The 57,671-nt window shown below is 44.4% G+C and carries 52 protein-coding genes (1 of these 52 running past the window's edge); 25 read left to right on the forward strand and 27 right to left on the reverse strand.

Annotated features, from left to right (window positions below):
• Nucleotides 1–599 precede the first annotated feature (599 nt).
• Nucleotides 600–1,799: a PilT/PilU family type 4a pilus ATPase gene (locus tag AY605_RS12295; RefSeq protein ID WP_005246179.1), complete on the forward strand. Its 1,200-nt coding sequence runs from the start codon at nt 600–602 to the stop codon at nt 1,797–1,799.
• A gap of 80 nt (nt 1,800–1,879) precedes the next feature.
• Here AY605_RS12295 and AY605_RS12300 read toward each other — a convergent pair whose 3' ends face one another.
• The 4 genes from AY605_RS12300 to AY605_RS12315 all read right to left on the reverse strand — a co-directional run bounded on the left by AY605_RS12300 (nt 1,880) and on the right by AY605_RS12315 (nt 7,099).
• Nucleotides 1,880–3,082: an MFS transporter gene (locus AY605_RS12300; protein ID WP_404793718.1), complete on the reverse strand. Its 1,203-nt coding sequence runs from the start codon at nt 3,080–3,082 to the stop codon at nt 1,880–1,882.
• Nucleotides 3,083–3,295: 213 nt separating this feature from the next.
• Nucleotides 3,296–3,670: a glycine cleavage system protein GcvH gene (gcvH, locus tag AY605_RS12305; RefSeq protein ID WP_004280423.1), complete on the reverse strand. Its 375-nt coding sequence runs from the start codon at nt 3,668–3,670 to the stop codon at nt 3,296–3,298.
• An 82-nt stretch (nt 3,671–3,752) separates the two neighbouring features.
• Nucleotides 3,753–4,781 carry an AraC family transcriptional regulator gene (locus tag AY605_RS12310; RefSeq protein ID WP_064096680.1) on the reverse strand — a complete coding sequence of 343 codons (1,029 nt, stop codon included), beginning with the start codon at nt 4,779–4,781 and terminating at the stop codon, nt 3,753–3,755.
• Nucleotides 4,782–5,245: 464 nt separating this feature from the next.
• Complete coding sequence (locus tag AY605_RS12315; protein WP_064096681.1) at nt 5,246–7,099, reverse strand: ABC transporter ATP-binding protein; 1,854 nt, start codon at nt 7,097–7,099, stop codon at nt 5,246–5,248.
• A 206-nt stretch (nt 7,100–7,305) separates the two neighbouring features.
• On the opposite strand from AY605_RS12315, the gene AY605_RS12320 reads away from it, so the two are divergent.
• Complete coding sequence (locus tag AY605_RS12320) at nt 7,306–7,959, forward strand: hypothetical protein (RefSeq protein ID WP_064096682.1); 654 nt, start codon at nt 7,306–7,308, stop codon at nt 7,957–7,959.
• Nucleotides 7,960–8,071: 112 nt separating this feature from the next.
• Here the strand turns inward: AY605_RS12320 and AY605_RS12325 are convergent, their stop codons facing one another.
• On the reverse strand, nt 8,072–9,325 hold the full coding sequence (locus AY605_RS12325) for a mechanosensitive ion channel family protein (protein ID WP_064096836.1): 1,254 nt from the start codon (nt 9,323–9,325) through the stop codon (nt 8,072–8,074).
• Nucleotides 9,326–9,848: 523 nt separating this feature from the next.
• On the opposite strand from AY605_RS12325, the gene AY605_RS12330 reads away from it, so the two are divergent.
• Nucleotides 9,849–11,642, forward strand: coding sequence for an NAD-dependent malic enzyme (locus AY605_RS12330; protein ID WP_064096683.1), 1,794 nt, complete (start codon nt 9,849–9,851; stop codon nt 11,640–11,642).
• Between the two features lie 200 nt (nt 11,643–11,842).
• Here the strand turns inward: AY605_RS12330 and AY605_RS12335 are convergent, their stop codons facing one another.
• The 5 genes from AY605_RS12335 to AY605_RS12355 all read right to left on the reverse strand — a co-directional run bounded on the left by AY605_RS12335 (nt 11,843) and on the right by AY605_RS12355 (nt 16,886).
• Nucleotides 11,843–12,379 (reverse strand): DUF2058 domain-containing protein, encoded by a 537-nt coding sequence (locus AY605_RS12335; RefSeq protein WP_064096684.1) that lies wholly within the window; start codon nt 12,377–12,379, stop codon nt 11,843–11,845.
• Between the two features lie 12 nt (nt 12,380–12,391).
• A complete protein-coding gene (locus tag AY605_RS12340; protein WP_064096685.1) occupies nt 12,392–13,069 on the reverse strand; it encodes a YoaK family protein in 678 nt (225 codons plus the stop codon).
• Nucleotides 13,070–13,111: 42 nt separating this feature from the next.
• Entirely contained in the window at nt 13,112–14,308 is a 1,197-nt protein-coding gene (gene sstT / locus AY605_RS12345) for a serine/threonine transporter SstT (RefSeq protein WP_064096686.1), read from the reverse strand.
• Between the two features lie 328 nt (nt 14,309–14,636).
• Entirely contained in the window at nt 14,637–16,385 is a 1,749-nt protein-coding gene (locus AY605_RS12350) for a SulP family inorganic anion transporter (protein ID WP_064096687.1), read from the reverse strand.
• Between the two features lie 183 nt (nt 16,386–16,568).
• Nucleotides 16,569–16,886, reverse strand: a complete 318-nt coding sequence (locus AY605_RS12355) for an ArsR/SmtB family transcription factor (RefSeq protein WP_064096688.1) — start codon at nt 16,884–16,886, stop codon at nt 16,569–16,571.
• A 281-nt stretch (nt 16,887–17,167) separates the two neighbouring features.
• Here AY605_RS12355 and cysK point away from each other — a divergent pair, with 281 nt between their 5' ends.
• The 4 genes from cysK to AY605_RS12375 all read left to right on the forward strand — a co-directional run bounded on the left by cysK (nt 17,168) and on the right by AY605_RS12375 (nt 21,695).
• On the forward strand, nt 17,168–18,166 hold the full coding sequence (cysK, locus tag AY605_RS12360; RefSeq protein WP_064096689.1) for a cysteine synthase A: 999 nt from the start codon (nt 17,168–17,170) through the stop codon (nt 18,164–18,166).
• A gap of 184 nt (nt 18,167–18,350) precedes the next feature.
• Nucleotides 18,351–21,044, forward strand: a complete 2,694-nt coding sequence (locus AY605_RS12365; RefSeq protein ID WP_064096690.1) for a heavy metal translocating P-type ATPase — start codon at nt 18,351–18,353, stop codon at nt 21,042–21,044.
• Complete coding sequence (gene cueR, locus AY605_RS12370) at nt 21,044–21,451, forward strand: Cu(I)-responsive transcriptional regulator (RefSeq protein ID WP_064096691.1); 408 nt, start codon at nt 21,044–21,046, stop codon at nt 21,449–21,451. The genes AY605_RS12365 and cueR overlap by 1 nt, the downstream gene beginning before the upstream one ends.
• Before the next feature lie 49 nt (nt 21,452–21,500).
• Nucleotides 21,501–21,695 carry a heavy-metal-associated domain-containing protein gene (locus AY605_RS12375; RefSeq protein ID WP_064096692.1) on the forward strand — a complete coding sequence of 65 codons (195 nt, stop codon included), beginning with the start codon at nt 21,501–21,503 and terminating at the stop codon, nt 21,693–21,695.
• Nucleotides 21,696–21,789: 94 nt separating this feature from the next.
• Here AY605_RS12375 and AY605_RS12380 read toward each other — a convergent pair whose 3' ends face one another.
• Nucleotides 21,790–22,395, reverse strand: coding sequence for a TetR/AcrR family transcriptional regulator (locus AY605_RS12380; RefSeq protein WP_064096693.1), 606 nt, complete (start codon nt 22,393–22,395; stop codon nt 21,790–21,792).
• Nucleotides 22,396–22,894: 499 nt separating this feature from the next.
• Here AY605_RS12380 and AY605_RS12385 point away from each other — a divergent pair, with 499 nt between their 5' ends.
• The 3 genes from AY605_RS12385 to AY605_RS12395 all read left to right on the forward strand — a co-directional run bounded on the left by AY605_RS12385 (nt 22,895) and on the right by AY605_RS12395 (nt 27,551).
• The gene (locus tag AY605_RS12385) at nt 22,895–24,676 is read left to right on the forward strand and encodes an acyl-CoA dehydrogenase C-terminal domain-containing protein (protein ID WP_064096694.1); all 1,782 of its coding nucleotides are present in this window, start codon (nt 22,895–22,897) and stop codon (nt 24,674–24,676) included.
• A gap of 83 nt (nt 24,677–24,759) precedes the next feature.
• Nucleotides 24,760–25,929: a thiolase family protein gene (locus AY605_RS12390; protein ID WP_064096837.1), complete on the forward strand. Its 1,170-nt coding sequence runs from the start codon at nt 24,760–24,762 to the stop codon at nt 25,927–25,929.
• A 125-nt stretch (nt 25,930–26,054) separates the two neighbouring features.
• A complete protein-coding gene (locus AY605_RS12395) occupies nt 26,055–27,551 on the forward strand; it encodes a succinate CoA transferase (RefSeq protein WP_064096695.1) in 1,497 nt (498 codons plus the stop codon).
• A 106-nt stretch (nt 27,552–27,657) separates the two neighbouring features.
• Here the strand turns inward: AY605_RS12395 and AY605_RS12400 are convergent, their stop codons facing one another.
• Nucleotides 27,658–28,725: a zinc-binding metallopeptidase family protein gene (locus AY605_RS12400; protein ID WP_064096696.1), complete on the reverse strand. Its 1,068-nt coding sequence runs from the start codon at nt 28,723–28,725 to the stop codon at nt 27,658–27,660.
• Nucleotides 28,726–29,127: 402 nt separating this feature from the next.
• On the opposite strand from AY605_RS12400, the gene AY605_RS12405 reads away from it, so the two are divergent.
• The 11 genes from AY605_RS12405 to AY605_RS12455 all read left to right on the forward strand — a co-directional run bounded on the left by AY605_RS12405 (nt 29,128) and on the right by AY605_RS12455 (nt 38,188).
• On the forward strand, nt 29,128–29,571 hold the full coding sequence (locus AY605_RS12405) for a GNAT family N-acetyltransferase (RefSeq protein ID WP_064096697.1): 444 nt from the start codon (nt 29,128–29,130) through the stop codon (nt 29,569–29,571).
• 300 nt (nt 29,572–29,871) lie between these two features.
• Nucleotides 29,872–30,756, forward strand: a complete 885-nt coding sequence (locus AY605_RS12410) for a SphA family protein (RefSeq protein WP_064096698.1) — start codon at nt 29,872–29,874, stop codon at nt 30,754–30,756.
• Nucleotides 30,757–30,789: 33 nt separating this feature from the next.
• Entirely contained in the window at nt 30,790–32,124 is a 1,335-nt protein-coding gene (locus AY605_RS12415) for an acetamidase/formamidase family protein (RefSeq protein ID WP_064096699.1), read from the forward strand.
• A gap of 89 nt (nt 32,125–32,213) precedes the next feature.
• Nucleotides 32,214–33,416 carry an aromatic ring-hydroxylating oxygenase subunit alpha gene (locus tag AY605_RS12420; protein WP_064096700.1) on the forward strand — a complete coding sequence of 401 codons (1,203 nt, stop codon included), beginning with the start codon at nt 32,214–32,216 and terminating at the stop codon, nt 33,414–33,416.
• 11 nt (nt 33,417–33,427) lie between these two features.
• Nucleotides 33,428–33,781, forward strand: coding sequence for a hypothetical protein (locus tag AY605_RS12425; protein ID WP_064096701.1), 354 nt, complete (start codon nt 33,428–33,430; stop codon nt 33,779–33,781).
• 11 nt (nt 33,782–33,792) lie between these two features.
• Complete coding sequence (locus tag AY605_RS12430) at nt 33,793–34,254, forward strand: nuclear transport factor 2 family protein (RefSeq protein ID WP_064096702.1); 462 nt, start codon at nt 33,793–33,795, stop codon at nt 34,252–34,254.
• Between the two features lie 56 nt (nt 34,255–34,310).
• The gene (locus AY605_RS12435) at nt 34,311–35,582 is read left to right on the forward strand and encodes a styrene monooxygenase/indole monooxygenase family protein (protein ID WP_064096703.1); all 1,272 of its coding nucleotides are present in this window, start codon (nt 34,311–34,313) and stop codon (nt 35,580–35,582) included.
• Nucleotides 35,569–36,093, forward strand: coding sequence for a flavin reductase family protein (locus tag AY605_RS12440; protein WP_064096704.1), 525 nt, complete (start codon nt 35,569–35,571; stop codon nt 36,091–36,093). The genes AY605_RS12435 and AY605_RS12440 overlap by 14 nt, the downstream gene beginning before the upstream one ends.
• Nucleotides 36,090–36,860, forward strand: coding sequence for an SDR family oxidoreductase (locus AY605_RS12445; RefSeq protein WP_064096705.1), 771 nt, complete (start codon nt 36,090–36,092; stop codon nt 36,858–36,860). The genes AY605_RS12440 and AY605_RS12445 overlap by 4 nt, the downstream gene beginning before the upstream one ends.
• Nucleotides 36,857–37,189, forward strand: coding sequence for a non-heme iron oxygenase ferredoxin subunit (locus tag AY605_RS12450; protein WP_064096706.1), 333 nt, complete (start codon nt 36,857–36,859; stop codon nt 37,187–37,189). Before AY605_RS12445 ends, AY605_RS12450 begins: the two co-directional genes overlap by 4 nt.
• Before the next feature lie 6 nt (nt 37,190–37,195).
• On the forward strand, nt 37,196–38,188 hold the full coding sequence (locus AY605_RS12455) for a 2Fe-2S iron-sulfur cluster-binding protein (RefSeq protein WP_064096707.1): 993 nt from the start codon (nt 37,196–37,198) through the stop codon (nt 38,186–38,188).
• Between the two features lie 30 nt (nt 38,189–38,218).
• Here the strand turns inward: AY605_RS12455 and AY605_RS12460 are convergent, their stop codons facing one another.
• The gene (locus tag AY605_RS12460; protein WP_064096708.1) at nt 38,219–38,866 is read right to left on the reverse strand and encodes a response regulator transcription factor; all 648 of its coding nucleotides are present in this window, start codon (nt 38,864–38,866) and stop codon (nt 38,219–38,221) included.
• Nucleotides 38,857–40,338: a PAS domain S-box protein gene (locus AY605_RS14960; protein ID WP_081406374.1), complete on the reverse strand. Its 1,482-nt coding sequence runs from the start codon at nt 40,336–40,338 to the stop codon at nt 38,857–38,859. Before AY605_RS14960 ends, AY605_RS12460 begins: the two co-directional genes overlap by 10 nt.
• Nucleotides 40,339–40,716: 378 nt before the next feature.
• On the opposite strand from AY605_RS14960, the gene AY605_RS12470 reads away from it, so the two are divergent.
• Nucleotides 40,717–41,604 (forward strand): DMT family transporter, encoded by an 888-nt coding sequence (locus AY605_RS12470; protein ID WP_064096709.1) that lies wholly within the window; start codon nt 40,717–40,719, stop codon nt 41,602–41,604.
• 75 nt (nt 41,605–41,679) lie between these two features.
• On the opposite strand, the gene pcaD is transcribed toward AY605_RS12470, so the two are convergent.
• The 12 genes from pcaD to AY605_RS12530 all read right to left on the reverse strand — a co-directional run bounded on the left by pcaD (nt 41,680) and on the right by AY605_RS12530 (nt 52,870).
• On the reverse strand, nt 41,680–42,459 hold the full coding sequence (gene pcaD / locus AY605_RS12475) for a 3-oxoadipate enol-lactonase (protein WP_064096710.1): 780 nt from the start codon (nt 42,457–42,459) through the stop codon (nt 41,680–41,682).
• Nucleotides 42,460–42,528: 69 nt separating this feature from the next.
• Entirely contained in the window at nt 42,529–43,734 is a 1,206-nt protein-coding gene (gene pcaF / locus AY605_RS12480) for a 3-oxoadipyl-CoA thiolase (RefSeq protein WP_064096711.1), read from the reverse strand.
• Nucleotides 43,735–43,860: 126 nt separating this feature from the next.
• On the reverse strand, nt 43,861–44,514 hold the full coding sequence (locus AY605_RS12485; RefSeq protein ID WP_064096712.1) for a 3-oxoacid CoA-transferase subunit B: 654 nt from the start codon (nt 44,512–44,514) through the stop codon (nt 43,861–43,863).
• Between the two features lie 19 nt (nt 44,515–44,533).
• Nucleotides 44,534–45,205, reverse strand: coding sequence for a 3-oxoacid CoA-transferase subunit A (locus tag AY605_RS12490; protein ID WP_064096713.1), 672 nt, complete (start codon nt 45,203–45,205; stop codon nt 44,534–44,536).
• 37 nt (nt 45,206–45,242) lie between these two features.
• Nucleotides 45,243–46,463 carry a benzoate/H(+) symporter BenE gene (gene benE, locus AY605_RS12495; protein ID WP_064096714.1) on the reverse strand — a complete coding sequence of 407 codons (1,221 nt, stop codon included), beginning with the start codon at nt 46,461–46,463 and terminating at the stop codon, nt 45,243–45,245.
• 58 nt (nt 46,464–46,521) lie between these two features.
• Nucleotides 46,522–47,307 (reverse strand): benzoate diol dehydrogenase BenD, encoded by a 786-nt coding sequence (benD, locus tag AY605_RS12500; RefSeq protein WP_064096715.1) that lies wholly within the window; start codon nt 47,305–47,307, stop codon nt 46,522–46,524.
• Between the two features lie 18 nt (nt 47,308–47,325).
• Nucleotides 47,326–48,342, reverse strand: coding sequence for a benzoate 1,2-dioxygenase electron transfer component BenC (gene benC / locus AY605_RS12505; RefSeq protein WP_064096716.1), 1,017 nt, complete (start codon nt 48,340–48,342; stop codon nt 47,326–47,328).
• A 92-nt stretch (nt 48,343–48,434) separates the two neighbouring features.
• On the reverse strand, nt 48,435–48,926 hold the full coding sequence (gene benB, locus AY605_RS12510) for a benzoate 1,2-dioxygenase small subunit (protein WP_064096717.1): 492 nt from the start codon (nt 48,924–48,926) through the stop codon (nt 48,435–48,437).
• On the reverse strand, nt 48,923–50,311 hold the full coding sequence (benA, locus tag AY605_RS12515; RefSeq protein ID WP_064096718.1) for a benzoate 1,2-dioxygenase large subunit: 1,389 nt from the start codon (nt 50,309–50,311) through the stop codon (nt 48,923–48,925). The genes benB and benA overlap by 4 nt, the downstream gene beginning before the upstream one ends.
• A gap of 71 nt (nt 50,312–50,382) precedes the next feature.
• Nucleotides 50,383–51,303 carry a catechol 1,2-dioxygenase gene (catA, locus tag AY605_RS12520; RefSeq protein WP_064096719.1) on the reverse strand — a complete coding sequence of 307 codons (921 nt, stop codon included), beginning with the start codon at nt 51,301–51,303 and terminating at the stop codon, nt 50,383–50,385.
• Between the two features lie 153 nt (nt 51,304–51,456).
• Entirely contained in the window at nt 51,457–51,747 is a 291-nt protein-coding gene (gene catC / locus AY605_RS12525) for a muconolactone Delta-isomerase (RefSeq protein ID WP_064096720.1), read from the reverse strand.
• 13 nt (nt 51,748–51,760) lie between these two features.
• Complete coding sequence (locus AY605_RS12530; RefSeq protein WP_064096721.1) at nt 51,761–52,870, reverse strand: muconate/chloromuconate family cycloisomerase; 1,110 nt, start codon at nt 52,868–52,870, stop codon at nt 51,761–51,763.
• A gap of 115 nt (nt 52,871–52,985) precedes the next feature.
• On the opposite strand from AY605_RS12530, the gene AY605_RS12535 reads away from it, so the two are divergent.
• From AY605_RS12535 to AY605_RS12545, 3 genes are all read left to right on the forward strand, one after another.
• A complete protein-coding gene (locus AY605_RS12535) occupies nt 52,986–53,900 on the forward strand; it encodes a LysR family transcriptional regulator (RefSeq protein ID WP_064096722.1) in 915 nt (304 codons plus the stop codon).
• A 219-nt stretch (nt 53,901–54,119) separates the two neighbouring features.
• The gene (locus AY605_RS12540; protein WP_064096723.1) at nt 54,120–55,493 is read left to right on the forward strand and encodes an MFS transporter; all 1,374 of its coding nucleotides are present in this window, start codon (nt 54,120–54,122) and stop codon (nt 55,491–55,493) included.
• A gap of 108 nt (nt 55,494–55,601) precedes the next feature.
• Nucleotides 55,602–56,924, forward strand: a complete 1,323-nt coding sequence (locus AY605_RS12545) for a DcaP family trimeric outer membrane transporter (RefSeq protein WP_064096724.1) — start codon at nt 55,602–55,604, stop codon at nt 56,922–56,924.
• Nucleotides 56,925–56,966: 42 nt separating this feature from the next.
• On the opposite strand, the gene AY605_RS12550 is transcribed toward AY605_RS12545, so the two are convergent.
• Nucleotides 56,967–57,671 carry the end of a PLP-dependent aminotransferase family protein gene (locus tag AY605_RS12550; protein WP_064096725.1) on the reverse strand. 714 nt of this gene lie beyond the right edge of the window, so 705 of the gene's 1,419 nt are visible here — the last part of the coding sequence; its start codon lies beyond the right edge, outside the window — the gene reads right to left on this strand; it ends in the stop codon at nt 56,967–56,969.

The raw sequence follows: 57,671 nt of genomic DNA on the forward strand, positions 1-57,671 counted from the left end.
AATCCTGTACTTGACTTGGAAATGTCCATATAGGACATTTCTATTTGGTTATTAGGTAGGACATTTCTACTTGGGAATAACATCAATTTTTTATTTCTTATAAATCATGTTTTTATGGATTTTTCATGTTCCACGGTCATTTAACAATCAATGTTCCATGGTTCTATTGAGTTTTAATAAATAATATCCAGTTTTTTAATGAGTTATTATTCCATATGCGGAAACTCAAATTGGATTTATAGAAGCGAGTAAGTTGGGTAATCATAAGAAACGAAAATATGTTATGTCTTTGATAGATATTAAATGCGCCGTTCAAAGAAACTTTATTTATTGTAAATCATAAATAATGAGTCATCTACGAGAATTCAACCTTTAAAATTACAATCCTATTTTTTTGGCAGAGTTACTTTAAAAAGCTTGAATACTTCTACTTAATTTAATTTTTATTGAAGTACATCACACAAATATTAAAAAATATTTTCTTTATAAATCAAATATATTTGAGCATATTTATAAAACGCTGCACAATGAAATCAAAATATATTGGCATAAATCTAAGATCAAGATTTGTGCAGTTGTGCATTTCCGGGGGAAAGAAAATGTTCACGGCAGAACTGTTGGACGAAGCAAAAAAATTCATGCATCACATGCTGACTAAAGTAGTGGAATATGGTGGCTCAGATTTATTTATTACGGCTGATTTTCCACCGAGCATCAAACATCAAGGCTTAATGAAACCTTTTGGACAACAGGAACTTACAGCTGAAAAAACCAAACTGTTTGCCTACAGTCTGATGAATGATAAACAGCGTAAAGAATTTGAAACTGAACTTGAATGTAACTTTGCCATTACTGTACCGGGCGTCTCCCGTTTCCGGGTCAATGTGTTCCAGCAACAACTTAATGTGGGCATGGTGATTCGTACCATTACTGCAGAAATTCCAAATTTCCAGAAACTGAAATTACCGGAATCCCTGAAACATGTGATTATGGAAAAACGTGGACTGGTACTGGTAGTCGGAGGAACGGGTTCAGGTAAATCAACTTCACTCGCAGCCATGATTGACTACCGAAATGAAAATTCAGCAGGGCATATCATTACCGTAGAAGATCCGGTTGAATATGTGCATAAACATAAAAAATCCATGATTACTCATCGTGAAGTCGGAGTGGACTGCCATTCTTGGCATAATGCGCTGAAAAATACCTTGCGTCAGGCTCCGGATGTAATTCTGATCGGGGAAATTCGCGATACTGAAACTATGGAACATGCGATTGCTTTTGCGGAAACTGGCCATTTGTGTTTGGGAACTCTGCATTCCAATAATGCCAACCAGACTTTGGACCGGATTATCAACTTCTTCCCTGAAGAACGCCGGAATCAGTTATTGATGGATTTGTCTTCAAATATGAAGGCGATTATTTCACAGCGTCTGATTCGGACTCAAGATGGTAAAGGCCGTCGGGCAGCGATTGAAATCATGCTGAATACACCTTTGATTTCCGACCTGATCCTGAAAGGCGAGTTTCATGAGCTGAAAGCCATTATGGCTAAATCCCGTGAACTGGGCATGCAGACTTTTGACCAAGCCTTATTTGACCTGTATAACCAAGGCGCCATTTCCTATGAAGAAGCTTTGCGTAATGCCGATTCTACCAATGAGTTACGTCTGCAGATCAAGCTGAAAAGCAATCGTCAGGACAGTACTGCACCAGCTAGTGAAGCAACCCAATTCACCATGATGCAAGATCCAAAAGCGGATGAGAAAGAAGCAGAGAATACTTCGGTGTCAGAATAAACCTTTACTCAAAACATCACAGGCAGAATTTTCTGCCTGTTTTGACTTATATTATTTATTATTCAATCCAATCCATAAAATTAGTCAGTTTTGCGTTGTACCAGCAGCTTAAAATAAACAATGCTGCTCAGCGTTAAAAGACCACACAAAATAAAAGCCAACTGATAACTATAAGCGGCAATGATGGCGCCAATGAGCAATGAACCGATGGCAATACCTAAATCATAGAATGTATAAAAAGTTGAGGTTGCATAGCCAATCCGATGCTTGGGGGCACGTTGAATCGCCAAGGTTTGAATACAGGGCTGCACACTGCCAAAACCTACTCCAATCATGACAGCAGCAAGCATGAATCCCCATAAGCTCTGGATCTGGCTCAGTAAAAATAGGCCCAAACTAAAAGCCACCAATGCCGGATAAATCACATATTGTGGACCTTTACGATCATAAATTTTTCCGGTGATCGGCCGTAAGCTCATCATGGAAATTGCAAAAACCACAAAGAACAAACCAGCATAAGCCATTAAACCTTTGCTGGCTGCAAAGGGAGCAATAAAGGACATAATGCTGGCATAAGAAAAAGAAATCAGCATGGCCAGTACCGCAACAGGTAATACCGTCTTTTCTACAAAATCTGTCAGCTCAAGTGATGTTTTCTTGTTAGAATTTTCAATTATTTTTTCAGGTTCTTTGACCGGAATCAGAAAACAGAAGGTAAATCCGATAAAGACCAGAGCAACCAGCAGTATGCTGACCTGAAAATAAGACCAGTATTCCATCAGGCTCAGACCTATAAATGGCCCTAAAACAATCCCCAGATTAACCGACATGACAAAATAGCCCATACCTTCGCCTTTACGCTGTTCCGGAATAAACTGGTTTACGACAGGCACACAAACTGTGGTCAAGATACTAAACCAGATACCATGCAAGAAACGGATGATAAACAGAATCGTGAGCTGATCAGCGAACAGGTAAGCTAAGGAAAAAATATTGAAAAATATTTCTGAGACAATTAAGGTTTTGCGTATACCGAATCTTTCGATAATTAAGCCGCTAAAAGGACGCACTGCAATGGCAGAAACCATAAATAAAGTCATGGCCAGACCGGCCTGGGTTAGATTACCGCCTAACTCTTTCAGGATGTAAATTGGCAAAATTGTAGTTTGTGCAAAATAGAAAATAAATAAAAACAGGTTATTGGACAGACAAAGTACAAATGACTTGGTCCAAAGAAGTGAAGTATTGTCGTTCATGAGGATCCTGAATAATATGTGCGACAAGCGCTGAGACTGCACATGAGTATTATTTTTATAAGCAAGCACGACAGATGGGCTGCAAAGCAAGTACCTTAATCACTTTAAGAAATATATGTGAAAAGTGCAATAAGTTTCCGATAGAAACACCTTGAGTTTAATTGGGAAAAATAAGTAAAAAGTTTGTTTTTTCTATAAAAAAATCAGCCCGGAGGCTGATTATCTGAATCTTGGACTATCTTAGAGGCCAGCTTCATATTCTGTGTTGGAGAGCAGTTTTTCGACATCTGCCATATTGTCCGGCTTGATTTTATAGATCCAGCCTTTGCCATATGGGTCATCATTAATGAAATCAGGATCATCTTCAAGATCAGGATTAATTTCAACCACTACACCAGACACCGGTGCATGAATATCGGAAGCAGTTTTGACAGATTCAACTACACCGGCCTGTTCGCCCGCAGTGATATGTGAATCAAGATCTGGTGCTTCGACATAGACCAGATCGCCTAATGCATCCTGTGCATGGTCGGAAATACCGGTCACAACAAGATCACCCTCAATGCGCACCCATTCATGTGTACTTGCGTACTTTAATTCTGCAGGATGATTCATTGATAACTCCTTAAAAATCTTAAGATCATTTTTGACATGTTTTATACATTCTTTTTAAGCAAAACAAAAGGCTTATACTTCCTTATAAATAAGGATCTTTGCGCCAGTTGCTCGGGCTGCGACCACTCCAGCGTTTAAACGCCCGGCTAAAATTGGCGACATCGCTATAACCCAGTTCATCGGCAATCTGTTCCAAGGTAAAATCTGTCCGGGACAATAATGAGGTAGCATGCCGGTAACGCACTTCATCGACCAGGGTAGAAAAGGAGGTGCCTTCGGCGGCAAGTTGACGTTTTAAGGTACGGTCAGACATATGCAAGCGATCAGCCACACTTTCAATACTGAGATAGTGTTGCTCGGCATGGGTCAAGATATCCCGGACACGCATGGCAATCCGGTGCCGTTCGCCCAAGGCAGAAAGTTCTGTTTCACACTGGTTAATCGCAATCTGGCTGGCAATCGGATCGGCATGTACCAGCTTGTTCATCAGGTAGCTTTTATCAAAACTCAGAATTAAATGCGGCTGTTCAAAGCGGAACTGATGGGTAGGGAACTTCGCCATAAAGCGTTCAAAACCTTCCGGCTTCTTAAAATCGAAGTCAATTTCTCCCGTTGCATCGTTAACGCCTGTAATCGCTTTGGCCATACTGATCAGACCAATCATCAAGGCAATGGAAATTTCGGTGCGCAGAGGTTCAAGCTGAATATCGGTTTGCAGTTGTACCGTGGCTTTAGCACCAAAAGTCGAGAAAAATAGTTGCAGGAAGGGTAAGCGAAGTTGAATAAATCGATTCGCCAGTACCAGCGCATCAGTAATATTATTCGCCGTCATAATGGCATAGCCAATAAAGCCATGAATCGAGATCCGCATCTGTGTGCCGAGATGATAGCCCAAGGTCGGTTCCCCGGTCAGTTTCAGGGCATATTTGACCAGTTCATTGGAGACAGGAGTTGGAATACGAAAATCAGGATCTGCCAACTGTTCACTGGTCAGGCCAAAAGGTTTGAAAAGCGACTCATTATTATAACCCCAGCGGGAAATGACATCGAGAAGCAGGAGACCGTAAACACCTGGAATTCCTTGGTCTTGGCGTGGAGCAATTGTTTTCATGCGCGATCCGTTGCACTCATTCAAATTTTTTTATTTATGAATAGATATTGGCATGAAGCCACCAAATTTTTCATTAAAATTGTTGGACAAAATTTTGGCGATTGTGACTGTGCCTCTGGCAGATTAGCCTGAATTCAGCCTTAAAATCAATTAAACCACATAATTTTGTTGATCAAATTAGAATTATTTTATTGAACCTGTCATATTTCTGCATGGGCTAGCCCAAAATCTGAGAATACGGCGTAAGTGTAAATTAAAATTGAAACATGCTTCATGAGGGTACTTTCAATGCCCATATGCTGGGGAATTTCAGTAAAAAATATCGGATAGATGGCAACTCAAGGTTCATCTGTAGAGAAGATTTTAAAAAGAAAGGTCTGGGCAAAGTTTTCTTTTGTCCCAGACCTGTTCAGTATTGAAGCCGATCAAATCATCAGAAGTTTTGAAATCTTCTAGAGATCATATTATTCATGATCTTTTGATGCTTTGATTTGTTGCTCAATCAGCATGCCGCCAGTTTGACGCTGCCAAAGCTGGGCATAGATACCATTTAATGCCACCAGTTCATCATGCGTGCCTTGTTCGGCAATTCGACCCTGATCCATTACAATCAGACGATCCATCTGCGCAATGGTCGAAAGGCGATGCGCAATGGCAATTACGGTTTTACCTTTCATCAGTTCATCCAGGCTGTTCTGAATGGCAGCTTCTACTTCAGAATCCAGTGCACTGGTGGCTTCATCCAGAATCAGAATCGGCGCATCTTTCAGGAATACACGTGCAATTGCAATCCGTTGACGCTGACCACCGGAAAGCTTCACGCCACGTTCGCCTACATAGGCTTCATAGCCTTTTTTGCCGCGTAGATCAGTCAGATTTGGAATAAACTCTTCTGCTTTGGCTTTACGCACAGCTTCATACATTTCTTCATCGCTGGCATCAGGACGGCCATATTTAATGTTTTCCGCGACCGTGCGATGCAGCAGTGAAGTATCTTGGGTCACTAAAGCAATATTCTTGCGTAAACTGTCTTGAGTGACCTCATCAATATCCTGACCATCGATCAAGATGCGGCCCTGGTTGAGATGATAAAAATGCAGCAACAGCTGAATCAGGGTGGATTTCCCTGCACCTGAACGGCCGACAATACCAATTTTTTCACCTGGATGAATGGTGAGATTAAACTGATCAATGACGTTTTTATCATTATAGGCAAAGCTGACATTTTCAAATTTAATTTCACCATGCTTTAGCTGCAGTTCTTTGGCACCTGGTTTATCTTCAATGGTAATTTTACGGCCTAAGGTCTTCATGCCATCTTGGATGGTACCCACATTTTCAAACAGGGCGGAGGTCTGCCACATCATAAATTCGGCAATACTGTTCAGTTTCAGTACCATTGCCGTAGTTGCGGCAATAATTCCCAGCTCGGCCTGACCTTCCATCCACAGCCAGATCGCGGTACCCAGTACGCCACCGTACAACACCACACTCAGCAGTAAAATACTGATTTCGTATTGCGCACCCAGACGCATCTGTTTATATACCGTGACCATAAATTCCTGCATCGAAGTTTTGGCATACTGGCTTTCGCGGCCGGCATGGGCAAAAAGCTTCACGGTCTGGATATTGGTATAGGCATCCGTGATACGGCCGGTCATGACCGCACGGGCATCCGCCTGGGCATTGGAAATTCGGCTCAAACGAGGAATAAAGTAACAAGCTGCACAGATGAACAAGGCTAGCCAGACCATCAGTGGAATGATCAGCAAGGGGGAAATTGCACCCAAAACAATATTGATGGTGATGAAATAAATCAGCACATAAGCCAGCATGTCACCCAGAATTACCCAGAACTCGCGTACTGCCAACGCCGTTTGCATGACCTTGGCCGATAAGCGTCCGGCAAAATCATTGTGGAAAAAATCCAGGCTTTGTTTCATGAGCAGATTATGAAAGCGCCAGCGTAAACGCATTGGGAAATTGCTATACAGAATCTGGTGCTTGATCAGGGATTGTGCGCTGGCGAAAAAAATATTGGCCAGAAGAACAATACTCAGTAAGATTAAATTACTGGCATGTTGCTCCAGAAAAGTATCCGGCTGGCTTTTACTCAGCCAGTTCACCAGGTCACCAATTTTTGAGTAAAGTAAGGCTTCGAAGCTGGCCGCACCAGCAGTACACAGTACCAGAATCAGCAAATAACGGCGTACGCCATAGGCTGCCTGCCAGACAAATGGAAAAAACCTGGTTGGTAAAGGTTGGTTTAGATTTTTGGTGGGATAGGGGTCAACCAGTCTTTCAAGCCATCGAAACATTATCGTACTCTTATCATGCATTTTGCTTTTCGGGAATTATAAAGGATTCTGTTTTTTTAAGCCCGTAATTGGGTGAAATTGCCACAAAATTATTTAAAAGTCAGACTTTACTTTTCAATATGGATACGTAATTCTAAATCCATAATTATATTAAATTTTAATCAATTTTTTACACGCAAAATAATCCCAAACGAGAGCAGTAAAATATGAGTATCTGGGTAATAGCTAGCCGTAAACGAGGCTCAGGAAAAACCATGATTGCCATGCATATCACTGAGTTATTACGTGGGCAAAGTCCTACGTTATTGCTTGATGCCAATCTGGAGCCGCAGGGGTTTGAATGGGCAAATCTGAAAAATGAAAAATTTTCTTTCGAGCATCTGGATGTCTTAAAACATGACAGTCATAGTCTGGATCACCGGTTGGAGATGCTGAAACAGCAGTTCAGCTATATTATTGTTGATATTGATGGGCAGGATACACCTGCCTTACGTTCAGTCCTGAAACATGCAGATAAACTGATTATTCCGAGTTCCATCAATCCAGAAGATAGTCAGCTTGAAACCGAACTGGTGCAATTGGCGATTGGGATTGCACAATATAATACTCATTTAAAAGTTTATACTGTATTAAATAAGGTTCCTGAACAGCAGCTTGCGGAAATGAAGCAGACACAGAGTCTGCTTAAGAATATTCCCGGTACGCAGTTTCTGAATACAGTAATTTATGAGCATCAAGGTAACCAGAATTTATTATTAAATGGCACAATTATCTGTGACGATCAGATCAATTTAGAGCCTGATTTTTATAAAATGCTGCAGGAGCTTATGCAGGAAAAATCCTCTAAAATTTCAGGCTGACCGCCCAAAGATTAAATTTATATATAAATTATTGAATTTTTATCAAAACAGAATAGTTAAAAGCCTGAAATAGGACAGTATTTCAGGCTTAAAAAGTTGTCGGAACTTATAATTAACTGATAATGGAAGAAGGTTGACTAAAAGCCTCTTTTAAATCAAGACCTGAAGGGGCTTGATACACTTTTAAACCAAATTCAGGAATAATCGCCAATAGATGATCAAAAATATCAGACTGGATATTTTCATATTCGGCCCAAACCGTGGTATTGGTAAAGGCATAAATTTCTAATGGTAGACCTTCACTGGTCGGTTGTAACTGACGCACCATCAGGGAGTGATTTTTGCTAATTCCCGGATGCTGTTGCAGATAGAACTCTACATAGGCACGGAAGGTACCAAGATTGGTGAGACGGCGCTGGTTGTACTGTGAATGATGGCTCAGTTGCAGGTTAAATTGTTCCAGCTCTTCTGATTTGGTATTTAGGTACTGATCCAGCAGAATAAAATTTTTCAGCTTGTTCTGTTCTTCAGCCGACATAAAATGTACGCTGTTTTGATCAATGTGAATCGAGCGTTTGATCCGCCGTGCCCCAGCTTCCTGCATGCCACGCCAGTTTTTAAAGGTATCCGTAACCAGTTTGTTGGTTGGAATCGTGGTCACTGTTTTATCGAAGTTCTGTACCGTAATGGTATGTAATGACATATCAATGACATCGCCGTCTGCGTTCAGCGAAGGCATTTCAATCCAGTCACCAATCCGTACCATGTCATAAGATGAAATCTGTACTGAAGCCACCAGTGACAAAATGGTATTCTGGAACACCAGCATCAGTACCGCGGCCATGGCACCAAATCCGGCCAGCAAGGTAAAGACATCTTTTTTCAGGAAAGTTCCCAGAATCATCAGACCACAAACGATGAAGATAATCAGTTTGACCAGCTGTAAATAACCCTTGATTGGCTTGTTACGCGACTTAGGATTGCGTTGATAAATCAGGTTGAAAATATTTAGCAGTTCACCAATTGCCAGAGCAATGGTCAGGAAGATGAAGGCTTGTGCACCCATCTGGATGAAGGTCTCAACCTTGTCAGATAAATGCGGAACGGTGGTAATCCCGTTCATAATTACAATTGCGGGCACGATATTGGCAATGCGACGAATCACGCTATGCTCGGCAATGATTTCATTATGTGCAAAAGGCATTTTGGAAATCATTTTACGAATTCCACGTACCACAACCTGTTTGGCAAATAGATTGGCAAGAATGGCCAGTAAAATCACAATACTGAGTGAAGACAGCATTTCCAGCCATGGATACTGATCTGCCCAGACCTGTATATTCTCGATCACCTTAAACTGTTCCAAGTTATCTTTTCTCATTCAATTAAAAAATAGTTATAGAGTTTATAGCTTTAGCATGAATTTTTTAATTTTAAATAAACTTTTAATACATTTCCTCATATGCTGTTTACTATCAAACGGTTAAAAAGGCCTGAAAATACAGCTCTAGCTTGGTTTCAAGTTTCATATTCAATAGATTTGCTACTGAATATTTTTTATGAGAAATAAGTTTTATTTTTCAATATATAATATTTGAAGTTACAAAATATAGATTTTTACTTTTATTAATAACTAATATCATTTAATACAAGAAGAATTAAATTGAAATCAATTTTTTAATTATCTCATTTAATATTAATGCCTAAAGGTAGAATAATTATTAACACAGAATTTAAAAAAATAATGATTTCAAAAAAACTCGCAGTGCATAAAGAAAATATGCGAATAATATTTTAACAAGTGTTGATTCTAAAAAGATGCTCGGCTGAGCTGATATTTAATCCAGATACTTTCTCAACATCCTATAATTATTTTAAAAGGTATGAATATGTATACTCGTCAAGCTAAAGTGGTTGTTGAAAATAACCAGCGTAAATTTAAAACTACTGCACGTGGCTATGAAGTTTTGCGTGATCCTGCCTTAAATAAAGGGACTTCATTTAGCATAGAAGAAAGAAAAGCTTTGGATTTAACCGGGATTTTACCACCCGTGGTAACGACTGATATGGAACTGCAATTAAATCGCGCCTATCAGGCTTACCAGGCCTGTAACAGTGATTTGGATAAGCATATTTATATGTGGCGTCTGCATGATAATAATGTGACATTGTTTTATGCATTATTACAGCGTCATATGCTGGAAATGTTGCCTGTGGTTTATGACCCGATTGTGGGGGAGGCAATTGAAAATTATAGTGAAATCATGACACGTCCACGTGGTATTTTCTTGAGTATTAATGAACCTGAAAGTATTGAAGAAAAGCTGCAGTCCTATGGTGCTGAATCTGGGGATATTGATCTGATAGTCGCTTCCGATGCTGAGGAAATTCTGGGAATTGGAGACTGGGGTTCAAATGGGGTAGATATTTCCATCGGTAAGCTGGCGGTTTATACCGCAGCTGCGGGAATAGATCCACACCGGGTCATCCCCGTAATTCTGGATGTAGGCACCAATAATGAAAAATTATTAAATGATCCGTCCTATGTCGGGAACCGGCATGAACGGATTCAGGGCAAAGCATATGATGATTTTATAGATGCCTATATAAAAGCTGCAAGAAAGTTATTTCCGCAAGCAGTATTGCATTGGGAGGATTTTGGTTCGACCAATGCCCGGCGGATTTTGGACCGTTACCGCGAAACCCTTCCAACCTTTAACGACGATATTCAGGGCACAGGTGCTATTGTGATGTCTGGTCTGTTAAATGCAGTTAAATTAAGTCAAACACCGTGGACTGAACAGCGGGTAGTGATCTTTGGTGCAGGCACAGCAGGCTGTGGTATTGCAGATCAAATCTGTGCTCAAATGATTCGTAGCGGCCTGACAAAAGAACAAGCCATTTCCCGAATCTGGTTAGTCGATTTGCCCGGCTTATTAACTGAAGATATGAATGATGGTCTTCTAGATTTCCAAAAAACCTATGTGCGTAAAAATGCTGAAGTTGCTGGTTTTAATCGGGTAGTTAATCATACTGCGATAGAGGCAAGAACACGTTGGCCCCATATGGCAGCATTACAAGCAAAAGCTAATCAAAATAAAGGGATTATTGATCTTGCAGAAACTGTTGCACAAGTAAGACCCACTATTTTAATAGGAACGTCTACCACACCGGGTCAATTTACAGAGCAGATTGTGAAACACATGGCCAGTCATGTTGAACGTCCCATCATCTTCCCATTGTCCAATCCGACATTACTACATGAAGCAACACCGCAACAGCTGATTGAGTGGACGAATGGGAAAGTATTTGTGGCAACCGGAGCACCATTTGATGATGTGATTTATCACAATGTGCGCTATAAAATTGGCCAGGCCAATAATGCGGCACTTTATCCAGGTTTGGGTTTTGGTGCAATTGTTGCCAAAGCTCAAAAAATCACGGATGAAATGATCTTTGCCGCCGCCCAGGCCGTGGCCAGTCAGGCAAATTTAGGTTCTGAAGGTGCCTCGTTATTACCATCAAATGCCGATCTGAGAGTAACTTCCAGTGTTGTTGCCTTAGAAGTGCTTCGTACTGCACGGGACCAAGGAATTTCTGAGCTTAAAACAGAAGAGTCTGATGTTGAGGTGATTCGTCAGGCTGCTTGGTGGCCCGTATATGTACCTGTAGAAGCTATCTAGTTTCAGCTTAAAAATGAGGATGTAGATGAGACGGGTTAAGCTGCATCTTTTTATTCTAAAAATACATTTCATCTTGTTATAGATGCAAAGGTGTTCAAATACCAGCTTAAGTCAATTTTTAATTATTTGAACTAAGATCTTGAAGATATAATTTAATAAAACCGGCCTGAGCCGGTTTTATTTATTAGATAAGAATAGGCTTACCACATCAAATCATCTGGAATCACATAATCTGCATACGGATCTTCTTCATCAGTCGTTTCTTCATTTTTCTCTGAATTATTCACGATGATAAAGCCTTGCATTTTGGCATTGATACGATCCGCCAGCGCTTTAGGCAGGAAAGCATAGCTTTCATTTTCGCGGGCGATCACCAGGCTTCCTGCAACCAGGGCATTATAAATTTGCTGATTCAGATAGACTTTCTTGATTTTAGAATTATCAATAAACTGATAGGCAATTTCACCGTCAGTGTCACGAATTTTATGCTGATTGATCATTTGCATAATAGCAGCTTTGAGCTCTTTTTCCTGCAGCGCTGCTTTTTTCTCTCGTTCAATCGCCTGATCTTTTGCTAGCTTTTCCTGTTTGGCCTGTTCAATTTTAGCCTTGATTTCAGCATCACTGCTATCGCCAGTGCGCTTTTCGTGAACGGCCTGTTTTGACAGTTTTTTTGCTTTCTTATTATCGACCAGACCTGCCTTTAACAATTGTGCCTGTAATGCGTTTTTAACCATAAGAATGTCCAGTTATGAGTCGAATTGATGTCGATAACGTATATAAATCACCCAGTAGGTGAGGCTGAGGGTCAGACTTAACACGACCGGGATCAGGAATGCGTTTAATTTTAAATAAGGATAAACCCAGCTGGCAAGAAGACCACCACCGAAAAAACCGAGTAAAATCAGAACATGTAAAATCACCCGGCGTGGTTCCACATCCAATCCGCGTATACGGTAGCCTAAGGCCAGACCAAGATCGGTCAGTACGCCAGATAAATGCGTGGTGCGAATAATTGCGCCCTTATAATGGCTGACCATGGCATTTTGTACGCCCATTGCTGTACAGGCCCAGAGCAGGCCATAGCGAGGAAAATAAGGGAGCAATATCCAGCTTAGCAGAATAAACAAAGCCACCAGGCTGAGCGGATAGCCATAAAGACGTCCTAACTGAAAGTGACTGTTACCCAGAATAAGACCGCTATACATTGAGCCAATGACATAACATAGCGTTACCAGAAACAGATACACGATATGCTGCGGTTCCCAATTCACCAGCGCCATGGCCAGCATACTGATATTACCGGTCATATGGGAAACGGATTGGTGCAGGACGGTAATCAGACCGAGTACATTAATCATGCCGGCATTCACGGCAAGAAAAAATGCACCCAGATGAATCCAGATGGGTAAACGCTGTAATGGCATAACAACATCAATGGCTAAACATATTGTTTAATTAATATAAAATCAATTTGATGCGCGGTCTACTGCTGTCGTGAACAAAACGTCAGTCGATGAATTTAGCGCGGTTTCAGTAGAATCCTGTAATACACTGATTACCATACCAATTGCAACAACTTGCATGGCAATGTCTGAAGAAATACCAAACAGGCCACATGCGACCGGAATCAATAGCAATGAACCACCGGCAACACCAGAAGCCCCGCATGCCGAGATTGCAGCCACCACCGAAAGAATCAGCATGGTGGTAAAATCGACATTAATTCCCAAAGTATTCACGGCAGCCAATGACAATACGGTAATAGTGACAGAAGCACCAGCCATGTTGATTGCAGCACCGAGAGGTATTGCAATACTTGCAGTCGATTCTTTGACACCTAAACGTTTTGCCAGATCCAGGTTTACTGGAATATTGGCTGCCGAACTACGGGTAAAGAAAGCAGTAATACCACTTTCTCGCAAACAAGTGAACACCAGTGGATATGGGTTATTACGCGTGATTAAGGCAACCAGAAGCGGATTAATGACCAGAGCCACAAAGACCATGGTTCCGAGCAACACGGCAAGTAAATGCACGTAACTGGTCAGCGTTTCGAGGCCAGACTCAGCAAAAGTCACTGCAACCAGACCAAAAATACCTACAGGCGCAAAACTGATAACAAGACGAATTACATAATTCACCGCAAAGGCTGCATCATTCAAAAGTGTCTTGGTTGTATCTGATGCATGACGGAAAGCAATACCTAAGGCTACTGACCAAGCCAGGATACCAATAAAGTTAGCTTCAGCAATGGCAACCACCGGATTAGCGACAAAACTGAGCAGCAAATTTTTCAGAATTTCTACCAGACTGCCAGGTGGCTGCAAGTCAGTTTGTGTAGCGATATCCAGGAACAGTGTACTTGGGAATAAAATACTCGCAACCACAGCGCTGAGTGCAGCAAGGAACATACCAACCGCATACATTATCATAATCGGCCTGATAGCAGAGTTAGACTGACCCACCTTAAAATTCGCGATAGAAGCTAACACTAAAATGAAAACCAGAATCGGTGCAACAGATTTCAAGGCTTTAATAAACAGGTCGCCCAGTAGGCTTAATGAGGGAGCAACTTCGGGAAATACCACAGCCACAGCCACGCCTAAAATAATGGCGATGATGATTCGAGAGACTAAGCTCATGCGCGTAAGGGCAGAAAACATAAGGTTGCCTTGTGAAAATTACGAGGGCGAAATGGGGAAAAAAGTCGTGCTATTTTATACTTAAATTAAACAGGGCTTCGACTATATTTTCATATTAAAGTCAAACTATTGATATTATTAATATATTCTAAAGTTAACTGGTTTTAGATATTGTTTTTTTTGAAGAAAAAATCTGCACATGATGGATAAATCATCTCGGAGAAAATTTTATAGATGAAATAAATATCAATTTCAGACCAAGAAATTCAAATTATATTTGAAAATTCATAAAAGACATGAACTCATATCCGCTTTATATAGCCGGGCATGAGTATAAGTCTAAATGGTCCTAAATTGTATAATCTTTATGCTGTTCAAAGATCTCTGGCGCCAGATCTCGGATCGCCTGAAAATGTGTCAGATAAATCCGGCCACTCAGATGCTTCATCAATCTGGACGCCTGCAGTTTATCCATCACCGGGCCTTTGACTTCTGCGAAATGCAGGTGAATATCCAGTTTGGCCAATTCAGCATTTAAATCTTCCAGCATTTCCAGAGCACTCAGATCAATGGCACTGATACTGGAACAGTTTAAAATCACGTGTTGTAGCTTGTCATTCAGGCTGATCTCATTGATCAGATATCCTTTGAAGTTATTGGCATTCAGAAACGATAGATTTTCATCAATCCGCAGTGACAGCACCCGATCTGAGGTGATGACCTGATGGCGCTGAATATTGCGAAAATGCTGGGTTCCTTCAACTAGACCCACGACTGCAATATGCGGCCGGCTGATGCGCCATAACATCAGCACAAAAGTTGATACAATTCCAATCAGCAAACCAGTAGAAATGTCAATCAGCACCACGCCCAGAAAAGTAATCCACATGGCAAGACCATCTGCTTTGGAATAACGCCAGGCATCAACGAATGGCTGAAAGTTAACCAGTTTCCAGATTGAGACAATAATTGTGGCGGCCAGAATCGTCAGGGGCAGATCTTCAAAAAATCCGGTAAAGAACAGGCTGACAAAAATAATCAGAATTGAAGATAAAACACCAGCCATAGGGGATTTGGCACCGGCATCAGCATTCACCACAGTCCGTGACAGGCTGCCCGTTACCGGAAAGGCTGAGCTTACGCCTGCACTGATATTGGCCAGGCCAAGCGCGATCAGTTCCTGATTACTATCTAGATGGCTGCGCTGCTGCAATGCTGTGGCTTGCGCAATCGAAAGCGATTCTACAAAGCTGATCATGGCGATCATGCTGGCACCAGGCAACAAGGTCATGACCAGTTCCCAGTTCCAGTGTGGAAAGGATAAAGGTGGAAAACCGGATGGAATTGCACCGACAGTTTTAATGCCATAAATCTTTAAATCCAGAAATACAATTGCAGCAATGCCGAGACACACCAGAATCAGGGGTACCGCCCGGACCAGAAAATCTGTAGGACCAATCCGGCTTTGTACAGCCTGAGATTTTAATAACTTGGGCAGATAGATCAGCAGACTGATAGACAGCAGGCCGAAAATCAGGCTAGGAAGGTGCAATAGCGGGAAGTATTGCAACAAGCTACTGACAAACTCCGGAATATTATTGGCTTTTAAGGGGAGGTCAACCAAAAACTTTAACTGGCCAAAAGCAATGAGCAATGCTGATGCAATGATGAAACTTTGAATCACGGGATGACTGATTAGCTGGATCAGAAAACCAAAACGGAATACGCCTAAAAGCAGGGAGATAATGCCAACCATCAGTGCCAATAACATTGCAGCTTCAATATAGACCGGGGAACCCACCTCAAACAAGGGATTAAGCGTGGCGAAGGTCATCATGGAAATGATGGCCACGGGGCCGATTGACAAAGTCGAACTACCACCGAGCAAAGCATAAATGATCATTGGCAGGATGCTGGCATATAAACCCATGATCGGTGGCAAGCCTGCAAGCATGGCATAGGCCATCCCTTGGGGCACCAGCATGGCCACTACAATCAGGGCAGCCAGAACATCGGATTTAAATTTGACTGGCGTATAGTGGCTTAACCAGGCCCAGGCAGGGAGTTTATGCAGAATTTTAGACTTGGAATTTGGCATAAAAAGGTCTAAATCACAAATATAGATATATTATGCACAAATTCTGCTAAGAAGTCTTAGCTGTTCTAAATATGTGATGATTCATATTTAGAATCATCGGAACAAGTCACATTGCATCTAAAAATCTGGAATTCTGATTTTTATAATGTAAAACACCCTTAATGTCTAAAATTTAAATAACCATTAATTTACCTTATTGCTGCAATATAATTGGTAAAGTGTATTTAAGACGACAATCAAATTTTGGTCTTTAATTGAATAATAAATCTGTTTGCCATTACGCCGGGTATGGACTACATCACTTTTACGCAGCATCATCAGCTGCTGGGAGAGCGTAGGCTGTTTGATTTCAGTCATTTGCTCGATTTCTGAAACATTCAGTTCCGCTTGTGACAGATGGCATAAAATGAGAAGACGGTCAGTATTGGCCAGAGATTTTAAAATGCCGACGACCTGTTCTGCTGAATTGCGCATGGTCGTGATTTCAAAATCGGTTTTCATTCAATATATCCATTATAAAGTTACAGCCAGTCAATTATACGGGGCTGGGTCCTTAATACATTGCTAAAAACAGTTAAGTTTTATGGTTTTTAATGAATTGAATTATCAATTAAAATTATATTTTAAATATTGATAGATAAGATAAATTTATTGCAGCATGTGAGAAGCATTTTAGTTCTCATTCGTGCAATGAAGTGCAAGTTTCATCAAACATCTACAAAGCACAAAAATGCTTGTATGATGTTTAAATGACTTGAACCAATAACATCAGGGATATCATCATGAGTACAGATTCAGCTTTTCCAGTACCGAGTAATCTAGGTATAGCGGTTTATAGTAATAATGCAGAGGCGATTGGAAATACACCACTTGTTCGCATTAATCGTGTGATTTCAGGTCCAGCCAATGTACTTGCAAAAATTGAGAGCCGTAATCCTGCATTTTCAGTAAAGTGTCGTGTGGGTGCAGCACTAGTTGCTGATGCAGAAAAGTCAGGCAAACTCAAGCCGGGGATGCATATTGTGGAGCCAACCAGTGGCAACACTGGGATTGCACTGGCTTTCGTTGCTGCAGCCAAAGGCTATGATATTACTTTGACCATGCCATCGAGCATGAGTATTGAGCGCCGTAAAGTGGTCAAAGCGCTAGGTGCTAATCTGGTACTGACAGATCCGGCTAAAGGCATGAAAGGGGCAGTAGAAGAAGCACAACGTCTAGTCAATGAGAACCCTGAACTGTACTACCTGCCACAGCAGTTTGAAAACCCGGCCAATCCAAAAATTCACGAAGAAACCACAGGACCAGAAATCTGGGAAGCAACCGGTGGTAATGTGGACATTCTAGTTGCTGGTGTAGGCACCGGCGGTACCATTACCGGGGTTTCACGTTATTTTGAAAAAGTGAAAAACAAGCCTTTATATTCAGTGGCGGTGGAACCTGCTGAATCTGCAATTATTGGTCAGGCGAAGCGTGGTGAAACCCTAACCCCTGGACCACACAAAATTCAGGGTATCGGCGCCAACTTCATTCCAGGTAATCTGGAGCTGGACCTGGTCGATGAAGTGATTGCCATTAATAGCGCAGAAGCAGTTGAATGGGCACGTAAAACTGCCGCTCAAGAAGGTATCCTTGTGGGAATTTCATGTGGTGCAGCGATGGCAGCAGCGGCCCAGGTGGCTGCTCGTCCTGAAAATGCCGGCAAGAATATTGTGGTGATTTTGCCAGACGGCGGTGAACGCTACCTGTCTTCAATCCTGTTTGAAGATATTTCGGCTGACTAGAGTCCGGTACATTTTAGATCAAAAGTATCGCCATAAAAGCCCGACGTTATGTTCGGGCTTTTTATTGAGCTACATGCCTTCATATAAGGAAAAATAAAGAATTTATCCCAAAACCTTGACCTTCCCATAATAGTAATGTTTAAGCTATGGGATAGGTAGTGAATGGGCGAATGGAGAACACGGAATGAATATATCAGCGACTCCCCGGTTGCATGAACAACAGGTGCAGATTAGCGGTATGACCTGTGCCTCCTGTGTAGCTCGGGTGGAAAAAGCCTTAAAAAAAATTGAAGGCGTGGTCGAGGCATCTGTCAACCTGTCGACTGAAAAAGCTTTTATTAAAAGCCAGCAGCCGATTGCTGCCGCTGCGCTGGTTCAAGCAATTGAAAAATCCGGTTTCGATGTGCCGACGCAACAGTTTGATTTGAATATTGAAGGCATGACCTGTGCATCCTGTGTGGCTCGCGTAGAAAAAGCACTCAAAAAAGTAGAGGGTGTGCTGGATGCACAGGTCAATCTGGCCACTGAAAAGGCGCATGTGAGTGCGATCAATTCTGTGCCATTATTTAAACTAACTCAGGCGGTACAAAAAGCCGGTTTTGATATTCAGACTGACCGGATTGAACTGGCAATTGAAGGTATGACTTGTGCTTCATGTGTGGCACGAGTCGAAAAAGCCTTATTGAAAGTAGAAGGCGTCAGCGAGGCGCAGGTCAATCTAGCCACCGAAACTGCCTGGGTGAAAGCCTCACAATCCCAGATTCCGGCATTGATTGCTGCTGTGGAGAAAGCTGGTTATCAAGCCACACTAAAATCCGGTACCGATCTCTCAGCAGAGAATCATGTGGCTTTTCAGGAAAAGAAAGCCAATGAAACTGCACAGCTGAAACGCGATTTATGGTTGGCACTTGTTCTGGCAATTCCCGTATTTATTCTGGAAATGGGTTCACATCTGATCCCAGCTTTTCATCACTGGATTACCCATACACTGGGAACACAAAACAGCTGGTACATCCAGTTTGTATTGACCACCCTGGTACTGCTGATTCCAGGACGACGTTTTTATCAGCATGGGATTCCGGCATTATTACGTCTGGCACCAGATATGAATTCTCTGGTCGCAGTCGGAACCATTGCAGCTTACGGATTTTCCTGTATTGCGACTTTTTTCCCGCAACTGTTACCGCAGTCCACCGTGCATGTGTATTTCGAAGCGGCTGCCGTCATTGTTACGCTGATCTTACTGGGGCGTTATCTGGAGGCCAAAGCCAAAGGGAAAACTTCGGAAGCGATTCAGTATCTGGTCGGTTTGCAGCCGAAGACAGCCCGAGTACGACAAAATAATCACTGGGTTGATCTGGCAATTGCTGATGTGCAGCAAGGTATGCTGATTGAAATCCGTCCGGGTGAAAAAGTTGCTGTCGATGGTGAGGTTGTTAGCGGGCAAAGTTATATCGATGAAGCCATGATTAGTGGTGAACCTTTACCTGTGGCCAAACAGGTTGGCGATCAGGTCGTGGGGGGTACGGTAAACCAGAACGGAACCCTGCAAATCAAGGCCACTGCGGTCGGACAGGATTCGGTGCTGGCACAGATTATTCAAATGGTAGAACAGGCGCAAGGCTCAAAATTGCCGATTCAGGCCGTGGTCGATAAAGTAACCTTATGGTTTGTACCTGCGGTCATGGCGCTAGCGGCCTTGACCTTTATGGTATGGTTCCTGTTTGGGCCTGAGCCGAATCTGACCTACGCATTGGTAAATGCAGTTGCTGTACTGATTATTGCCTGTCCATGTGCGATGGGACTGGCGACTCCTACCTCGATTATGGTCGGAACTGGACGTGCAGCAGAACTGGGCGTGCTGTTCCGTAAGGGCGAAGCATTGCAGTTATTGCAGCAAACCAAAGTCGTCGCACTGGACAAAACTGGAACCTTAACTGAGGGAAAACCGCTGCTGACCGACTTTGAAGTTACGGCAGATTTTAATCAGCAGGAGGTATTGCAGCTCGTCGCTTCAGTGGAGGCTAAATCTGAACATCCGATTGCTCATGCCATCGTTCAGGCTGCCCGCAAGCAAGAACTTGAACTGAGTGAAGTAACCGATTTTGATTCGATCACTGGTGCAGGGGTCAAAGCACAGGTTGCCGGTCAGCAGCTGCATATCGGTGCAGAACGTCTGATGCAGGACTTGGGTCTAAATGTCGATCTGTTTAAGTCTGGTGCACAAAAACTCGGTGCTCAGAGCCGCAGTCCATTATATGTGGCAATTGATCAGAAACTGGCTGCGATTATTGCCGTCGCCGATCCGATTAAACCAACTACTTATAGTGCGATTCAGGCCTTGCATGACCAAGGCCTCAAAGTAGCGATGATTACGGGTGATAATCAGCATACCGCGCAGGCGATCGCCAAACAGCTGAAAATCGATCAGGTGATTGCCGAAGTCTTGCCGCATAAAAAAGTCGATGCAGTACGTCAACTCCAGCAGCAATATGGTGTGCTCACTTTTGTTGGAGATGGAATCAATGATGCACCGGCACTGGCCCAGGCCGATGTTGGTATGGCGATTGGTACCGGCACCGATGTCGCGATTGAGGCGGCCGATGTCGTATTGATGTCAGGCAATTTACAGCATGTGGCGACAGGCATCGGCTTGAGTCAGGCCACTATGCGCAATATCAAACAGAATCTGTTTTGGGCCTTTGTCTATAATATTGCCTTAATTCCGATTGCCGCAGGTGTGCTGTATCCGTTTTGGGGTATTCTGTTATCGCCAATGTTTGCCGCAGGCGCAATGGCATTGTCCTCCGTGTTTGTCGTTAGCAATGCCTTGAGATTAAAGGCTTATCAACCGGTGCAGTTTAAGGAGTCAGCGTGATGAATATTGGCCAAGCCGCAAAACGCTCAGGCATCTCTGCAAAAATGATCCGATATTATGAAGAAATTGGCTTGTTGCCCGCTCCGAAACGAAGCGATGCAGGCTATCGGGTTTATACTGATGCGGACATTAAAACCTTAAGTTTTATTCAGCATGCACGTGAACTGGGATTTTCATCGGAGCAGATGAAAGAACTGCTGGGCCTGTGGCTGAACAGCTCACGCCAGAGCAGCGAGGTCAAACAGCTGGCTCAAAAGCATATCCAGTTTTTACAACAGAAAATTGCCGATATGCAGCATATGCTGATGATATTACAGCAATCGGTGGAGCAGTGTGCCGGCAATGAACAGTCCGATTGCCAGATTTTAAAACAGATTGAACAAGGTGTCAGAACTGAGCAGCAATGACATGCGCTGTATTCACATCAATTTTTAAATCGATCCTATGGAGCTAAACATGAAATTCCGTATTGAAAACATGACTTGTGGTGGCTGCGCACGCAGTGTCACTGCCACAATTAAAGATCTGGATGAAAATGCCACAGTAAATATTGACGTGGCCAGCAAGCTGGTCGAGGTTGAATCGAATGTGAGCGAATCCGAGATTGTTGCAGCTTTAACTGAAGATGGTTTTCCACCTGTGGCAGCCTGATATTGATCAGATAAGATGACATAAAATATTTTTATAAACTCATAGTCTAGAATAAAAAATGCCTGAGTAAATCAGGCATTTTTTATTCAGATCATTATACCGACGAAATTTTATCCGGTGTCATGAGTGCCTGATTAATATACAGCTTGATCAGACGTTCGCGTGAACCAATCGCTTTTTGATAATTGCTTGAATTTAATAACAGTGAGGCACCATAGGTCACAGTCCAGATATAAGATAAATAATCCCGAATCGACATAGCGCTTTCTAAAGCAACCAGATAATCATGAGTGATATCTTTAATCCGGAGAATCCGTTCTTCACGAATACGATAAAGCTCCTGAAATAAATCTTTCAGATTCTTTTCATTATTGGTTAAACGCTCTTCGATGACATGCAACAGAATGGTCCGGTTGGAATTAAGCATGTGATAGAGCATATATTGTGAAACATAATTTTTAATATCATTATTATGCTTTTCTGATATTTCAAGAATTCTTTTTTCATTGAGAATAATTAATTCTAAATATAACTGGTTCTTGCTTTTAAAATGCTTGTAGATGGTTCCTTTGGCAATATCCAGTTCACTGGCGAGTTCACTCAAGGTGATGTCCTGATTATTGTCAAGCAGCAAACTCTCTGCCATGTTCAGGATCTTCTCTTTACGAAGAAGGAAGTTCTGCTGTCTTACAGTCATCATCTTCTTGGTCCATACTTTTTGAAAAACAACCTTCCAAGAATATGCAATTTTACACGTGATTACTATAAAACTAAGGTCGTGATATTTTTCTTATTTTGTATATTTATGCAGCAACTGCTGACAAATAAAAATAGGCAGGGTGACAAGCTCAAAATATTGTCAAGAAAATTGAACCCTAGAGATCAACTTTGCTAAATAAAATTCCATTTCCCGTATATTTATTTTATTGTTTCAGCGCACCAAGCTAAATCCTTTGACAGTATTAAGCCCGTATTCATCAGGGTTTTGCGCAGACTATAGAGCAATATTAAGCTGACATATTCAGTAGATTATACTGGGCAAGAAGATGTGAGTTTCAAAGCAGTTTTATGAGTCACTTTATATATTCACTGTTGAATGAATTTGATATCAGGATTTTGCAATTGTCTGCAGTAAATCTAATCAAAATCAGAAAATACCTGGTAACAGGATTGAGTATTACCATTTTAGGAAGTTGAAAATGCCGATTTATAATGCGCCGCTGAAAGACATGGAATTTATTTTAAATGATGTATTTCATGCTGAACAATTTTGGCAAGGTAACGAAAATCTTGCACATCTCGATATGGCGACTGCAAATGCGGTTCTGGAAGAAATGGCAAAATTTTCAAAAAATGTCATTCTGGATCTGAATCGTCCTGCAGATGAAGAGGGTGGTGCTCAGTTTAACAATGGTGTGGTAACGACACCCAAAGGTTTTAAAGAAGCGTTCAGACAGTTTGCCGAAGGTGGCTGGGTAGGCTTGGGTGCTCCTGAAGAATGGGGCGGACAAAATATGCCGAAAATGTTGACCGTACTTGCCGATGAAATGATCTGGAGCACCAATCCATCTTTCATGCTTTACCCGCTATTAACGGTGGGTGCAGGTATGGCCATCAATGACCGCGCCTCACAGGAACAGAAAGAAACCTATTTACCAAAATTCTATACGGGTGAATGGTCGGGCACCATGTGTCTGACTGAACCACATTCCGGCACAGATCTTGGCATTATCAAGACCAAAGCTGAACCGAATGAAGATGGTTCATACAATATTACCGGCACCAAAATTTTTATTACCAGCGGCGAGCATGATCTGAGTGAAAATATCATTCATCTGGTGCTGGCAAAAACTCCGAATGCACCAGCAGGTTCACGTGGTATTTCATTATTTATTGTGCCGAAATTCCTGGTCAATGCCGATGGTTCGCTCGGTGAGCGTAATGCAGTAGCAGCCGGTTCGATCGAACATAAAATGGGAATCAAAGGCTCGGCGACCTGCGTCATGAACTTTGACGGCGCCAAAGGCTATATGGTTGGCAATGAAAATGAAGGTCTGGCCGGCATGTTCGTGATGATGAACTACGAACGTTTATCTATGGGAATTCAGGGCATTGGTGCAGCAGAATTTGCCTACCAGAATGCGGCACAATATGCGACGGATCGTTTACAGGGCCGTGCATCAACTGGTGCAAAATCTCCAGAAAAACCAGCCGATTCAATTCTGGTCCATGGCGATGTACGCCGTATGCTGCTCAATGTACGTGCTAACAATGAAGCTTCACGTGCGTTTGCGGTGTATGTAGGTCAACAGCTGGATATCACCAAATACTCAACCGATCCTGAAGCGGTGCGTAAAGCGACTGACCGTGTGGCGCTATTAACGCCAATCGCCAAAGCTTATTTAACCGACAAGGCCCTGGATTCTGCACTGGAAGCGCAAATGTGCTTCGGTGGTCATGGCTATATCCGTGAATGGGGCATGGAACAGTGTATTCGTGACCTGCGCATTTCACAGATTTATGAAGGCACCAATGGCGTGCAGGCGATTGACCTGATTGGGCGTAAAACAACTAAATGTAATGGTGCTTATATCGCGGAATATATTGCTGAAATCCGTGAATTTGCCCAAAGTTTAGATGATTCATTGATGATTAAAACGGCGACATTAGAAACCTGCCAGCAACTTGAAGACATCACCAAATTTATCGTCGAGCAGTCTAAACTGAACCCTGATTTTGCCAACTCGATTGCTGTCGATTATTTACATGCGGTTGGGCTGCTCAGCTTTGTCTATATGTATGCGCGAATTAGCAAAGCCGCTGCAGCCAAAGACGACAGCTACTTCCAGCACAAACTGGTACTGGCCAACTACTATGTTGCCAAAGTCCTTCCGGATTTGAGTGCAAGAATTCAGCGTATTCAGGCAGGTGCGGAACTGGTGATGCAGTTGCCTGAAGACTATTTTACCGCACAGGCTTAACCCGCAATGATTGCGAAGGACCAACCCTACAGCGCTTTGGCTATGTAGGGTTGATAACAATGATGAAAAAGGATGAAACTAAAATGATCGTAATTGTAGATGCAGTACGTACCGCAATGGGCGGTTTTCAAGGTTCACTTTCAAGCTGTACCGCACCGGATTTGGGTGCTGTGGTGATCAAGGAAGCAGTGGCACGTGCAGGTCTGTCGGCCAATGATATTGATGAAGTGATTATGGGCTGCGTTCTTCCTGCCGGTTTAAAACAGGGTCCGGCACGTCAGGCCATGCGTCAGGCGGGTCTACCGGATTCCACCGGAGCGACCACGATTAATAAAATTTGTGGTTCAGGCATGAAGGCAGTGATGCAGGCAGCAGACGCAATCAAGGCCGGTTCAGCAGAGATTGTGGTTGCAGGTGGTATGGAGTCGATGTCAAACGCACCATATTTAATGGACAAGGCACGGGCCGGATTCCGTATGGGGCATGGAAAAGTCATTGACCATATGTTCCAGGAAGGTCTGGAAGATGCGGAAACCGGCCTGTCTATGGGAATCCTTGCTCAGGAAATGGCGGATAAAAAAGGCTATACCCGTGAGCAGCAGGATGACTATGCAATTGGTTCCTTAAATAAAGCCGTGACCGCCGTTCAGCAAGGCTTCTTTAAAGATGAAATCGTACCGGTTACTGTCAGTAGCCGTAAAGGCGATGTGGTGGTGGAACAGGATGAACAGCCTTTAAATGCCAAGGCTGACAAAATTCCAACCTTACGTCCAGCTTTCAAAAAGGATGGAACAATTACTGCGGCAAATGCCAGCTCCATTTCTGATGGTGCTTCGGCACTGGTGATTACCTCGAGTGAAATTGCCGCGCAGCGCAACTTAAAGCCGCTGGCTAATATTGTGGCCTATGCCAGCCATTCGCAGCATCCATCAGAATTCACCATTGCACCAGTGGGTGCGATTGAAAAAGTCCTGAAAAAAACGGGTTGGGATGCTCAGGAGGTTGATCTTTGGGAAATCAATGAAGCTTTTGCCATGGTGACCATGTTAGCAATAGATGCTTTTAAACTTGATCCAGCAAAAGTGAACGTCAATGGCGGTGCCTGTGCGCTTGGTCATCCCCTAGGTTCTTCCGGTTCCCGAATTATTGTGAGCTTGATTCATGCCTTAATGCGTACTGGTGGCAAGAAAGGCATTGCAGCACTGTGTATTGGCGGTGGGGAAGCAACAGCGATTGCTGTAGAACTGATTTAAGTCTTTTCATAATTGCATGATCATATGCTCAAAGTAGCAAACTTAAATATTTTTTGAATTAGACCACAATGCTTCTGGTACGCCAGGAGCGGGCGTCTCTTTATTTTTAATTTTTGAGAATTTTTATGAACGGTTTAGAGCGTATTCGTTTGCTCGCATTACAAGATAAAGTAGTACCTGTAGAAAAAGCACTACAATTGATTCAAGACGGTGATGTAATTGGTTTGAGCGGGTTTGGCGGCGCCGGCGAGGTGAAAACTGTGCCTTTGGCATTGGCTGAATATGCCCGGCAGCATCCGATCCGTATTACCTTGGCGACAGGTGCAAGTCTGGGGAACCGGATTGATGGGAAACTGAATGAAGCTAACGTTATAACCCGCCGTTATCCTTATCAGGCTGATCCTTCTTTACGTCAGGCCATCAATAATGGTGAAGTGATGTATATCGATCAGCATCTTTCTGAACTGGCAGACAATATCCGTCATAAAAACCTTCCAGCAGTAAATATCGCCGTAGTTGCTGCAACTGCAATTACCGAAGATGGCCAGATTATTCCGACCGGTTCTTGTGGAAACTCGGCGAATTTCATCGAAATGGCAGATCGGGTCATTATTGAAATCGACACGACAATTAATCCGGTCCTAGAAGGCGTACATGATATTTATTTGCCTAAAGCCCGTCCAAACCGTGGTCCGATTCCTTTGACGCAAGCCAGTGACAAGATAGGCACAATCGGAATCCATGTTGCACCTGAAAAAATTGCTGCGATTGTCATTAATGAGATTCCGGATACTTCTTTCGCAATGGATGAGCCGGATGAAGAAACACTGGCGATTGCCAGCCACTTAATTCAATTCTTTGAAAATGAAGTCGCCGCAGGGCGGTTACCTGAAAATTTGGGGCCGCTGCAGTCCGGAGTAGGTTCCGTGGCAAATGCCGTATTTGCAGGTTTTGAACATTCTAATTTCAACCATCTGGAAATGTATTCTGAAGTCCTGCAAGACTGTACTTTCCAGCTTATCGATTCAGGAAAAATGACCTTTGCTTCTGGTTGTTCCATGACCCTGAGCGATGAGTGTGCGGCACGGGTGATGAAGAATTTTGATCAGTACAAAGATAAAATTGTGTTACGTCCACAGGAATTATCCAATAATCCTGAGCTGATTCGCCGTCTGGGTATAATTGCAATCAATACCGCACTGGAGTTTGATATTTACGGGAATGTGAATTCAACCCATGTCGCTGGCACCAAGATGATGAATGGTATTGGCGGCTCAGGTGATTTTACCCGTCATGCACATATTGCGATCTTTGTGACTAAATCCTATGCCAAAGGTGGTGCGATTTCGTCTGTGGTTCCACTGGTGAGCCATACAGATCATACTGACCATGACGTGGATATTCTGGTAACAGAGCAAGGTTTGGCCGATCTGCGCGGATTGGCACCACGTGAACGTGCCCGCAAGATTATCGATATTTGTGCTCATCCCGATTATCGCAAAAGTCTGAATGATTACTTTGAGCGCGCCTGTGCACATGGTGGTCAAACACCGCATTTGTTAAATGAAGCTTTGTCCTGGCATGCCCAGTTTGAAGAAACCGGTTCAATGAAAACGGCTTAATTGGTTTAATTATAGTAATTTCAAAACAAAGCCCGTCATTTACTACGGGCTTTGTAATATGAGTGATATGGAACGAGAAATTTAGGTTTACAGGTAATTGGTCAGGCTATTTGAAAACTTTTTCCAGCACATGCCGGTGAATAAATCGTAGCTTGTCTTTAACTGTTTCGTTCAACTTGAACGGGTAGGCATCTTCCAAGCCCATACAACGGTTTAAGGCATTCAGATTAAAAGTCAGGGTAATCCAGTTTTTAAGGATATGTTCAAAGTCCTGCCCACCAATCGGGCATTCTTTAAAATTCATGCTGGCCAGATAACTGCCATTGCCCTCAACACGAAGACCACCATAATAGGCAGTTTCCAGGGTTTCCATCATATGCAGATAATGCGCCCAGGTTTCTGCCCAGTCTTCCCAGGGATGGGCTGTAGCATAAGCACTGATGTACTTTTCCTGCCAGTTGATCGGCGCACCTTTGTTATAATGGCGTTCAAGTGCTTTGCCATAATTTTGCCGTTCATCCCCGAAATAATGGCGGAATTCATCGAGCAGCTCTGGGTGCATATGCTGCATGATGGCAAAATAATAATGTCCGCTTTCATGACGAAAATGACCTAATAGCGTCCGGTAGTTTTCACCCATATTCACGCGTGTGGTTTCCCGATAAACCACATCAGCCTCAATTGCATTTAAGGTAATGATCCCGTTGGCATGACCAATTAAAACAGGTTGGTCTTCCTGAGGCAGCAGGAAATCAAATCGCAGACCAAATGGATCATCCTCTGACTTTTTAGGCCGTGGCATCATGTTCATGCGCTGAGCCAAATACAGGAAACGGCGTTTGGCTTCTTCCAGCCGAAACCAGTAAATCAGGTTCTCTGAATTTTCCAGATCAGGAATGACATGGGTGAGCTGACAGGATTCACAAAACTCCTCGTCCTCATCGCTGGGAATCATCCAGTTACATACTTGATATTGAACGTAATTATGACAGGGTTTATAGCTGGCATGCTGGTAGTTCTTGGCAATTGGCACCCATCGTTCAGCACTCTGTTTTTCGAATGCACACAGATCTTTTTCCGAAGCAACATAACCGATCGGTGACAGACAATGATCACAAACTGATTTGTAAAAAAACAGCTGTTGCTTGCAGACAGCACATTCAAAATGTTTCATTAAACTCCCTGCAGGGAAGCGAACGACCTCAAATGTTTATCTTTGATGAACACCAAGAAAAGTTCAGAATGCCTACCTAAATTTCTTCCTGATAAAGAAATATCATAAAAATTTCATCGAAAATTCTATATGGATGAATTGTAAAGACAGGCTGCCTGATATTAAATGAAGCTTGGTTTTAATCAGAAAAGTATAGTTAAACAAGCTTTTAAATAAATGGATTTTTAAATAGAGTGAGTTGCCGTCTTGAAAATACGGACAAGGCGCAGAGAAGGATATTACCGAATATTCAGACCAGTTTTTAAATTTGGGGAAGTCCATTCAAGAACAGCTAAAGCAGCTAACTTTTAAGAATAAAAATTTTTTAATGTGGACAAGCTAATAAAGAGGGATTTAAAAAACATGAAAATCAGAAAAGCCAATATTCAGGATACTTGTGCCATTATCGATGTGATTGCACCCTTTGTCGATGCCGTGATCAGTTCAGAAGAGGGGCGCCAGCGCTTTCAGCCTGAGATGATTCAGGCCATTTTCGAGCGTCCGGACATTCATTATTTTGTGGCAGAAATCGATCATCAGGTGATAGGTGTCGTGGCTTATATGGAACCTGCACACTTCATGCATTTTTTCCTGAACCAAGCCTATCAGGGGCAGGGTTATGGCCGGCAAATGTGGCGCTTTTTAGAAGGCGAGATCCGCCGTCAAGGCCATTCAAGTATTACGGTAAAATCCAGTCTTTATGCCTTGGATATTTACAAGCGCTTTGGTTTTGTGGAAACGGGGAAATACACGGAACAACATGGAATCCGTTTTATCCCGATGCAAAAGGAATATCCGGATTGTTAAAAGCGGAATGAAAGGCCATCAGGCACATTTTTATATTCCAAAATTTTTCAAAAAAAATGGCCATTTTCGACTGTTTTATAGGTGGTTTCACCTATAGCAATGTGCCATTTAACTAAATTTTCTCCAGACAAACACCTAGACTACTGCGCAGTTTCAGCTAGCCATCTTCAGGTTTTACCTATCTAAACACAGATTCGTCCCTATATTTCCCTGCCATGTTTCAAGTCTAGATTAAGTCATGCGCTTGAGGCTTCGAAAGCCCTGCAACTAAAGACTTTGAAGACTAGGGGAAAGCTGTAAATGCTAAGCAAATATCTGAAATCAGTGGTACTCACCACAAGCCTGATCAGCTGTGCACCGTTCGCATTTGCAGCTGAAAATGGTGGTAGTGCCTATCCGGATGGCACAGAAAGTTTCTTCGGTGGTGCAATGCCACCTCCAGGTACTTACCTGGTGAGCTACAACCAGTTTTATTCAGCAGACAAATTCAAAAATGATCATCCGGTATTTGATGATTTCAAGCTGGATACCTTTGCCACCGTCGCGCGTGGTGTGTATGTCAGTGACAAGACCTTTCTAGGTGCAACATGGGGGATGCACGCATTTCTGGTTTATGCCAATGCCGACATCACTTTGGGCGGTGGGCAAGATGAAAAAACTGCATTGGGTGATGTGATTATCGATCCATTTCTATTGGGCTGGCACAAAGGTGACTGGCATGTGGCAACGGGTGTCGATTTCTATATCCCAGTCGGTTCATATAACAAAAACCGCCTCGCCAATATTGGCCGAAACTACTACACCATTCAGCCAATTGTTTCTGCGACTTATCTGAACCAGCAAGGCATCGAAGTCAGCACTAAGTGGATGTATGACATCAACTTTGAAAACAAAGACACCAGTTATGAGTCAGGTAATGCCTTGCATGTGGATTACATCGTTGCCAAGCACATGGGACCTTTAGCGGTCGGTCTAGGTGGTTATGTACATCGCCAGCTTGAAGGCGACTCTGGTGCAGGGGCCGTACTAGGCGAGTTCAAGGCAAAAGCAGCCAGTATTGGTCCGCAAGTGCGCTACCAATTCGCTAAAGGCGTCGCAGTTGCCGCCAAATACCAGAAAGAATTTGATGTGGAAAACCGACCTGAAGGTCAGAAGTTTGCACTTGATATCACAGTTCCATTTTAAAAATCAGCTATTTAAAACTATAGGGGTAATACGATGAAGATTGAAAACCAAGACTATGCAGCAGGCAGTACCAATGCAGTGGACTATTTGCTGGTGAATGAATTTTCGGGCGGGATTGTTGGTCCAAGCCAACGCATGCTTGGCCCACTGAAAAATGGCGGAATCTTAAAAACCGGTACACCTCCGGGCTGTTGGGGCCCAATGATTACCCCTGCATTCCAGGGTGGTCATGAAGTGACATTGCCTGTGTTTATTGAAGGTGCAGAAGTCGGTGATGCGGTTGCACTTAAAATCAAGAAAATGAAAGTGAACTCGATTGCAACATCTTCAGGTGTCATGAGCTTTGTTGAAGGACGCTACCATGGCGACCCGTTTGTGGCGAAATACTGTAGTGCATGTGGTACAGAACAGCCTGCAAGCTATGTAGAGGGCATTGGTGAAGATGCAATTCGTTGTAAAAACTGTGATGCGGAAGTCAGTGCTTTTGAGTTTTCACATGGCTATGTGATCGTGCTTGATGAAGAAAACAAAGTGAGTTTGACGGTCAATCAGGAGATTGCCAACAAACTTGCCGGCAATGTCAATGAACTGTCTGCACTGCCTGAACATGCAGCACAACACTCAATCCTGTCGCTTGCTCGTGCTGATATGCCGGGAGTCGCAGCGCATATGTGTCCATTCCTGGGCAACATCGGTACAACACCATCACGTGATCTACCTGACTCACATAACTGTCATGACTTTGGTCAGTACCTGATTAATGCACCGCACAAATTTGGCATGACAGAAGATGAGCTTGTTGCAGCAAAAACCGATGGCCATATGGATACCAACTCAATCCGTCCGGGTTGTATCTTGATCTGTCCGGTTAAAGTGCCAGGAGCCGGTGTGTACATGGGCGACATGCATGCACAGCAAGGCAATGGCGAAATTGCCGGTCATGCCACGGACGTGTCTGGTGAAACCGAACTGCAAGTCGAAGTGATTAAAGGTCTGACCATTGATGGTCCAATCCTGTTACAGGCACCAGATGATCTTCCACCGATGGCCCGTCCATTTACTAAAGAAGAAAAAGAGAAAGTGAAAGCACTCGGCGAACGCTGGGGCCAGACCGAAATTGAAGAAAGCGGTCCAATTACCTTTATGGGTACTGGTAAAAATCTGAATGATGCGACTGAAAATGCACTGAATCGCGCGGCTAAAACTACGGGTTTGAGCTATGACGAAGTCATGAACCGCTGCACCATTACCGGTTCGATTGAAATCAGCCGTTTGCCGGGTATGGTACGTGCCACGTTCCTGTGTCCAATGCCAATTCTGGAAAAACTCGGCATCGCAGATCTGGTGCGCGAACACTATCAACTTTAATCAAAACTGGATTTAACAACAAGCTGCAGTGGTGCCACACCACTGCCTATTGAAAGTAAAGAACTTAGAAACTTGAACAGGAATGTCATATGAACAGTAATTCTAAACTCCGTTGGGGCGAACTTTATCCTGAACTCGGTATTGAACCTATTCCAACCGAGCCATGTATTTCACCGGAAATCTATCAGGAAGAAATCGACAAGGTATTTTCTAAAGTCTGGCTAAAAGTCGGTCGTGTTGAAGAAATTCCAAAGAAAGGCGATTACAAGGTCAAACGTCTGGATTTTGCTAAAACTTCCGTGATTCTTATGCATGGCAAAGACGGCGAGATCCGCGGCTTTCACAACATCTGTTCGCATCGGGGCAACAAGGTTGTAGTAGAAACCGACAACGAAACTTTCGGGTCAAATAAAGCTGCAGTTGTGACCTGCCGTTTCCATGGCTGGGTTTACGATGCCAAAGGCGACTTAGTTAGTGTACCTGAAGAGGAAAAATTCACTTCCTGCTTTGACAAAGGTCATAACGGTCTGGCACCCGTACGTACCGAAGTCTGGGAAGGCTTTATTTTCGTGAACCTGGATAATGAAGGCACTCAAGGTGTAGAAGAATTCCTGGGCGGCATGGGTACACATTTAGGCGGTTATCCGTTTCATGAAATGGAAGAATGCTTTGCCTATAACACGGTACTGAACTGTAACTGGAAAGTCGCACATGATGCCTTTGCTGAGGCCTATCACGTAGCCACCATTCATGCCGGTTCATTCCCGAATGTGTTTGCCTCTGGCCTGCAAGAAGTACAACTGTTTGGCGATCACCGTACCTGTGCGGTCTGCCTCACTAAAAATGCCAATCCAAAACCGGCTGCGGCACTTTCCGGAGAAATTACCGGAGCATCACTGGTCAATCACTACGAACGTACGCAGTTACCGAAGTCAGTGAATCCAAATGACCGTGATGATTTTTCATTCGAGCTTTCTGTCATTTTCCCGAACATTCTGGTGCATGTGACAGAAGGCGTATGGTTTACCCACCAGTTCTGGCCAGTCGGTCACAACAAAACCCGTTGGGAAGGCCGTTACTACCTGCCTAAAGCGAAAACTTATTCAGAGCGCTGGGCACAGGAATTTGCTCAGGTACTGCAGCGTAATGCCTGGTTAGAAGATACTGCAACCATGGAAGACACCCAGGAAGCACTGGAATCTAAAGCCAAGAAAGTCATGCATTTACAGGATGAAGAAATCCTGATTCGTCATGGCTACCACGTTCTTGAACAATACCTGAATCGCGCATAAGGAGAATGCACATGTCAAATATCATTTCACAATTGCCGGCTGACTTTGCTGCTCTGGAACCTTTTGTCGCGAAGTGGGCACTTGGAACCTCTAAACAGCGTCATCTGGCCCGTCTGAACTCCACCAAAGAAGAGCTGCAGGCATTTTATGATGCGATTCTGCCGGAAATGCGTCACCTGCTGGCGGCATTAGACCAATATCCATTGGGCTCATTGTCGGAAGAGCTACACAAGCTGTACTGGCTCAGCCTGAGCTTTGCTGAAATTGCACCGCATATCGAACTGTATAAAGGTTCTGTCGGTGTGCCATATGCCTTTGAAGAAACCCGCTTTGTCTATGAAACTGGTGACGTGGTCAACGTTTAAAGGAATTGAATATGAGCCAGCACAATCTGGAAACCCGTTTGCACTACCTGGAAAGCTGCGAAGCCATTCGCAGCCTGGTCGGCCGGTATGCAACCGCAGCGGACCAGCGCAACAACCCAACCATTATGCAGCATCTGTTTCATGACGATGCGGTCTGGTGTGCGAATGGTTTTGGCGAATATCAAGGTCGGCAAAACATTCTGGATGCGCTGTCTGGCATTGCTGAAGCGCAGGTGCTGTGGAGCCTGCACATTATGGCCATGCCGGATATCGAAGTGCTGGATCATCATCATGCCAATGTCAGCTGGATGCTTTGGGAAGTCTGCAAACTTGCCGAGAAAGGCATGCAGGCCACCACCAGCTGTCTGGGCGGATTTTATCAAGCCACTGTTCGCTGTGATGAAGAAGATGAATGGAAATTTGACCGGGTGGAATTAAACCTGACTTTTAATCAGCCGTATCCGACAACATAAGCGCAAATATAACGATAGCTACTGCATCAGACACGGCCCAAAGAGGAATTCAAGAGATGAGAAAAATCGCAATTATTGGTGGTGGGCAGGCAGGTTTGTTACTGGCATTCTCATTACTAGAAAAAAAATACGACGTTACTGTATATGTAGATCGTCCAGCTGAAGAACTGTTACATGGCCGCATGGTCAGTACCACCATGTTCTTCGCCAATACGCTTGAAGTGGAACGTAAACTGGGCCTGAATTTCTGGGATGGCAAGGCACATCATGGAGAGGCGATTCATGTCGACTTCCGTGCGCCAGACGGTACGGTGGCACTGCCTTTGACCGGTTTTCTGCATGAAAATAAAGGCATTGCCATGGACCAGCGCACTAAATACCACCGATGGCTAGAAGAATACCCACGTCGTGGTGGCAAGCTGGTAATCCAGAATGTGACACCTGAAGATTTGGAAATCATCTCTGCTGAAAATGATTTAACGATTCTTGCGGCGGGCAAAGGCAATATTACCAGCCTGTTCAAACGTAATGAATCCCGCTCGGTGCATCAGGCTCCGCCACGTAAACTGGCTGCGGCTTTGGTGGTAGGTGATGACTTGTGCGGACCGAACAGTTGGCAAGGTCAGCCATCGCAAACCTTGCACTTTAACTTTATTGCCGGTGCAGGTGAATATTTCAGCATGCCATTCTACAGCCATACCTATGGCCCGTGTCGAAGCTTCCTGTTTGAATGTGTACCCAATGGTCCAATGGATATCTTTGATGATGTGACCAGCGGTGACGAAATGCTGCAACGCATGAAAGAAGCAGTAGCTAAAGTAACACCAGACCAGAGCTTCCGTATGGTCGATAACATGGAACTGAGTGATCCGAATGCCTGGCTGAAAGGCGCATTCCGTCCGGAAGTCCGTTATCCGGTTGCAACTTTGGAAAATGGTGCTTCGATTTGGGGTATTGGCGACACAGTGATGGTCAATGACCCGATTGCTGGTCAGGGCGCAAACAATGCGACTCGTATGGTCGAGCATTATCTGCAGGCCATTCTGGCACATGGCGATGAAGCCTTTACTGCCGAATGGATGACGCAAGTCTTTGATGAATTCTGGGAATATTCCGGCCGCTATACCACTGAATTTACCAACCTGTTGCTAAATCCGCCAAGCGAAAGCTTGCTTCAAGTTCTGGGAGCAGCATCTCAAAACAGTGCAATTGCCGATGACTTTATGGGCCACTTCAACCATCCACGTGGTTTCTGGCCAGCCGTGGATGGTGCGGAGGGCGCGAAAGAATATCTGTCACGCAAGGAGTTTAATCATGCAGCTGCCTGAAGTACTGTGGCAGGACGTTGACCTGGCTGAAGCGAAAGCGCTTCGGCAGGCCTTCGGCGGTTTTGCCACAGGTGTAGCGATTGTCACCTGTCTGGATCAACAGCAACAACCTGTCGGACTGACTATTAATTCATTTAGTTCCGTGTCATTAGATCCTGCACTCGTTTTGTGGAGTCTAGTGAATCATTCACCAAGTCGTACGGTTTTTGAAAATGCAGAATACTTTGCCATTAATATTCTGGGAGCAGACCAGCAGGACGTTGGTCTGAACTTTGCCAAGCCGATTGCCGATAAATTCCAGCACGGTGTGTGGAATATTGAACAGTCTAAAGCGCCCGTATTGGAAGGGTGTGTGGTGCAGTTTGTTTGCAAAAATGAAAAGCAGATTGAAGCCGGCGATCACCAGATTTTCCTGGGGAAAATTGAGCAATGCCGTCACAGCAATCAGCGTCCATTGCTGTTCTGCAAAGGACAGTTTAGTGAATGGCCACAATATAAGGAGGCTTCATGACCGATCTGAACAATAAAGTAGTTCTGGTCACTGGGGGGGCGACTCACATTGGTCAAGCAGTGGTTAAAGAATTAAAAGGCTTGGGCGCCGACGTCATTATTGCTGATATTAATCAGGAACAAGGCCAACAGGTCGCAAATGAAACCCAAACTCGCTTTGAATACCTTGATCTGGCCAGTGATGACAGCATTCAGGCCTTGGTGGGCAAGCTGACACAAGTGGATATTCTGGTGAATCTGGCCTGTCTGTATGAAGATCATGGATCTCAGTCGACACGTCAAGATTGGCAAAATACCTTCAATGTCACGGTGTTTGGTCATGCTGCATTGGTACAGGCCTGCCGCCCATTGCTGAAAGCGAGTTCAGATGCTGCAGTGATCAATATCAGTAGTGTCAGTGCCCGTATTGCCCAAAAAGAGCGCTGGGTTTATCCGGCATCAAAGGCCACACTGGAACAGCTAACCAAAAGTATGGCACTCGATTTAGCCACTGATGGTATCCGCGTGCATGCCTTGTCTTTGGGCTGGACCTGGTCTGTGCCAATGCAGATGATTTCAGGCAATGACCGTCCGAAAACCGATCGTGTTGCGGGTCGTTTCCATGTGCTGGGCCGTATTGCCGATGCCGAAGAGGTGGCAGAAGCTTTAAGCCTGCTTTGCAGTCCAAAAGCCAAATTGCTCACCGGTAGCACCATCCATGCCGATGGCGGTTATCACACCCTGGGACCTGAAGCGACAGATTCACCGATTGAGGAGTTGAGCGCATGAATATTCAAGTGAACAATATTGCTGAAAAATTTCTTTGCCTCACCTCGGAGATTGAACAGGGGGAAGGCTTGCAGGTCATTATTGACGGTTATCCACCACTTGCGGTGTTTCATCTGGAAGATGGTGAGTTTTATGTCACCGATGATACCTGTACCCATGGGGATGCATCGTTGGCGGATGGTGAAGTTGATGGCTGCGAAGTGGAATGTCCGTTCCATGCCGGCGCTTTCGATATTAAAACCGGTGAGCCGTGTGGTGCACCCTGCAGTATTCCGCTTAAAACCTACACCTCATTTGTACGTGATGGTCAGGTCTATTTGGTGGAGTAATGCGCTATGTATAAAATCCAGATTGAAGGACAGGGGCAATTTCAATGTGCAGCAGACGATGTTCTGCTGCGCGGCGGTTTGCGTGAAGGTTTAGGCTTGCCTTATGAATGCAATGCCGGTGGCTGCGGCACCTGTAAAATTGAAGTGTTGTCGGGCGAGGTGGAAAATCTGTGGGCAGATGCACCCGGGTTGTCTGATCGAGATAAACGTAAGGGACGTGTATTGGCTTGCCAGTGTCGGCCAAAATCGGACTGTGTGATCAAGGTTCGTTTAGATGAACAGTGCACGCCTAAAATTTTGCCAAAACAGCAAGCCGTGAAGCTCAAGCATGTGCAACCGATTACCCATGATATTCTAGAAATTCATTTACAGTCGGATGAACCAGCCCAATTTATTCCAGGGCAATATGCACTGCTCTGGGTAAATCAGGAATTACTGCGCGCCTATTCGATGTCCAACTTGCCGAATGACGAAGGGCTGTGGGTGTTCCAGATTCGCCGTGTGCCGGATGGCAAGATGACCAATTTGCTGTTTGATGAGCTGCAGCGACAACATGCCGTGATTCAGATTGATGGGCCTTATGGTCTGGCGCATTTGCAGGAACAGCCACGTCCGATTGTCTGTGTTGCCGGCGGCTCTGGTCTTGCGCCAATGCTGGCGATTGCGCGTGGTGTGGCGGCCAATCCGCGCTTGCAACATCATAAGGTCTGGTTCTTCCACGGTGGACGTGAGCAACGCGATTTGTTGACCGAAAATCAGCTCAGGGACTGGACCGAATTGGGTGAACGTCTCAATTACGTGCCTGCCACGTCTGCAGAACTGATAGACGGCATCCGTTCCGGTTTCATTCATGATGTGATCAATGAGGTGCTGGGCGAGCAATTACCTGAGCATGAGATTTACTGTGCCGGGCCATCGCCGATGGTGAAATCCATTGAGCAGATGGCGCATCAAGCGGGTATTCCACAACAACAGATTCACTTTGACCGCTTTTTCTAAGTTAAGCTGAATAAAATGATCAGGCGATGGTTAACCCATCGCCGGCTTGCTTTTTTCCCGGCACATCAGCACCATATTCACAATCTGGGCAATCGACTCCGTCCCCAGTTTTTGCCGGATATGGGTGCGGTGAATCTCGACTGTCTTATGACTGATATTCAGCATTTGCGCAATATGTTTACTGGACAGGCCATCGACCAGCAAATTGATAATCTCATTCTCACGTGGTGACAAGGATTTCAGTTTCAGCAATTGCTGTTTGCGATTTTCACCTGCGACAAAGTCCTGTTCTGCCTGTTGCAGGCAGGCCTGAATCTGGTTCAGCATATGCTGCGGATTAAACGGTTTTTCCAGAAAATCAAAAGCCCCGGCTTTCATGGCATTTACCGACATCGGAATATCACCATGACCGGTCATGAAAATAATTGGAATATAGGCTTTCTGCTGATTAAGCTGTTGCTGTAATTGTAATCCACTCATGCCACGCATGCGGATATCCAGAATCAGGCAGGCTGGGGTGTTCGGCCGTGGATAATTTAAAAATTCGGTCGCACTGCTAAATGTTTTGGTTTCCAGCTGAACGGAGTCCAGCAACCAGGTCAGCGAGTTTCGGATATCCTGATCGTCATCAATGACGTAGACTATGGGCTCGGGAACATGAGAATTATTTAAATACATTTAGCACGCTCCTGTGCAGATAATGAAATATTAAAAATTGCGCCGGATTCACCCTGGCAGACCCATAAATAACCCTGATGGTTTTCAATAATGCTACGCGATAAAGTCAATCCGATCCCCATGCTGTCTTTCTTGCTCGAATAAAAAGACTCGAACAGCTGTTCCGGATTTTGTCCTTGCAGTCCCGGACCATTGTCTGCAATGGCAATTCGGGCATGCTGGTTGTGCTGCCAGGTCCGGATATAGATATCACGTTGACCTTCAGGATTGCGTTGTAACGCATCCACCGCATTAAAGACCAGATTAATGATGACCTGGCTAAACAGGGTTTCATCAGCAGAGATAGAAACCGGTGTCACACTCAGCTCATAATGAATGGTACAGCCGCCCTGATCGGCTTTCAGTCCAATCAGGGGATGCAGGTCCTGAATCAGTTTATTGAGGGAATGTACCTGAAAATTGGCTTCGCCTTTGCGCAAAAAGCTGCGCATACTGTGAATAATCTGGTTGACCCTTTTGGTCTGATCCAGTGCGGCATTCATGGCATCCAGCGTTTCAGTGGTATTGGCTAGGCCGTTTTGAATACGGATAATGCTGCCACCGACATAATTATTGAGTGCAGCTAAGGGCTGATTCAGTTCATGTGCCAGTGCGGTCGCAAGTTCACCCATGGTTTTGCAGCGTGACATATGGCCTAACTGACGTTCCCGAGCCCGCGCCATTTCTTCTGCTTCAATCCGTTCGCTAATATCGCGGTAATTGATCAGGATTCCCTGAATATCCGGATGATCGAGCAGGTTGCGATAGGTTGCTTCATGGTACCGCCATTTACCATTATGGTGCAGAATTTTGTAATGCAGCACTCCAATCGACTGTTCAGCCGGTTTTTTAAATAACAGTTGCCGGACTTTGATCCGGTCATCCGGATGAATGACACTCAAGACATTTTTATTTAAAACAAAGCGGTCACGATAACCCAAAATACGTTGTAGAGAAGGGCTGGCATACAGTAGTTTGCCTTGCAGGTCCAGAATCGCGATGCCATCACCCGAGTTTTCCAGCAGCATCTTGAAATACTGATCTTTAGACTGCAGCTGATACTGATATTTCTTGATTTCACTAATGTTGCGAACCAAAGCCAGTAGCTTGGGCTGATGCTCAATTTCGACCGTTTTCAGGCAAACCTCAACAGGAATCTGCCGTTGATTCTGCGCCTGAATGATCCATTCAAATGTAATTGCTTCATGACTGGCAGCTTGTTGCACCTTTTTTAAGGCATGGTAAAAATCAAAACCATGGCTATGCGCACTGATTTTTTCTACACTCATGCTGGTTAATTCAGATTTGCTGTAACCGGTGAGGTTTTCAGCTGCTTCATTGACGTCCATGAATTCGACACTGCCGATATCATGCATAAAAATAGCATCACCCGCCTTATCAAAGATGGTTTGATAATAATTTAAACTGGTCATTCTCATTCCTTACCTGAGATAGCATCCGGCGATCTGGTACAGGGGGTATTCGCCTTCAATGATGAATACTTGTTATTTTGTATTTCATATTGGAGCAAAGTAAAAAAGAGTTCAATTGCACTTTAGGTCTGATTGCATACTTTAAACATATAAAATAAATCCACATGACATCTATCAGCCTGGTTAGGTTTGATAAGCAAAATTAGTACCATTTTCACGTTTTTAGATCGCTATCAGATCATATTGTATTCATTTAGCCGACTCGTTCCTTAATATAAGCCAAACTTTCCGCTATCGGCCAGTATCCTATTTTTAATTAGTCAGCGCTTTTACTAAGGCATAGAATTAATTTACTTTTGAGGTAATAGCGATCAGTAGATGGCATTCAGCTGGATTTTTTTCACTTTAATGGCTGCATTTATGCAGGCTTGGCGTAACGCCTTTCAAAAACAGCTCAGTACCACGGTTGATGTGTGGGGAGTCACCTTGGCACGCTTTATTTTTGGCTTGCCATTTGCTGCGCTGTACCTGAGCAGCTTGTATTATTTCAAGCCGGTTGAAAGTGTGGTTCACTTCACGCCCAGGTTTTGGGTCTATGTAGTAATTGCGGGTTGCAGTCAGATTTTAGCTACGGCGCTGATGGTACAATTGTTCAAGCAAAAAAATTACGCGGTGGGGGTGGGGTTGGCGAAAAGTGAAGCCATTCTGGCAGCCATTATTGGCGTGACCTTTTTAGCGGATCATTTGTCATTTCTGGCCTGGATCGGTGTGGTGCTGGGTGGATATGCGGTATTTTTATTGAGTAAAGGCCAACAGGTCAGCGGGTTTTCAGCTAGAACATTGGCGATCGGGATCGGCAGCGGTTTAAGTTTTGCCATTACCTCAATTCTGGTACGCGAAGCCAGTCTGGAATTAAGCAATTTGCCAACCTTGCATCGTGCGGCCTGGGTGTTGTTAATGGTGATCGGTTTTCAGTGTATCAGTATGCTGATCTATCTCAGCATATTCAGTCGCCAGACTTTAGTGGCCATGTGGCAACGTCTGGGCTTAACTTTTAAAGTGAGTGTGTGCAGTTTTATGGCATCACTCGGCTGGTTTACTGCCATGAGCATGATGAGTGTGCCGGTCGTCAAAACTTTGGGACAAATTGAGATTCTGTTTAGTATGCTGATTTCGGCATATTTCTTTAAAGAAAAACTGGCACGTACCGAGCATTGGGGTTTGGGCTTAGTGGTGATTGCAGCGATTTTAGTGATCTGGGCTTGATGCTGAACCAGTTTTTCAAAATCTAAGCATAAAAAAGCCACTGATCAACAGTGGCTTTTTCTTTGCATCTATTATTTAAGCTGCAATAAATTTCTGAACTGCCTGATTAAAGACTTCTGGTTGCTCCACACTGGAAATGTGCGAGGCATTGATTTCAAACAGCTGGCTTTGTGAAATTTCAGCTTGCATGGCTTGACCATCTGCAACTGTCGTCACTGGATCTTGCTGACCGGCCACAATCAGTACCGGCACAGAAATGGTTTTGATCTGTTCACGTAAATCCGCCTTAGCCAAAGCTTCGCAACAACTTGCATAACCTTCCGGGCTGCCAGCTCCAAGGTCGTTTGAAAGTTCTGCAACTTTCGCTGCGTTGCTCTGGATAAAGGGACCGGTAAACCAGCGTGATGCTGCAGTCGATGCAATCGGAGCCAAGCCTTGTTCACGCACCAGTGCGGCACGTTCCAGCCAGGCCTGTTCCTGACCGATCTTGGCAGCAGTATTGCAGATAATCACGTGGTTAAAACGTTCAGGTTTGTTAATCGCTAACCATTGCCCGGTTAACCCACCCATTGAAATACCACAGAACGCAGCTTTCTGGATATTTAAATGATCTAGCAGATTGACCACATCCTGACCTAGCTGTTCAAGGTTATACGGACCTTGCGGTGCAGAAGAAGCCCCATGACCACGCGTGTCATAACACACGACAAAATAGTCTTGCTGGAAAAATTCAATTTGTGGTTGCCACATGCTGAATTTGGTACCCAATGAGTTAGAAAAAACCAGGGCGGGTTTGCTGGCATCACCAAAAGTCTGGTAATTGATCTGGGCATCGTTAGATGTAAATGTTGGCATTTTTTTAAGTCCTTAATCCTCTTTCTTCCCCTCCTTTGGGAAAGGAGGGGAAGAAAGAGCATTTAATAATTAAACACGTTCAATAATCAAAGCAATACCTTGACCGACACCAATACACATTGAACACAGCGCATATTGACCACCGGTTTGTTCCAGCTGGTTGAGTGCAGTCGTCACTAAACGCGCGCCTGAAGCACCGAGTGGATGACCCAAAGCAATCGCACCACCATTTGGATTGACTTTCTCTGAACCATCTTCAATTCCCAAGTCACGGGTACATGCCAGTGCCTGAGCAGCAAAAGCTTCATTCAGCTCGATCACATCCATCTGTTCTAAAGTCAGACCGGTTTGTACCAGTAATTTCTTGATGGCAGGTGCTGGACCAAAACCCATGATTCGTGGTTCAACACCTACAACTGTTGAACCAATAATTTTGGCACGTGGTTTTAAGCCATGCTGAGCAACAGCTTCATCAGATGCAATCAGCAGGGCAGCCGCACCATCGTTAATACCAGAAGCATTACCCGCCGTTACAGTCCCCTCTGCTTTCACCACAGGTTTTAGTTTCGCCAGAGCTTCTGCAGTGGTAGATGCACGTGGATGTTCATCACTATCGACAATCACCGGATCGCCTTTATGCTGTGGTATCACCACAGGAATGATTTCTTTGGCAAAGAAACCATTGGCCTGCGCTGCTGCGGTACGTTGCTGGCTGGTCAGAGCAAACTTGTCCTGATCTTCACGGTTGATATTGAACTGTTCTGCCAGATTTTCAGCCGTTTGCGGCATGGTGTCCACGCCGTACATTTCTTTGAGCTTAGGATTGATAAAACGCCAGCCCATGGTGGTGTCTTCAATCTTCTGGCTACGGCCATACGCTGTTTCTGACTTGCCCATCACGAATGGGGCACGCGACATGCTTTCTACACCACCAGCAATAATCAGATGGGCTTCACCGGCTTTAATCGTACGTGCTGCCATTGCGACGGCATCCATCGATGAACCACACAGACGGTTTACGGTCGTTGCCGGAACCTGATAAGGCAGGCCTGCAAGCAGTGAAGACATACGACCGACGTTACGGTTGTCTTCACCGGCCTGATTGGCACAGCCATAAATCACGTCATCGACCTGTTCCCAGTTCACGCTTGGATTGCGTTCCATCAAAGCTTTAATTGGAACTGCACCTAAGTCATCTGCACGGACAGGCGCGAGACCACCGGCATAACGGCCGAATGGGGTACGGATGGCATCGATAATATATGCGTTTTTCATGTTTTTACTTTCCAAATCTTTGAATCCCTCCCAACCTCCCTTTACTAAAGGGAGGCGTTTTTCCCTGAATTTAAAGGATGAAAGTCCTTCCTTTAATAAAGGAGGGGTTTAGGGAGGATTTATAAATTAGTTTTGAGTCGCATCAATCAGTTTGGCACCAGTCATTGACTGCAATTCTTCAAATGACAGACCTTCGACTTTTTCAATCACTTTCATACCTTTAGGCGTCACATCAATCACACAAAGATCGGTATAAATACGGTCGACACATTTCAGGCCAGTCGCAGGATAAGACAGTTCAGCCACGATTTTGGGCTCGCCTTTTTTGGTCACGTGATCTGTGGTAATAAAGACTTTTTTCGCACCAACAGCCAGATCCATCGCACCGCCGACTGCTGGAATCGCATCCGGAGCACCAGTATGCCAGTTGGCCAAATCACCATTTTCAGCCACCTGGAACGCGCCCAGTACCGCGATGTCTAAATGACCGCCACGCATCATCGCGAATGAATCACCATGATGGAAGAAAGAACCACCTTCGAGCAAGGTCACGAATTCTTTACCGGCATTGATCAGTTCTGGATCGCGGTCTTCTTCAGCAGGAGGAGGACCGAAAGCCAACAGGCCATTTTCAGAATGCAGGAATACGTCTTTGTCGCTTGGCAGGTAACTTGAAATTTTGGTCGGTAGGCCGATCCCCAGGTTGACATAAGCACCATCAGGGATGTCTTGTGCCACACGTTCAGCGATCTGGTCACGGGTCAGTTTGTTATAGCTCATTATTTATCTCCGATGCCAATTACTGTGCAGGTTTAACTTGAACAACGTGTTGAACAAAAATTCCCGGGGTAATGATGTGCTCTGGATCCAGTACACCCAGTTCAACCACTTCAGAAACCTGTGCAATGGTTACATTAGCGGCCATCGCCATAATCGGGCCGAAGTTACGGGCAGATTTACGGTACACCAGATTGCCCCAACGGTCGCCCTGATGGGCCTTAATTAAAGCAAAATCAGCTTTAATCGGATTTTCCAGGACAAAATCTTTGCCTTCATAGTTCAAGGTTGGTTTGCCTTCAGCCAGCAAGGTACCAAAACCGGTTGGGGTATAGATTGGACCTAAGCCCATACCTGCTGCCTGAATACGGCAAGCCAGATTACCTTGCGGCACCAGTTCCAGTTCGATCTTGCCTGCACGATAGAGTTCGTCAAATACCCAGGAATCAGACTGACGCGGGAAAGAGCAGATAATTTTACGCACAGCGCCCGCTTTAAGCAGTTTCGCCAGACCATAGTCGCCATTACCAGCATTATTATTGACAATAATAAGATCCTTGATTCCCAATTCGATCAGACCATCAATCAGTTCAGCAGGCTGACCCGCTGTCCCAAATCCGCCGATCATAATGGTAGAACCATCCTTGATCTGGGAGAGTGCTTCTTTCAATGATAATGAACTTTTATCTATCATAATCTGGTCCTTACATACCCTAAACTAATGGATGTCTTTAAATTCGTTTTGAATCTGATGTTGCAACCGGAACAGCATTACGGTCTTTCTGTGACAGCAGAAAATGTGCTACCAGGCCAATACAAATCCCCCAAAAGACTGAACTCAGTCCCAAGAAATGCATGCCGGAAGCGGTTGCTAAAAAAGTGATTAGTGCGGCATCACGTTGCGACTCTTTGCCCATCGCCATAGAGATGTTAGTGGCAATTGCTCCGAGTAAGGCCAGTCCTGCCAAAGCTGCAATTAATTCCTTCGGCATCAGGCTAAACAGCATGACGATGCTGCCGGCAAACAGGCCGCCTAAAATGTAAAAAAGCCCATTCGCCACCCCGGCGATATAACGCTTTTCTTTCAGCTCGTGCGCGTCTTTGCCTAAACACAATGCTGCCGTAATAGAGGCCAATACAATAGTAATCCCCCCCACACAGGCTACTGCGAGTGAGGCAATACTGGTTGCACTGATAATTGGCTTGGCAGGCATGTCATAACCACTGATCTTGATAATGGCCATTCCCGGTAAAAACTGGCCAGACAGGCTAACCAGAATGAGCGGGAGGGCCAGATTCAGGGTGGAACTCCAGGTCCATTCCGGTGCAATAAATTGCGGAATTGCCAGACTGAAATCTGCCGTGACCGGATTAATCTTGCCCAGCAGCATGCTTAAAATCACACCGGCAACCAGCACCCAGACCATGGCATAACGTGGACTGAAACGCTTGGCCAGCAAAAAAACTGCCAGCATGCCAAAGACGATATAGGGCATGGTATCGGTCGCGGTAAACAGTCCTAAACCAAACTGCAGTAAAATCCCCGCCATCATTCCGGCAGCGACTTCCTGAGGAATCCAGGACAGCAATTTGTCGAAATAACCGGTAATACCAATGAGAAAAATCACCACAGCAGAGGTGATATAGGCCGCAACCGCTTCATTGAGCGAAATATCGGGAAACAGCGTGACTAATAAAGCCGTTCCGGGCGCAGACCAGGCGGTGACGACAGGTATTTTGTATTTAATTGATAAAAAGATACCTGCGAGCGCCGCCCCAATAGAAATTCCCCAAATCCATGAAATCATCATGTCTGGGGAAACCTGGGCTTGCTGTGCCGCCTGGAAAAAAATGATCAGTGGTCCTGAATAGGAAATCAGCACTGCTAGAAATCCTGCAACAGTTGCTGAAATTGACCAGTCATTTTTTAATGTCTGAAACAGGGTGTTCATTGGTAATGTGCCTCCTTGCGTCGAACCATGAGCCTGTCAAAAATCGTGATGATCAGGACTAACCCTGATCTCCACCACCGACCGGTACTACCGTACCTGTCATATAAGATGATTCATCGGAAGCCAAGAATACAATCGCATTTACTTGCTCCTGAATTGTGCCGTAGCGACCCATAAACGTACGGTCAATGGTCTGATCTACCACTTGCTGCATCCATTCTTGTTCAGATTCAGTCAGTGGATTGGCATTACGTGGTACTTTACGGGGTGGTGCTTCGGTACCACCCGTTGCAACAGCGTTAACGCGAATACCATCTTTGGCATGTTCAAAGGCAAGGGAAGCCGTCAGGCCATTTACGCCACCTTTGGATGCTGAATAGGGAACACGATTAATACCGCGTGTCGCAATAGAAGATACGTTTACAATGGTACCTTTCTGATTTTTAATCATTTCTGGTAAAACTGCACGGCAGCACCACAGTGTCGGGAACAATGAACGGTTCACTTCCTTGATAATTTCCTCTTCAGAAAATTCCTCGAAAGGTTTCATCCAGATCGCGCCACCGACGTTATTGATGAGCGTATCGACACGACCATAGGTTTCTAGCGCTTTTTCAACGACTGATTGAGCACCGGCAAACGTTTCCAGATTGGCTTTGACGGTAATCGCATCACCGCCAGTCGCTTCAATTTCAGCCAGAACTTCTTCCACATAAGGGGAAAGATCAGCCATGACGACTTGAGCGCCTTCGCTCGCCACTTGCAGCGCGACACCGCGCCCGATGCCCTGAGCGGCACCGGTCACGATTACAACTTTATTTTCAAATCTTTGACGATTAGACATTGAATAAATTCCCTCTAGTTAGTTTGCAGAGAATTTTTCAAACAGGAAGCTTGCAGGTTTTACGCCTTCTGCTTCTAGCCAGCCGCGAACCGCTTCAACCATTGGTACCGGGCCACACAGGTAGATATCAACCTCACCAGCATTTAGCCATTCATTTTCAATATGGCCAGTGACATAGCCTTTACGTTCATGTGCAGATTCCGGGTTTGCCACTACAGTACGGTATTCGAACCACTGGAATTTATCTTGTAGTTCGTTCAGCTTTTCAATTGCCACCAGGTCAAAGTCATTGGTCACACCAAATACTAAACGGACCGGATGCTCTGAACCTTTTTCTTCCAGTACTTGCAGCATTGACATGAAAGGTGCAATCCCTGTACCACCCGCCAGCATCAAGACAGGGCGGGTCACAGGGCGCAGATAGAAACTACCAAACGGACCACTAAAGGTCATTTTGTCGCCAGATTTGGCATTTTTGCTCAAGAATTCACTCATTTTCCCGTTCGGTACGTTACGGACTACGAAACCAGTCAGACGATTACCCGGTTTTGAGCTGAATGAATAAGAACGGGTTTCTGTGGTGCCTGGAATACTAACATTGACATATTGACCTGCCAGAAAGTGAATGTCTGGTTGACCTTCGTCTAACTGGATATCAAAAGTAATAGTTGAATCAGACAGGTTTTCGACACGCGTCAGCGCACCCTGGAAGGCATGAATTTCGGTTTTACAAACTTCTGAAGAAGCCTGAATCTGGAACACGGCATCTGACGTTGGCTTACATTGACAAGCCAGAATATAACCTTCAGCGGCTTCTTCAGGTGTTAGTGCATCTTCAATATAAGTTTCTTCAGGCATGTCAAATGAACCTGATTCACAAAACGCACGACACGTTCCACAAGCACCATCACGGCAGTCCAAAGGAATATTGATCTTTTGACGGTAAGCTGCATCAGACAGGGTCTCGCCCTGGGCAACAGAAATAAAACGTGTAACGCCATCTTCAAATTGAAGTGCAACATTGTGGTTTGACATGGCTGAATATCCTATATAAATCTTTGTAACTGGACCCTTCAGCCAATTTTCCATCTGGCTGAAGGGTTTTACCTGGCTGTAATAAAACAGTCTTAGAGGTGATAGATGTCGATGACCTGATTGATGTAATCGTTTTTCAGTACCACGTATTTGCTTAAAATCTGTGGCTTATCGCCTGAAAAATCGATTTCATAACGTGACATACCAAAGTAGCTGTAGCTGTTTTTGTAACGGAAGCTCAAAGTATTCCAGTTGAAACGTACGGTTACTTTGTCGCCATCACGTTCAACAATTTCAATATTGCTGATGTTATGGCTGGTACGTGTATCCGGCATGGTGGCAGACGAACGTTCAGTCTTGATACGGAACACACGGTCTTCCAGGCCTTGACGGTCCGGGTAATAAATCAGGGAGATTTCAGACTGTGGATCTGTGGTCAGTTTGTCATCATCATCCCAGGCTGGCATCCAGAAAGAAGCAGTAGGGGCATAACAAGTTAACCAGTCATCCCATTGTTCATCATCCAGAAAGCGTGCTTCCTGATACAGGAACTGAGCAATATTTTCTAAAGTGATGTCGCTCATGCGTTTTCTCCTTCAGTTGATGCTGCAATCTCTTTCTCGGTCGCAATACCTTTTTTCATCAGTTCTAACCAGTACTGGTGCTGAGCCAGGTATAAACCTTCATCTTCGGTTTTAATGCCAGACAGTTTTGGTTTTAAACCAATTTCATTGGCAGCATCATCAGGGCCATGGATCCAGTGCTTGGAACCACGGCACATGTCATTCCATTCCAGCGCGATACCGGCATAACCTGCCTGACAGGCACGGAATTCTTCCAGATCGTCTGGTGTAGCCATACCTGAAGCATTAAAGAAATCTTCATACTGGCGGATACGGCGGGTACGGGCTTCAGGTTCTTCACCTACAGGGCCGATACAGTAAATGGTGACTTCCGTCTTATCGACAGAGATCGGACGCAGCACACGGATTTGTGAACCGAACTGATCCATGAAGTAAACATTTGGATAGATACACAGGTTACGTGAGCGCTCGATCATCCATTTCGCCATAGCTTCACCGTATTTCTCGGTGTATTCATCTTTCTTGGCAAAGTTAGGACGGTCTTCAGGGTTAGCCCATTGAGTCCAAAGCAGCATGTGACCGTGTTCGAAACCGTAAGAACCACCGCCTTGCTTGCCCCATGAACCCGCACTCATGGCACGGATGTTATCGCCAGCTTCTTTTTCTTTACGCTGTTGAGTCGTTGCAGCATAGTTCCAGTGAACGGCAGACACGTGGTAACCATCGGCACCGTTTTCTGCAGTCAGCTTCCAGTTACCTTCATAGGTATAAGTCGAAGAACCGCGTAATACTTCAAGACCCTGTTCAGACTGACCTACGATCATGTCGATAATTTTGGTCGCTTCGCCCAGATATTCTTCCAGAGCTGGGACATCCGGATTCAAGCTGCCAAACAGGAAGCCTTTGTAGTTCTCAAAACGTGCTACTTTTTTCAGGTCATGCGAGCCGTCTTGGTTAAAACAGTCTGAATAACCCGCATCAGCCGGATCTTTCACTTTTAATAACTTACCTGAGTTATTGAAAGTCCAGCCATGGAAAGGGCAAGTATAAGTTGCTTTATTGCCTTTCTTGTTACGGCATAACTGTGCACCGCGATGCGAACAGGCATTGATCATGGCATTCAGTTCACCTTGACGGTTACGTGCAATGATGATCGGCTGACGGCCAATATAGGTAGTATAAAAGTCGTTATTGTTTGGGATCTGGCTTTCATGCGCGAGATAAACCCAGTTACCTTCAAAGATGTATTTCATCTCAAGGTCAAACAGGGCCTGGTCTGTAAATACCGAACGGTGCAGTTTAAATTCACCAGATTCAAAATCATCAACCAGTAATTCATCAATACGGTCTAAATGGCTGGTGTTAATTACGGGAATACGAGGCATGTCCTTTCTCCGACTTTCCAGGGGGAAGTCAGCGGGATATATCTCAAGACTTATCCCGCTTCCATAGTGTATTAAGCGCTAGCGCGGCGACGATCAACTTCAGTAGAAGGCGCGTCTGCTTTCTCTTTCACAAGTTCAATATCGAATTGAATGTATTTGAAAGGACCTTTCAGGCCACGTTTTGCAATTTCAGCTTCATCAGTTACGTCTACCGCAGTTGCCACCAGACCTTCACGGGTAGCGAATGCAAAGTCATCCCACAGGTATTGGTCGCCCTCAATGTTGAATTGAGTGGTCAGCTTGCGGTAACCCGGTGCAGACACAAAGTAATGAACGTGTGATGGACGGTTACCATGACGGCCTAATTTGTCCAGCACGAACTGGGTGGTACCTTCTGGAGGACAGCCATAACCCACTGGCATTGTCGTTAATGCAGTATATTGACCATCGCTATCAGTAATGATGCTGCGACGCAGGTTAAAATCAGACTGTGACTTGTCAAAGAATGAGTAATTGCCCAAGCTGTTCGCGTGCCAGATTTCAACCTTGGCACCTTCAACGAGATTGCCATTAGTATCAGTCACTGTACCTTCAATGATTAAAGTCGGGATTTTGCCTTCTTCAGAACCATCATCCATACGGGCAAAGCTTACTGTTTCAGGTGCGCCAGCTACATATAGCGGACCTTCAATCGTACGTGGCGTACCGCCAGTAATACCTGCTTTAGCATCTGCTTCATCAGCACGTAAGTCTAGGTAATGTTCCAGCCCCAAGCCTGCAGCCAATAAACCTAATTCATTCGCTTGACCGGCATCAGTAAAGTATTCCAGGCCTTTCCATAGTTCTGACTGAGAAATATCAAGATCTTCGATAGCCTGGAAAAGATCACCCAATAAACGCACAACGACTTGCTGTACACGTTCATCTACAGGACCTGTCGCTGTATCAACGTTCATTTGCTTAACTAATGCATCAATTTCTTGGCGATTCATACTATTGCTCCTAAAGTATGTTTTTCATCTTTTTGTGGCGCACTTTTTAGCTTTTATTGGCTGGCTAAATCTGGCTGGCCACAATCCTTGTTGAAATACCCTCTGTTTTCGATTTGGAAGGGGAGTCCGGTGACTCCCGATCCGCTCATTCAATTAACTGTCGTCATCTCGAACTGAAGACGGGTGACGGTTTAATGCCATCACTTCAATATTCATGTAAGGATAGAGAGGCAAGCCTTGTAACAGGTCGTGCAACTCTTCATTGCTTTCAACATCAAAAATACTGATGTTTGAGTACTGGCCCGTGATGCGCCAGATATGACGCCATTTACCTTGACGCTGCAATTCCTGCGAATAGGCTTTTTCAACAGCCTTAATTTCATTTGCCTGTTCAACTGGCAGATCACGTGGAATGTTTACATCCATACGTACCTGAAAAAGCATGGGTTTCTCCTAATTACTGACGACGCAAGTTGTCAATCTTGTTTTCATCCAACTCAATCCCCAGACCTGGTCCTTTTGGAATCTCAAGTTCAAAGTTTTGATAGTTGAGTGGGGTTTTCAAAATATCTTCAGTCAGCAGTAGAGGACCAAACAACTCGGTACCAAATGCCAGACTTTCAAAAGTAGAGAACACATGTGCCGAAGCAATCGTGCCTACAGGGCCTTCCAGCATGGTGCCGCCATACAGGTCAATACCTGCAAGTTTGGCAATCTTGCCTACTTCGCAACCTTCAATCAGGCCACCTGACTGGGCAACTTTGACTGCAAAAACAGATGAACCATTTTGTTTGGCAATCTCATACGCTGAGTGCGGACCCATTAGCGATTCGTCTGCCATGATGGCAACATCAAAACGTCGGGTCAGACGGCGCATGGCGTCCAGGTTATCAATTGCACATGGCTGTTCTATTAAATCAACACCACCATCTTGCAATAATTGAATTCCTTTAATGGCTTCCAGTTCTGACCAGGCACGGTTGACATCAACACGGATTGAAATGTCTTTACCCAGCGCTTTCTTGATTGCAAGCGCATGTTCAACATCTTCTTCAACCGGACGAGAACCGATTTTAAGTTTGAAAATGTTGTGACGTTTTGCCGCAATCATTTTCTCTGCTTCGGCAATATCTTTTTCGGTATTACCCGAAGCCAATACCCAAAGAACCGGGATACTGTCACGCAAGCGGCCACCGAGGATTTCGCTTAATGGCAAACCTAAACGTTGTGCCTGTATATCCAGAAGTGCTGTTTGCATTGCACATTTGGCAAAACGGTTGCCATTAATGTGCTTTTTGATTGTTTGTAATGTCTGTGCAACATTTAAACCGGATAATGTTTTTAAAAGTGGGGCGAAATAAGTTTCGATATTAACTTTGACGCTTTCCGGGCTTTCATCACCATAACCCAAGCCACCGATAGTCGTAGCTTCCCCCCAGCCGATGTAACCATCTTCAGTGGTGATTTTGACCAATACCAGGGTCTGGGTTTGCATCGTTGCCACTGCCATCTTGTGAGGGCGAATGGTTGGAATTTCTACCAGCAAGGTTTCAACTGACTTATACATAATACGGGTTCACATTCTTGCTTTAATGCTTTGACTTGATATACCTTAAAAGAATAATGTTGATTGGTCTAAGATCGATTTAGCATTTTTTTATACTTTAAAGGTATTCAGTGCCATGGAACTCAGACATTTACGTTACTTCGTTGCCGTCGTCGAAGAACAAAGTTTTACCAAAGCGGCAGAAAAACTGTTTATTGCTCAACCACCTTTGAGCCGACAGATCCAAAATCTAGAGCAAGAGCTCGATATTCAGCTCTTTGAGCGTGGTAGCCGTCCGCTAAAAACTACTGAAGCCGGTCAATTCTTTTACCAGCACGCTGTTAAACTTTTGTCTAATGCGGAAGAGATCAAGTCGATGACCAAGCGAATTGGCATTACGGATCGGACCATAACTATCGGTTTTGTTGGCTCTTTATTGTTTGGCTTGCTGTCGCGCATTCTGTTTTTATTTAAACAGCAGCATCCACATCTCAAGATCGAGATGATGGAGATGAATACCCATGAACAGATTCAGGCGCTGAAAGAAGGGCGGATTGATGTAGGGTTTGGGCGTCTGAGAATTTCAGATCCGGCAGTAAAACGGGTGTTGCTGCGTGAGGAACGACTGATGGTCGCTGCACACTCCAGTCATAGCATGGCGCAACGGGTAGAAGGTTTAAATCTTTCTGAACTGGTTGATCAGCAACTGTTTTTATATCCCAATAGCGGCAAGGCGAATTTTGCCACCCAGGTCCGCGGTATTTTTTCTGAGTATGGCCTGGAACCCAAAAATATCCGTATCGTACGTGAATTACAGTTGGCACTAGGCTTTGTAGCTGCCGGAGAAGGGATTTGTATCGTGCCGGAAAGTGCACAAAATATTAAACTGGCCCACCTGAACTTCATTCCGCTTCTAGATGAGTTCGCTGTCAGTCCAGTATTCATGGCTATCCGTAACATGGATGAAAGTGAATACATCCGCTATCTGTTTGATGCGGTCTATCAAGTCTATGATCTGGAAGCAATTAGGTACGATCGTTCAGTATTTTAATAGTTCAATCTAGAAGCGTAATCAATCCTGCACAGCGGATAAATTAATGCAAGCACAGGCTAAGTTAAGATTATTATAATATATTTTATAATAAATTTAGCAACTTAACTTCAGCCAGACTTTATAGGTATAGAAGCATGCCTATTCAGTTTTGGACATTCTTACGCATTTTCTCCATTGTGGCATTCATAAATTGAACTTCACAATTTGGAGGTGGAGATGTCTACAAATAAAGTTAATATAAATACGCTGATTGATGAGGCGAAGTTTACCCCCTTTCACTGGGGGGTACTGATCTGGTGTTTGCTGATCATTATTTTTGACGGTTATGACTTAGTCATTTACGGCGTAGCATTACCATTGCTGATGCAAGAATGGTCGCTCAGCGCAGTGCAAGCCGGACTGCTGGCCAGTACCGCCTTATTCGGGATGATGTTCGGTGCCATGACCTTCGGAACGCTATCCGACAAGTTAGGCCGTAAAAAGACGATCATGATCTGTGTGGCGATTTTTAGCGGTTTTACCTTCATCGGGGCTTTCGCCACATCTCCAGTGGAATTTGGAATTTTACGTTTTCTGGCTGGTCTTGGCATTGGCGGTGTGATGCCTAATGTGGTGGCATTGATGACCGAATATGCTCCTAAACGTATTCGCAGTACGCTGGTTGCCCTGATGTTTAGTGGTTATGCGATTGGCGGGATGACTTCTGCGTTACTGGGTGCATGGCTGGTGCCACAATTTGGCTGGAAAATCATGTTCCTGCTTGCCGGTATTCCACTGCTCCTTTTGCCATTGATTTGGAAATACTTGCCAGAATCATTGATGTATCTGACTAACAAGCAGCAAACGGCTCAAGTACATCATATTATTCAAAAGATTTCTCCAACACAGGTCATTACCAGTGATACCCAGTTTGTACTGAATGAAGTGCAAAAAGGGGATGAAGCACCATTAAAAGCACTGTTTCAACAAGGCCGTAGCTTCAGTACCTTCATGTTCTGGCTGGCATTCTTTATGTGCCTGTTGATGGTTTATGCACTGGGCAGCTGGTTACCAAAACTGATGATCCAGGCAGGCTACTCGCTGGGCGCAAGTATGATCTTCCTGTTTGCCCTGAATATTGGTGGAATGGTGGGTGCGATTGGTGGCGGCTATCTTGCGGATAGATTCCATATCAAAAAAGTACTGACCATTATGTTCCTGTGTGGTGCTATGGCATTGATTCTTCTTGGCTTTAACAGTCCGCAATTCGTGCTGTATACCCTGATTGCTGTGGCAGGTGCTGCAACGATTGGTTCACAAATCCTGCTCTATACCTTTGTAGCACAGTATTATCCATCGACGGTACGTTCTACCGGCATGGGCTGGGCATCAGGCATTGGACGTATTGGTGCGATTGTGGGTCCGGTACTTACTGGCGCATTATTGACCATGAATTTACCGCATCAAATGAACTTCTTTGCAATTGCGATTCCTGGCGTGATCGCTGCGCTGGCAATTTTCCTGGTGAACTTAAAAACTTCCGTAGATGGCCAAGTCCTTGCAACGTCTAGCGTAAAGCCAAGTCCATTGACAAAAGAAGCGATACATTAAGTTAGATTTCAATCAATAAAGATAATATTCCCAATGATATAGATCGCCATCGTAACCAGTGGTGATCTGTTGCTAGAATCGAGACGCATAATAAAAAGCGAGTTTAGGATGAACACGACACAATTATTTAATCAACCACAAATCACATTCAAACGCACAGTTCTGATGAGCATGATGGCAATGAGCTTAGGGGGCATCAGTTTGTCATCTCAAGCCCAAACCCCAGCCCAGTCGAACCAACAGGAAATTGAACAGCTGCGCCAGGAAGTTCAGGCATTACGCGCACTGGTTGAACAGCAGCAAGCTCAGACAGCCATGGTAATTGCCCCAGTGGCAATAGCACCAATACCAGTAAGTACGCCTGCAACTAAACCTGTCATGAAAATTGCCAGTGGTGCCGAGTTCAATTTATACGGTAATATCCGAGCGGATGCCTCTTATCAGGCTGAAGGTGGTTCAGCTACCCGCATGTATAACCAGATTAATACTGTCCCACTTGAAGGCACAGGCGAACGTAGTGATGAGTTTAAGTCAACCCTGTCTGCAACCCGTTTAGGTATGGATTTTAAAACACCTGTCGGTGCTAGGGATAAAGCCCTGAGCGGTAAAATTGAAGTGGACTTCTTGGGTGGTGCCGGCTTTGATAACTTACGTATCCGTCATGCGTATATCAGTTATGCTAACTGGTTGATTGGTCAAACCTGGTCAAACTTTGCGGTACCTGATTATATCCCGGAAACTGTAGATGCTCTGGTTTATGCGGGCGGATCAATTAAACGGACGCCACAAGTACGTCATACCAGTACTTTTAGCCCGGCTACCAATCTGGTCCTTGCAGTAGAAGATCCGAAAGATGGTTCTATCAAACAGCGTCTACCTGCTTTAACGGCACGTTTAAATCATAAGTTGGCAGATAATTTTATAGTCAGTGCACGGGCCATGGGTCATGAAAAACGTATCAACGAAGATGAAAAAACCGCATGGGGTCTAGGTTTAGGTGCCAAGTATGATCTTGTGCCAGGTACGACGCTCAAAGCTGACTACTATCACGTCAAAGGTGATAGCAGCTTTGTATCTTATGCCAATCCTGGGGTCATTGCAGCCACGAATGGTGATCTTTTACAAAGTGAATTTGATTCAATTTCAGTAGGTTTAACTCAGCAATTTAACGAGAAATTGCGTGGTACACTGGGTTATGGCTATATGAATTTTGACCAGGATAATGCATATATCGCTGCCAGCGCAAATCCAACCGCTATTAACAAAGACCTCTGGCAAGCTTGGGCAAATGTTTTCTATAGCCCAACAAAACCTTTGAGTTTCGGCCTGGAATATGTATATGGTGAACGTGAAGCCGTAGTGGCAGCACCAAATGGCAGTACTAAAGGTGAAGACAACCGAGTTAATGCAGTCGCAATTTATAGTTTCTAAACTTTAGCAATCTAGCAGAAGCACTTTAAAAGCGTGGATGAATCAATCCACGCTTTTGCGATTTTGAAGAATGATTTCTGCCAGCAGATTGATCGAATTTTCAATTCTGGCTGTCCATTCATAAGAACAATTCAGACGAATATAATGTTGGCTGGCATGATCCGGCCTAAACAGCAGTGCAGGGGCAATCGCAATATTCTGCTGAATCAGTTGCTCATATAAAACCTGACCGTCAAGTTGTTCAGGCAATTCGATCCAGAGAAAATAACCACTGGAATAATAGTAAATTTCACAGATGCTTCCTAAACGTGCTTTAAGTTCCTGATAAAATTTCTTTTTATATTTTTCCAAATGTTGTCTTAAATGCCTTAGATGTTTTTCATAATGATGGTGCGACATAAACTCGACCAGCGCATTTTGAAGTAAGGGACTAACAGTTAGAGTACTCATGAGCTGTAAATGCTGAATGGCATCAGAAAATGGACCGGCATACACCCAGCCTACGCGTGCACCCATCCCCAGCGTTTTGGAAAAAGATGTACAGTGCAGCACCTTCTGGTGCTGGTCAAAGTATTTAACTGGTAGCGGTTTGGCTGAACCGTAATTTAATTCCTGATAAACATCATCTTCAATCAAATACACCTGATATTTATATAAAAGTTCTGCAATTTTCTGCTTAATTTCCGGATTAACAGTAAAGCCAATCGGATTATGTGCATTCAGCATTAGCCAGCACACCTTGATCGG

The organism is Acinetobacter sp. SFD (assembly GCF_001647575.1).
Classification (GTDB): domain Bacteria; phylum Pseudomonadota; class Gammaproteobacteria; order Pseudomonadales; family Moraxellaceae; genus Acinetobacter; species Acinetobacter pecorum.

Bases quoted from the DNA above. Each gene is read 5' to 3' on its own strand.
- AY605_RS12295 (WP_005246179.1), top strand. From the start codon at position 600: ATGTTCACGGCAGAACTGTTGGACGAAGCAAAAAAATTCATGCATCAC.
- gcvH (WP_004280423.1), bottom strand. From the start codon at position 3,670: ATGAATCATCCTGCAGAATTAAAGTACGCAAGTACACATGAATGGGTG.
- AY605_RS12310 (WP_064096680.1), bottom strand. From the start codon at position 4,781: ATGAAAACAATTGCTCCACGCCAAGACCAAGGAATTCCAGGTGTTTAC.
- AY605_RS12315 (WP_064096681.1), bottom strand. From the start codon at position 7,099: ATGTTTCGATGGCTTGAAAGACTGGTTGACCCCTATCCCACCAAAAAT.
- AY605_RS12320 (WP_064096682.1), top strand. From the start codon at position 7,306: ATGAGTATCTGGGTAATAGCTAGCCGTAAACGAGGCTCAGGAAAAACC.
- AY605_RS12330 (WP_064096683.1), top strand. From the start codon at position 9,849: ATGTATACTCGTCAAGCTAAAGTGGTTGTTGAAAATAACCAGCGTAAA.
- AY605_RS12335 (WP_064096684.1), bottom strand. From the start codon at position 12,379: ATGGTTAAAAACGCATTACAGGCACAATTGTTAAAGGCAGGTCTGGTC.
- AY605_RS12340 (WP_064096685.1), bottom strand. From the start codon at position 13,069: ATGCCATTACAGCGTTTACCCATCTGGATTCATCTGGGTGCATTTTTT.
- sstT (WP_064096686.1), bottom strand. From the start codon at position 14,308: ATGTTTTCTGCCCTTACGCGCATGAGCTTAGTCTCTCGAATCATCATC.
- AY605_RS12350 (WP_064096687.1), bottom strand. From the start codon at position 16,385: ATGCCAAATTCCAAGTCTAAAATTCTGCATAAACTCCCTGCCTGGGCC.
- AY605_RS12355 (WP_064096688.1), bottom strand. From the start codon at position 16,886: ATGAAAACCGATTTTGAAATCACGACCATGCGCAATTCAGCAGAACAG.
- cysK (WP_064096689.1), top strand. From the start codon at position 17,168: ATGAGTACAGATTCAGCTTTTCCAGTACCGAGTAATCTAGGTATAGCG.
- AY605_RS12365 (WP_064096690.1), top strand. From the start codon at position 18,351: ATGAATATATCAGCGACTCCCCGGTTGCATGAACAACAGGTGCAGATT.
- cueR (WP_064096691.1), top strand. From the start codon at position 21,044: ATGAATATTGGCCAAGCCGCAAAACGCTCAGGCATCTCTGCAAAAATG.
- AY605_RS12375 (WP_064096692.1), top strand. From the start codon at position 21,501: ATGAAATTCCGTATTGAAAACATGACTTGTGGTGGCTGCGCACGCAGT.
- AY605_RS12380 (WP_064096693.1), bottom strand. From the start codon at position 22,395: ATGATGACTGTAAGACAGCAGAACTTCCTTCTTCGTAAAGAGAAGATC.
- AY605_RS12385 (WP_064096694.1), top strand. From the start codon at position 22,895: ATGCCGATTTATAATGCGCCGCTGAAAGACATGGAATTTATTTTAAAT.
- AY605_RS12390 (WP_064096837.1), top strand. From the start codon at position 24,760: ATGATCGTAATTGTAGATGCAGTACGTACCGCAATGGGCGGTTTTCAA.
- AY605_RS12395 (WP_064096695.1), top strand. From the start codon at position 26,055: ATGAACGGTTTAGAGCGTATTCGTTTGCTCGCATTACAAGATAAAGTA.
- AY605_RS12400 (WP_064096696.1), bottom strand. From the start codon at position 28,725: ATGAAACATTTTGAATGTGCTGTCTGCAAGCAACAGCTGTTTTTTTAC.
- AY605_RS12405 (WP_064096697.1), top strand. From the start codon at position 29,128: ATGAAAATCAGAAAAGCCAATATTCAGGATACTTGTGCCATTATCGAT.
- AY605_RS12410 (WP_064096698.1), top strand. From the start codon at position 29,872: ATGCTAAGCAAATATCTGAAATCAGTGGTACTCACCACAAGCCTGATC.
- AY605_RS12415 (WP_064096699.1), top strand. From the start codon at position 30,790: ATGAAGATTGAAAACCAAGACTATGCAGCAGGCAGTACCAATGCAGTG.
- AY605_RS12420 (WP_064096700.1), top strand. From the start codon at position 32,214: ATGAACAGTAATTCTAAACTCCGTTGGGGCGAACTTTATCCTGAACTC.
- AY605_RS12425 (WP_064096701.1), top strand. From the start codon at position 33,428: ATGTCAAATATCATTTCACAATTGCCGGCTGACTTTGCTGCTCTGGAA.
- AY605_RS12430 (WP_064096702.1), top strand. From the start codon at position 33,793: ATGAGCCAGCACAATCTGGAAACCCGTTTGCACTACCTGGAAAGCTGC.
- AY605_RS12435 (WP_064096703.1), top strand. From the start codon at position 34,311: ATGAGAAAAATCGCAATTATTGGTGGTGGGCAGGCAGGTTTGTTACTG.
- AY605_RS12440 (WP_064096704.1), top strand. From the start codon at position 35,569: ATGCAGCTGCCTGAAGTACTGTGGCAGGACGTTGACCTGGCTGAAGCG.
- AY605_RS12445 (WP_064096705.1), top strand. From the start codon at position 36,090: ATGACCGATCTGAACAATAAAGTAGTTCTGGTCACTGGGGGGGCGACT.
- AY605_RS12450 (WP_064096706.1), top strand. From the start codon at position 36,857: ATGAATATTCAAGTGAACAATATTGCTGAAAAATTTCTTTGCCTCACC.
- AY605_RS12455 (WP_064096707.1), top strand. From the start codon at position 37,196: ATGTATAAAATCCAGATTGAAGGACAGGGGCAATTTCAATGTGCAGCA.
- AY605_RS12460 (WP_064096708.1), bottom strand. From the start codon at position 38,866: ATGTATTTAAATAATTCTCATGTTCCCGAGCCCATAGTCTACGTCATT.
- AY605_RS14960 (WP_081406374.1), bottom strand. From the start codon at position 40,338: ATGACCAGTTTAAATTATTATCAAACCATCTTTGATAAGGCGGGTGAT.
- AY605_RS12470 (WP_064096709.1), top strand. From the start codon at position 40,717: ATGGCATTCAGCTGGATTTTTTTCACTTTAATGGCTGCATTTATGCAG.
- pcaD (WP_064096710.1), bottom strand. From the start codon at position 42,459: ATGCCAACATTTACATCTAACGATGCCCAGATCAATTACCAGACTTTT.
- pcaF (WP_064096711.1), bottom strand. From the start codon at position 43,734: ATGAAAAACGCATATATTATCGATGCCATCCGTACCCCATTCGGCCGT.
- AY605_RS12485 (WP_064096712.1), bottom strand. From the start codon at position 44,514: ATGAGCTATAACAAACTGACCCGTGACCAGATCGCTGAACGTGTGGCA.
- AY605_RS12490 (WP_064096713.1), bottom strand. From the start codon at position 45,205: ATGATAGATAAAAGTTCATTATCATTGAAAGAAGCACTCTCCCAGATC.
- benE (WP_064096714.1), bottom strand. From the start codon at position 46,463: ATGAACACCCTGTTTCAGACATTAAAAAATGACTGGTCAATTTCAGCA.
- benD (WP_064096715.1), bottom strand. From the start codon at position 47,307: ATGTCTAATCGTCAAAGATTTGAAAATAAAGTTGTAATCGTGACCGGT.
- benC (WP_064096716.1), bottom strand. From the start codon at position 48,342: ATGTCAAACCACAATGTTGCACTTCAATTTGAAGATGGCGTTACACGT.
- benB (WP_064096717.1), bottom strand. From the start codon at position 48,926: ATGAGCGACATCACTTTAGAAAATATTGCTCAGTTCCTGTATCAGGAA.
- benA (WP_064096718.1), bottom strand. From the start codon at position 50,311: ATGCCTCGTATTCCCGTAATTAACACCAGCCATTTAGACCGTATTGAT.
- catA (WP_064096719.1), bottom strand. From the start codon at position 51,303: ATGAATCGCCAAGAAATTGATGCATTAGTTAAGCAAATGAACGTTGAT.
- catC (WP_064096720.1), bottom strand. From the start codon at position 51,747: ATGCTTTTTCAGGTACGTATGGATGTAAACATTCCACGTGATCTGCCA.
- AY605_RS12530 (WP_064096721.1), bottom strand. From the start codon at position 52,870: ATGTATAAGTCAGTTGAAACCTTGCTGGTAGAAATTCCAACCATTCGC.
- AY605_RS12535 (WP_064096722.1), top strand. From the start codon at position 52,986: ATGGAACTCAGACATTTACGTTACTTCGTTGCCGTCGTCGAAGAACAA.
- AY605_RS12540 (WP_064096723.1), top strand. From the start codon at position 54,120: ATGTCTACAAATAAAGTTAATATAAATACGCTGATTGATGAGGCGAAG.
- AY605_RS12545 (WP_064096724.1), top strand. From the start codon at position 55,602: ATGAACACGACACAATTATTTAATCAACCACAAATCACATTCAAACGC.